We start from the raw sequence: 56,086 nt of genomic DNA, 5'->3' as shown, positions 1-56,086 counted from the left end.
TCGGCCTCCGCGCTCCGGTAGCTGAAGACCACCCGCGCGCCCGCCTGGCGAAACATCCGCACCGTCGCCGCGCCAATTCCCCGCGACCCACCCGTCACCAGCGCCACCCTGCCCGCCAGCGACAACATCACACCGCTCGTTACACTCATGCCTTAGAAGCTACCGGGCGCGAGGCGTCCCCGCAAGCGACGTATGGTTCAGCCACAAATCCCTGTCATCCTGAGCGGAGCGCAGCGCAGTCGAAGGACCTGCTTTTCGCCCGGAGCAGCATCGCCGCCAGGAGAAAACGCAGGTCCTTCGCTTCGCTCAGGATGACAATTTTGTTGACGCCAAAGACGATCTACCGCGAACCGACCGTCGCATCGTTGTGCAGCATGCGCTGATACTCCGCCGCTGGCACCGCCTGCAGCGTCCCGCTCGCCTGCCGGACGTAAACATCCGCATGCACCGTCGTCGCCAGCTCGCAGACCGCCGGCGCATTGCCGGGAATCTCCACCAGCAGCGTCATCTGCTTACCCTGCTCGCCGCGCCAGCGCGCATGGTAGAACCGTCCGTCCGGCAGCGGGTCGAGCTTCATCGGGCAGCCGATGGTGAAGTCCACCGCCGCAAGGCCGCGCTCCGTCTTCATATTGCCCTGGCCGCTTCCAGTCATCAGGCCGCCCGCGCCGTCCTTCCAGCGCACCGCCATCACGTCCATCTCCAGCGGATAGTTCTTCGGATCGGCGTCGCGCGGATTCAGCGCCGTCGCCCGGTTCCACCTGTTGCCGTTCGCCCGGTTGTACTCCTCGAACGAGACCGACTCCACCTTGCCGTGATCCTTGACATAGACCTTCTCCTTCAGCGCGACCTCGAGGTCGCAGGTCCGCGTCTTGGTCTCGCTGCCGATCACGCCCATCACGATCTCGAGCTTCAGCCCCGGCTTCTTCCAGCGCGCGGGATAGTCCTCGTCCGCGTCCGAGGTGAAGAAGCGGTTGACGCAGTGGAACTGGTACTCCATGCCGTGAATCTCGCTGCCTTCGACGACATTGCCCTTGCCGTGCCCGTGATAGCCGCGATGCACGCCGCCGCCCCAGCTATCGGAGAGGATATGGACCTGCAACGGATACTGGGTCAAGTCGCGCGGCGCGGCTGCGGCCGGTCGCGAAAGACCAAGCGCCGCAAGCAGCGAAAGCATTGCAAAGGCCACAAACTTCTTCGTCACGGAGCGCTCCCAGAGGCAAGGCATGTGCCGCAATCATAAAGGCCGCGCGAGGTTGCGGCAATGCAAACTTGCCGGGACGAGCACGGTCGTGCCGCGCCGCCTCCGCTTTGCCTGGAATCGGCTCCTCTCCCATTCGGGAGAAATGCCGGAATTCTTTCGGAAATTCTTTTGCCTTTCGACGCCGGAGACAGTATGTTTTAGCGAAACAGCGATACGAACGAATCCATGTCTTTGCTCTGAACGGTTGCTTCAGTCCCTGTCCCGACCACCTACGCGCTTTTTCAAACCAGCGGGATCGTCTCCGAAAAATAGGCCGAAATAAGCTGAAACCCGCGGCGTTCGGTCGCTTCGCCGCGCCGGGGCTCGTGCGCGCGGATCTTCAGAAAAATGGTGAGGTTTACACGATGAGTCGACGTCTTCCTCTCGCAGCATCTCTCGCGACATGTTTCCTTCTGGCGTTGCCGGCCTGCGCGCAGACGCCGCTCGACCAGGCCATCGTCCAGAGGTATCCGCTGACCAAAGCCACCGCCGACCGCTCCGACATCGTCACCGCCGGCACCGTCATGACGCTCAAAAAAGACGGCCTGCTGACCTTCTCGAAGGACCACGGCAAGTCGCAGATCGTCGTGAAGGACGGCAGGTTCACCGCCAGCGGCATGACCAAGATGGCGGGCTTCAGCTTCGCGGGTCACTCCACCACCAACGCCGTGCAGCGCACGTTCGTCGCGGGGGAGAAGCTCTTCCTGATCGACGAGCAGACCCTGCCCGACGGCGTGCAACTGACCCTGATGAGCGACGCGATTCAGGATGTGCGCTACATCGCGTACGTGAAGTTTCCCTTTCCCAAGGGATCGCCGCCCGCGCCCGACGTCATCCTCACGCAGATCGACCAGGTGATGGCCGCCGACGGCGCGCCTGCCCCGGCTGCCGCCGCCGCTCCAGCGCCGCCTCCCGCCGCGCCCATGGCCGCGATTCCGCCCCCGCCCCCACCGCCCGATCAGCCAGCGGCGCCTCCGCCGACGCTTGAGAAGGGGCAGACGAAGGATCAGGTCATCGCCGGCTTCGGCCAGCCCGTGCGCGTCGTCAAGCTGGGGACCAAGGAGATCGACTACTACAAGGATATGAAGATCACCTACGTCGGCGGCAAGGTCTCGAACGTCGAGTAGCCCACGCGCCGCAAAGCAACATCCGCCTGTCGTTTCGGGTTGAGGAAGTCATGAGAGGCAATATGAGTCATTGGAAGGTATTCCGCAGCATGTCGGTCCGGGTTGGAGTTGCGGCGTTTGCCGCGGTGCTGTGTAGCGGAGTCGTTCTGGCTCAGACGCCACCCAAGAAGGCTCCCCCGGCCAAGCCCGCCGCGAAGCCAGCGGCGCCCGCCGCGAAGCCCGCCGCACCAGCCGCTGCCGCTCATCCCGGCGCCGCCTCCACCAGCACGACGCATAGCGCGACGACCACCACCACGACCGGCGCGCATGGCGCAACCACGACGACCACCACGCACACGACTACGACGACAGCCTCCCCGGCCGCGCGCGGCGGCTTCGGCGGCGGCGCGGCGCGCCCCGGCGCAACCCCTGTGGGCGGACGCCCCGGAGCTCCCGGCCGGCCCGGCGCCATGGGCAGGCCCGGTCCGGCCGGCTCGCGCGAGATGCATGGCCCTGGCGGAGACGTCCGCATGCGGCCCGGCGGAAGGCCCATGGACGTCCACGACGCGCGTCGCGGCATGGACATCCACCACAACCTGGGCGGAGGCCGCCGCGTCTTCATCAACCGCCCCGGCGGCGGGCACATGTACTACGAGCGCGGACGCCCCGGCTATATCGGCCACCCGTACATGGCGCACGGCTATGAGTTCAACCGCCGCACCTACTACTACAACGGCCGCGCCTACGACCGTTTCTATCGCCCGTACGGTTACCACGGCTATGCGCTCGAGGTTTACGCGCCGGTCCGGTACTACCCGGTCGGCTTCTATGGCTGGGCCTATCACCCGTGGGCGGCGCCGGCGGTCTATGGCGGATGGGGCTTCGCGGCGGCGCCCTGGTATGGCGTCTACGGCGGGTACTTCCAGCCGTACCCGGTGTACGCCTCGCCCTCGCTCTGGCTGACGGACTACATGATCTCGCAGACGCTCGCGGCCTCCTACGCCGCTGCGCAGGCCAACGCGGCGCAGAACGCAGCCTATGCCGGGCCGCCGCTCTCGCCCGAGGTCAAGCAGATGGTCGCCGACGAGGTGCAGCGCGAGATCGCGCTCGAAAACGCCGAGGCCGCGCAGAACGCAGCCCAGCAGGCGCCCGATCCAGCGTCGAGCGGCATCGCGCGCATCTTCTCGGACGGCGCCCCCCACGTCTTCGTCGCGGGCCGCGAGGTCGATGTCGTCGACGCGAACGGCGCGGAGTGCGCCATCACCGACGGCGACGTCGTGCAGACGACCATGCCGCCCGGACCGCAGGACACCACCGCCAACGTCGTCGTGCTTTCGAGCAAGGGCGGTCAGGACTGCCGCCGCAGCGCCAACGTCGCCATCGGCCTCGACGAGCTGCAGGAGATGAGCAACCACATGCGCGAGACGGTCGACCAGGGCATGCAGGAGCTGCAGGCCAAGCAGGGCCAGGGTGGCCTGCCGCAGGCGCCTGCCTCCGCGCTGGCGACGCCATCCACCGCGCTGGTCGCGATGGATGCGCCTCCGCCCGACCCCAACGGCCAGAAGGAGCTGGAGCAGCAGGCGCAGCAGTCGGAGGGCGCCGAGAAGGAGGTGCTCGCCGGGGCCACGTCCGATGGCTCAGCCCCCATGGCCGAAGCCGCGGCGCCTGTCGCAACGACCGACGTCTCCATCGCGCCCGGACAATCGACCGACGATGTGAAGGGCGCACTCGGCGCCCCTACCCGCATCGTCAACCTGGGCACGAAGACGATGTACTTCTACAAGGACATGAAGGTCACCTTCGTCAACGGCAAGGTCACCAACATCGAATAGCCGCCATGACCGAAGCCCCGCTGCCTGCGATGCAATCCGGGAGCGGGGCAACTTTGGTTATGAAGCACCCCGAACCTGGTATGTTTACGGAGCACCCCAACCGCCCGTCATAGTACGGAGCACCCCAACCGCCCGTCATCCTGAGCGAAGCGAAGAACCCCTGTATTTGCATTTGTCTTGCTTGTCTGCCTGCGGAAGATCCGAAGAGCCTAGCCCTTCGCCTTCTTCGCCGCCTTCTTCGCCGCCTTCTCCGCCAACACCTTCCGCCGCGCCGCGACCACTCGTTTCAACTCCGCCTTCGGCAGCGCGAGCGTCTCGCGCACCTTCTTCGGCAGCTTGGCCTCGGTGAGGTTGCGGGCGGCGGTCAGCTCCGCCTCCCACTCGGCGCGGCGGAAGACGTCCCAACTCCGGACGGCGACCCAGTGGATCCGCGCGAAGTACGGCGCTGGGATGACGCCCTCGATCTCCAGCAGCTCCTGGCAACGCTCCGGCCCTGCGGCAAAGGAGATGACCGCCTCCCGGCTCGTCCCGAGGAAGTCATCCTCCAGACTCACCAGCGCGAACATCTTGCCGCCGACGGCCTTATCGCCCACCCAGAAGACCAGGTTCGCTCCCCACTGCATCGTCTCGACAACATCCGGCAGGCCGAGGACAAAGGTCTGTAGCTGCTCCGCGTTCATGCTGGCAAGTCTAACAATGGGCTACTGACGTTTTCTGTCACGCCGCGCAAAAATCTGTCGCGTCGCCTAAAGTCTGTTGCTGTCCCCAAAATCTGTCATCCTGAGCGAAGCGTAGCGCAGTCGAAGGATCTGCTTCTCGTTCGCGATGGCGAAGATCTCGCGGGACCAGGCAAGACGCAGGTCCTTCGGCTTCGCTCAGGATGACAGGATTTTGTGCAGGTGCAGACAGGCAACAGCTACGCGTTGCCTTTCTCGCGCTTGCTCGCCGCCGCAGCCTTTGCGTCCGCCTTCTTTTCCCCAGCGGTCTGGGTCTTCTTCGGTTTGCAGCTTCCCTTGGTTCCGGGTTCCTTGCCGGGGACGGGTTCGAATCCCGGCCAGCAATGGCTCGCGCTCTTCTTTGCGGCTTTCTTCGCCGACTTCTTCGCAGTGGTCATCCCGCTTTAGAAGCAGCCCTTCCTCAATGCGTTCCCGCAGAGAATGGAAAATTTCAACGCAGCTTCAAACGGATGGCGCCCTTTGCAGTGGATGGATCTACCACCCTTCCGCCCTGCGTGATGACGATTCTGCCGGCCGCCACCAGCCGCCGGGCCGCGGCGCGCGCCGGCTCCATCAGCCCCTCCCAGTCGCGGCGCGTGTCCTTGCCTCCGACCAGCTTCGCGGCCTCCGACGGGCAGATCGTCTTGTCCCGCCCGCGCTCGGCCAGCAGCTCGAGGATCGCTGCTTCGAGCGCGGCGTCCGCCTCGCCCGGCTTGTGCCCCCGGCAGGCGTCGGAGCAGTACTTCACCACGTCCCAGTCCTTCTCCCACTGTTTGCGCCACGCAAACGCGCGTCCGCAGCTTTTGCAGATCTTCTCCCTGCGGGGAGTCTCGCGGTCGGGCTTCGGTTTACGGTCGGGCATCGGCTCACTCCATGCTACGGGAGTCTCTATACTTAAATTCGTCATGCAAACTTTTCCCTCCGTAGAAGACCAGCTCGACCTCATCACCAAGGGCGCCGCCGAGATCATCCCGCTCGACGCCCTGCGCGAACGCATCGAGGCAAGCATCAAGTCCGGCAAGCCCATGCGCGTCAAGGCCGGGTTCGACCCCACCGCGCCCGATCTGCACCTCGGCCACACCGTGCTGATGCGCAAGCTGCGCCACTTTCAGCAGCTCGGCCACACCGTCATCTTCCTCATCGGGGATTCCACGGCTCTGATTGGCGATCCGACCGGCAAGTCCGTCACCCGCAAGCAACTGACGCAGGCCGAGATCGACGCCAACGCCGAGACCTACAAGGAGCAGGTCTTCAAGATTCTCGACGAGGCCAAGACCGAGGTGCGGTACAACTCCGAGTGGCTCTCGAAGCTGGGCTTCGCGGACATGATTCGGCTGGCCGCCAAGGCCACCGTCTCGCAGATGCTCGAACGCGAGGACTTCCATGCGCGCTTCGACAAGGAAGAGCCGATCTCGCTCCACGAGCTGCTCTACCCGCTCGCGCAGGGGTACGACTCGGTCGCGCTGGAGTCCGATGTGGAGCTCGGCGGCACGGATCAGAAGTTCAACCTGCTGATGGGCCGCAAGCTGCAGCGCGACGCCGGCCAGCCGCCCCAGATCGTCCTGATGACGCCGATCCTCGAAGGCCTCGACGGCGTGCAGAAGATGTCGAAGTCGCTGAACAACGCCGTCGGCGTTAAGGACGCGCCGTTCGACATGTTCACCAAGCTGATGACGATTCCCGACGCGCTCATCGGCCGTTATTCCACCTACCTGACCGACCTGCGGCCCGCCGAGATTGCGAAGATCGAAGCAGATATCGCGAGCGGCAGCCTGCACCCCATGCAGGCCAAGCGCGACCTCGCGCGGACGATCACCGCCGACTTCCACACGCCGGAGCTGGCCGCGCAGGCCGAGGCCAACTGGTCGAAGCAGTTCCAGCAGGGCGGCGTCTCGGACGACATCGAGGAGATCGCGATCGCGCAGGCGGAGATCGCCGGCGCCGACTTGAACACCGTCCGCGTGGCGAAGCTGCTCGTCGCGCTGGGCCTCGCCGCCAGCAACGGCGAAGGCACGCGCAAGCTGGCCGAGGGCGCGGTGAAGATCGAAGGCGAGACGCACAAGGACGCGACCCTCACCCTCGCCTCGCTGCCCGCGAAAGTCACTGTGCGGCTGGGCAAGAAGGCTAAGCGGGCGCTTCTTAGTTAGAGGTTCTCTCTGCACTGCCCGAAAGCGCCTGTCATCCTGAGCGTAGCGAAGGACCTGCTTCTCTGGGCCGCGACGTTCGCCCGAGCGAAAAGCAGATCCTTCGCTACGCTCAGGATGACAACAAACTCTGCGGGTCGAGAATACTAAACTCAATCCGCACACCGTCCGATAGACTCAACAACACAGGTGCGCACTTTACTCCCAGCGTTGCTGCTCATCGCACTCGGACTGACGGCGCGTCTCCACGCCCAAAGTCAGACTCCGCAGCAGATCATCGCCGCCGCCGTGCAGTCGGAGATCGCCGCCGATCTCGCGGACCACACCAACTGGATCTACCTGCACCACGACGTCAAGCCCGACTCCGACACTCTGACGCTGGTCGCCGAGAGTCCGCTGGGCAGCGCCACCCGCAAGCTCGAAGACCACGGCCATCCGCTCACGCCCGACCAGGCTCGGCAGGATGCGGACCGGGCCCGCGCCTTCGCCGCCGACCGCGACCGCCAGATCAAGGCCAAGCGCGACTCCAGACACGACGACGATGAGGCCGAGGCCATGATGCGGCTCCTGCCCGTGGCTTTTTTATGGCAGTTGAAGTCAGAGACGCCCGACCGCCAGACCCTCGCCTTCCGGCCCAACCCCGGCTTCACCCCGCACACCCTGACCGCGCGGGTGCTGGCGACCATGGCCGGAGAGGTGCATATTGTCCGCGCGCATGGCGGCCAGCCCATGCGGATCGAACTCATTCAAGGCATGTTGACCGACGACGTCACGATCGGCTGGGGTCTGCTGGCCCGCCTGCGCAAGGGCGGCCGCTTCCGCGTCGAACGCAGCGAGATCGCGCCCGGCGTCTGGCAGATCACCGGCTCGCACATCCACATGGAGGGCCGCGCGCTGCTCTTCAAGAGCTTCGGCGAGCAGGAGGACGAGACCATGACCGGGTTTCGCCCCTCCGCCGCCAGGGACATCCCCGAGGCGACGGCAGAGCTGGGCCTGCCCTGATTCCGGGCGGCCCGTCCACCAACCTTTCCCCTTAAATCCGGCGTCCTAATCTGCAATGAAGATCTGGCGCCGCACTGTCGCAAGCCTTGCCGTCCTGACTGCCTCAACTCTCCACGCCCAGAAGACTCCGCAACAGATCGTCGAGGCCGCCGTCCAGACGGAGCTGGCGGCGGACAAGTCCGACACCAGTTGCTGGGTCTATCGCGACCACGACGTCACGCCGGGCAAGGACGCCGTCTGGCTCACCGCGGACACCCCGGTCGGCTCCGTCCGGCGCAAGGTGGAGGACCACGGCCAGCCCCTGACACCGGCGCAGACCGCCGAAGAGACCGCGCATATCCAGCAGTTTCTCGGCGACAAGGGCAAGCAGCAGAAGCAGCAGAAGGACTCCGACCACGACGATCGCGAGGCGGAGAACCTGCTGAAGCTGCTTCCCGTCGCCTTCAACTGGACCGTCAAATCCGATGAGGGCGAACGCGCCACGCTGGCCTTCGCGCCGAAGCCGGACTTCCATCCGCAATCGATGGAGGCGCGGGTGATGTCGAATATGACCGGCGAAATCGTCGTCGAAAAGAGCCAGAACCGCATCGCGCGCATCCACGGCACGCTCGAAAACGACGTCACCATCGGATGGGGCATGCTGGGGCGCCTGCGCAAGGGCGGCACGTTCAACATTCTGCGAAAAGAGGTCGCGCCCGGCCACTGGCAGGTGACCGACTCGCACATCCACATCCAGGGCAAGGCGCTCTTCTTCAAGACCATCAACGAGCAGGAAGACGACACGAAGACAGACTTCAAGCTCTCGACCGCGAAGACGCTGCCCGAGGCGGCGGTTTTGGTGAACGCCAAACCCTAGCAACAAATCCCCGTCATCTCGACCGGAGCAGTGGACGGTTTCATCGTCCACTGCGGAGTGGAGAGACCCCCGTATTGGCTTTTGCCGTTGCTCGTTCTCCTTCGCGCCGCCCATAACCGCGAAAGCAAAGCGAAATACGGTGGTCTCTCCACTTCGCTGCGCTTCGGTCGAGATGACGAAAATTTTGGCGAGTTTGAGAGAGAACCCTAAACAGCAACGATCGCCCCGGGCCTACAATCACCCTAGACATGCCTAAAGGCCCGTATCCCAACACCGACCGCGATCTTATCCGCCTCATCGAGCGCTCTCCCTCGCACCGCGCCGGCTACAAACAGCTCATCCGCGAGCTGGGTCTGGGCGGCGGGCGCGAGCGGCGTCTGCTGCTCGAACAACTTGCGCGCATCACCCTGCGCGGCGAGCTGGTCAAGCTGGACACCGGCTACTGGGCGCTGCCCCGCGCGACGCCGGAGAAGACCGCCCGCGTCAGCCGCGCGCCCGGCATGCCCGTCGAGCACAAGCCCACGCGCGAAAATCTGCTGGCCGGCAAGCTGGACCTGCACCGCGACGGCTTCGGCTTCGTCCGGCCGAACGGCAGCAAGAGCAGGGAAGACGACCTCTTCATCCCGCCGAACGAGATCAACGGCGCCATGCAGGGCGACGAGGTGCTCGTCGACGAGGCGCCCGTTGGCCGCGATGGCCGCCGGTCCGGTCGCATCGCCCGCGTGCTCACCCGCCGCAACCCCACCGTCGTCGGCATCTTCCACTACGCCCGCGCCCATGGGCGGCGTGGGTATGACAACGAACAGTTCACCACCGCCAAGTTCAACTACATCACCCCGCTCGACGAGCGCATGACCCAGCCCATCCTGATCCTCGACGATCCGGACGGGGAAGAGGGCCAGCCCAAGCTGCCGCCGCAGCCCGACCACAACCCACACCGCGTCCTGGGCGAAGAGGCGCAGCGTGAGCTGAAGCCCTACCTGCATCCCGACCCCGACAAGGTCGACCCGCTCGAAGGCCTCGCGGTCGACGTCGAGATTGTGGAATTTCCCACGCTCAGCAAACCCGCGCGCGGACGCATCCTCGAAGTCCTCGGCCACCCGGACGACTTCGGCGTCGATGTCGAGATCATCATCCGCAAGCACCACCTGCCGTACACCTTCCCGACCAACGTGCTCGCCGAAGCCACGGCCAGCGCCAGCCAGACCGTCGACACCCTCACCGACGAAGAACTGGCCCAGCGCACCGACTTCCGTGGCCTGCCCATCGTCACCATCGACGGCGAGACCGCGCGCGACTTCGACGACGCCGTGCTCGTCCAGCCGCTGCCGAACGGCAACTGGCAGCTCCAGGTACATATCGCCGACGTCAGCCACTACGTCCGGCCCGGAACCGCTCTGGACCTTGAAGCCCGCCTGCGCGGCACCAGCGTCTACTTCCCGGACCGCGCCGTGCCCATGCTGCCGCCGCAGTTGTCGTCCGGCATGTGCAGCCTGCGCCCGGACGAGGACCGCCTCGTCCTCACCTGCATCGCCGAGATCGACAAAGCGGGCGAGGTGGCGGAGTTTCAGCTCTGCGAAGGCATCATCCGCAGCGCGCGCCGCATGACGTATACGCAGGTCCAGAAGATCCTCGACGGCGATCCTGAGACCCGCGCCGCCTTCATCGAGCTCGTCCCCGCCTTCGAGCAGATGCACGAACTCGCGCTGCTGCTGAACCGCAAACGCCACCGCCGCGGGTCGATCGACTTCGACCTGCCCGAGGCCGTCATCCAGTTCGACCCGCAGGGCAACATGGCCGCGATCACGCGCTCCGAGCGCGGCTGGTCGAACCGGCTCATCGAAGAGTTCATGCTGACGGCGAACGAGTGCGTCGCGCACTGGCTCGAAGCGCAGGGCCCCAGCATCTACCGCATCCACGAGCTGCCCGATCCCAAACGCATCCTCGACTTCGAGGACGCGGCCAGCGTCTTCGGCCAGACGCTCGGCTTCTCGACGCTGCCGGTGAAGCAGTTCACCATGAAGCAGGACCGCCGCACGCAGAGCTCGAACAAGCGGCGCTTCGGCTCCGACCGCGCCCCGCAGAAGCATGAGGTGCCGGAGTCCATCCCGGTCACGCCGCAGATGTACCAGCGCCTGACGGCCAAGATTGCCGGCACGCCCGAGGAGCGCATCCTCAGCTTCCTGATGCTGCGCTCGCTCAAGCAGGCCCGCTACAGCGAGAAGAACGAAGGCCACTTCGCGCTCGCCAGCCCGAGTTACACCCACTTCACCAGCCCCATCCGGCGCTACCCGGACCTGATCGTCCACCGCCTGCTGCGCGCCGCTCTGCAGGCCGGCGCCGAGGCCACCGGCGGCCCGATCCTCTCCACCGACCCACAGCCGTGGTCGTCGAAGAAGCCCTGCCCCGGCAAAAATGCTCGTCATCCTGAGCGAAGCGAAGGACCCCCGCATTTGCCTTCCTCCGACGAGGCGACACCCCTCAAGCTCCCCGAAGAAGAGCTCTCCGACATCGCCCTCGAATCCTCCCAGGCCGAGCGCCGCGCCGACGAGGCCGAGCGCGAGCTGATGGAGTGGAAGAAGATCAAGTTCATGCAGGACCGAGTCGGCGAGGACTTTCACGCGACCGTGCTCTCCTGCACCAAGTACGGCTTCTACGTCGAACTCGACGAGCTCTTCATCGAAGGCATGGTGCCCATCCAGACCATCGCCGACGGCCTGCCCTTCCACGAGCAGGAGCGCTTCTTCTTCCGCGACACCGACCGCGCCATCGTCGGCCAGTCGTCCGGCCGGACCTTCAAGCTTGGCCAGCGGGTGCATGTTCTGCTCGACCGCATCGACCGGCCCAACCGCCGCCTGCAGTTTGCGCTCGTCCCGGCCGAAGCCCCACCCAAAGCCCCACGCAAACCGAAGGCCGCGGCCAAGGCCGTCAAATTCCTCAAGGCCGCCCCGCCGGACCCGCGCCACACCAGCCCCACCCGCACCGGCAAGCCGGGCAAGACGAAGCCCAAGGCGCGCGAGCGGAATAAGAAGGCGAAAGGCAAGCGCCGCTGACTCGTCGAAGCCGCCGCCTGAAATACAATGGAGACTCAAGGAGTTCGACTGAACATGCCACACATCGTTTTCTGCGCAAAGTACAAGGCCGAACTGGAAGGTCTCGATGAACCGCCGTTCGACTCCGACTTCGGCGAAAAGATCTACAAGACCGTCAGCAAGAAAGCCTGGGGCGAGTGGATCGAGCGCCAGAAGATGCTGCTGAACGAGTACCGCCTGCAGCCCTGGACGCGCGAGGCGCAGGAGTTCCTCGTCGAGCAGATGAACGGCTTCTTCTTTGGCGAGGGCGAAGGCGGCGCGTTGCCGAAAGAGTTCGTCGCGCCCACGCACTAGCCCGAACTCATGTAAACTAAAAACACCCTGTCGCCGTGCGCGCTGCTTTGTTCCAACAAAGTCGCCAAGTACGGCAGACGCAACAACAGTCGGGACGTGGCTCAGCCTGGTAGAGCGCACCCTTGGGGTGGGTGAGGTCGCTAGTTCGAATCTAGTCGTCCCGACCATTTACTTTTTATCGAATCGCTGTCCCAGCGCTTCGCGTCCGCCGTCCCGACCATCCTCCCATTTGAGTCCTTTTGACGATCATCTCAAAGGGATAGGGGCTACAGTTCCACAGTGACCTCGGAGGGGTGGAGTGTCATAGTTCATCCGGTGCGCAGCATGGCCCCAGTGTCAGCGACGGTTTCCATGGGGGCGAGGATGCTTCTACGCAACTTTAGCGAGGCGTAGGAGCGTCCGAAGGCCCTGCGATGACGCTTGAAGCTCGCCAGCGCGTCCCCTGGACGGATTCGCGCTGAGATCATCTCGGAACATTGATGGCCTTCAAGATTACCGCTTGATTATCTGGAACCGATTTCAGCTGCATCGCTAGATCAGCCCTAGCAAGCATCCCTTTTACAGCCTCCAGTTGATAGAAGTTGCTTGGCTCGAAGCTACTCTCCTTGGCTATAAGAGGAACGATAGGCACCAACCGGTTTCCCTTTTGTAGGGGACCATTTTGCTTCTGCCACTCTCGCGCAAGCGGATAACCTAGCTCTGTATCGTAGTCAGACAACACCATCTCAGCCCACTCATCCAAGGTGGAACACATCTCTTCTGTTTCCCCAGTTTCAGGGTCGAAGCGCACGATTTGATCGGCTAAGAACCCGAACTGCACACCGATCACATCTTCAGCAAAAAGCATCAACTCATTCAGATTGGACTGCTCTCCGTATGCATGCTTCCAGAGCTTGGGATCATTCCACCGTTGAAGGTCCTGTTCGTTGAACCAGTCATCCCTTGAAACGGGGAGCACGTGCAGGGCCGACTCGAAGGCATAGAACCCGTTTTTCAGGGCGAGTAGTTCTAGCAAGCCGGCTCTCGCACCGGACTTCGCAAGGACTTCCTTGCCTGCCTTCTCATCCCGCCATTTAGTTTGCTCTTGGTATACCTGCCCTCCGGATCGTTGGTTATTCCATATTTCAGATGCTCTCCGTTGGGACCGAGCTTCTGATACAGATAGGTGGTGCCTTGTGTTGCACGCGGAAGCAGGAACAGCAAATCAACAGGAGCAACTATTCCGTAACTCACTTTTGGTGGATGCTGTTTCATCTCTTCCATAATCCGGTTCATCTGCCGCGTCTTCGCCTCTTGCCGGTCTAGTTGACGAATCTTGGCCCCATTTGTATCCGTGGTGAACTCACCATGAAGAACCTTGTTCTTTACTTCAGTAGCAAAATTGCACAGCCACTGTGGCCAACAGTGCCCGTCCGCGTCAATGTGGATTAGGGGGTTATTGCCGCCGTATGTGTAGAGATTCAAGCTCTGCGGATCGTCCAGTCTGGCATACGGTACCGGGTCTTGGTTGGCGCTCCAGTCGGGGGAAATGAAGCGACCCATCGACGACCCGTAGTACCTGGCCCCGAAGTAGTCGAGTCCCGATTCTGCGTCTCGTTCTTTGCCGGTGAACTTGTAGTGGTTACTAGTTGTCTGAGTATCGAGTTCCTGTCCAAAAGGAGCGAACTGTCCCTGCCAGACCGGCCAACCCCCTGAGGAGAATTCCATCTGCGCCGTGCCCAGATGGTCGCCAACGTAAAACTTAGTATCAACTATCGTGCTTGCACCAGCTTCAACCGGGACATTTTCCGAGACGACTGAACTTGTGCCACACCCGAAACTCGTTGCGCCTGGAACGCCCGTCTGTCCGTCGAAGAAAGGATAAACCGTGCCGTCAGCCTTTACCAGCGCTAGATCGGTGATCTTGGCCTCTATCGAGCCGCTGCCGTCAGCTATCTCAGCAATCCAGATGCCCCAGGTCGAATCGCCCGCCCAAGGGGATAGGTCGACTGACGCGGTCTGCCACACGCCTCCTTGTGGGTCCATCGCGCCCTCGAACATCCATACATTGTTCGAGAACTGGACCTTCAAGTAGCTCTGTTGTCCGTCGGCATGTTCTTCATGCCAAACCATTCGATCGCCGCTGCTGATCGGAGTGGAGTTGGAGGCTATGTTCCAGTCTGCCTCCGCATTCGCCCCGCAACTCGAACCGGTCAGGTGCAGCCGTTGATAGTTGTTTGTAGTCTTGGCAATCCTCTTACCATTGGCGAAAATATAATCGGTCCACGCCCCGGTCTGGTCCTTCTCCGCGATCGTCTGACCGCCGAAGTTAACATACTCGGTATAGTCATTATTCGCGTTGAGCTTCCTTACGCGCGCACCGTCCGCACTATAGGCATAGCTCTCAAATGGGGCTTGATTGCCAGCTATCGTGATCCCAGTAGTGCGATTCTCAGCATCGAAGGTGTAGGTGCGGACTGCGCCGTTGGTATCTGTGTCACAAAGCTGGTTGCCCCCTGAATCGAAGGCATTTTGATTCGACATGGACGCAGCGCAGGGTAGATTGTTGATCCGGTTCGTTGCCGAGTCGAAGGTGTACAAGGGATTCCCGCCGGACAAGGGACTCATATTGCCGAAGGAGTCTATCTGGTATTGCTGATTCAGCGTGCCGCCCAGAGAGAATGAGCTAATTCGATTCAAAGAGTCGTAGGTGAAGCTCTGCGTTCTAGCGCTATTTTGATTGTCGGTAATTTGCCAGATATTTCCGTTATTGCCTCCATTTCCCGTTCCACAGACGTAGCAGTAAGAGCGTGATAGGAAACTCTGTCCTGAGAACGGGGAATTAGAGTTCGAGTTCGAGATAGACATGCTAGAGATCTGGAGCCTATTGTTCTCCATCACCTGCTGTGCTGCGCCGTTGCCAAGAGTTGTGACGTTGGGACTTCCGTCAGGATTGTAGACGATTGATTGCAAGTAGTTTTGATTTGCAGCCACGCCGTTAATGTCAGCCAAATTGATAGTCTGTAGGCGATTCTCTGCATCCCAGGTCTGCGTGATGTGGCGTCCATCGGGATACCGCAAATCTGTCATGTTGCCCGCGAGATCGTATGCGGCGGAGGCGGACTGCCGATTTGCACAGTTGTCTGGCAGGCAGTATGTTTGACTTGTTACCCGGCCCATGGCGTCGTACCCAAGTCCAACATCGGCATTGACATAGTTCGACGCGAAGGTGAGCCGTCCAATTACATTGGTTGTCGCATTGTAATTTGCTGGCAAGAGCGCACCATCTGCGCGGTATCCGTCGTAGCCAAAAGCGGACGTGGATGTTCCGTCGGAATAGGTCTTGAAATTGAGACGGTTGAGCGCATCATAAATATATGTTGTGGTAACTCCCCGCGCATCGGTCTTCGAGCACGGAAGACGGATTGCAGGCTTACCGCATCTAAATTCGAACCGTCATAGCCGGCGTAGGCCTTGATTCCATTTTCGAGGTTGGGATTGCTTTGCGCAGTGGCGCTGAGATTCCAAAGCATAAGCACGCCGGCGATCGCGATCTTGGCGAATACGGCGACCCAGAATGCGGAAGACCTGAGATTGCCCAGCGGTTGGCTCTGCTTCGTTGCGGGTTGAAAATTTTTGGAACACGACGTGGCCATCTAGACTTGATAACGCAAAAACGCATGAAGCTCTCCAAGGCAGGCATTCAGGGATCAGGGTTCATAAAGGCTCTCTTGAATCGGGGTAGGAGTCAATCACGTTCTTGTGCAATGGGCATGCCTAAATCAGAGATATTCCCATTCGGGGAAATGCCTCGAAGGGCGATGGATGGAGATGATTCCTCACCTCGTCCGGTCGAGAGGTTCGCAGACCTGAGAATCAGGCGACATCGGCTAAAGGGAGCGTGTAAACTATACGAAAGCCGTCCATCAGGGCCGGCCATTACTTTCTTTACGCGGACGTTTTTTCACCATGCATCTTCGCCCCTGGATGTCGGTTGTAAGCGCGATCCTGGGCTTTTTCGTCATCCTTATGTGGCGCATCCGCGAGGGGCGTTCAGCGGTGACGGAGCGCAAGATTCTCATTCCGCCGCTTGGCATGTCCACCGGTTTCTGCATGTTCTTCGCGCCCATGTTCCGGGTGCCGCTGCTTTGGGCCGCGGCTGCGTTTCTGATTGGCGCGTTGCTGCTGGCTTGGCCACTGGTGCGCACCTCGCGGCTGGCGTTGGTCGGCAACCAGGTGATGATGCATCGTTCGCCGATGTTCTTTGCCGTCATGGTGGTGCTGGCGATCGTCCGCATCTTGGCGCACAGCTATCTGGATACGGTCATGTCGATCCAGCAGACGGCGGGGCTCTTCTTCATCCTGGCCTTTGGCATGATCCTGCGCTGGCGCGTGAGTATGTACTTCGAGTACCGGCGCGTCACCGGAGCCTGAAAACGACGTTGGGGATCTCGAATCGATCGAGATCCCCAACGTCGTTTGAGATTTGGCCTGAGGTCAGATGCCACTCGTGAGGTTGTTGCCCACGGTATTGAACGCGTTCGAGACCGTGTTCGCCAGGCTGCTCATGGAGGTCAGCGCTCCAAGTCCAACAAGGGCTGCGACCAGGGCGTACTCAATCAGGTCCTGTCCTGATTCGTCCTGGATCAATTTGCTGAGGCCAAGGCTGAGAGACTTGCCCGCGACGGTCGCAGGGAAGTTTGAAGCAAATCTCTTCAAAGCGTTCAAGGGAACCCTCCGTAACTGCTATTCCAAGGTAATCGAATAATGGGTTACTTTAATAACGCGAAGGTGCTACGCCTGTCCTTGCCGGGCAGCGCTATGCTGTTCGAAGAGACCCCTGGACGCAAGTAGGGCCTCGCTGAAATCGAGGCCCTGAGGTCGTGCAGTATGTATCGGAGATGACTAAACGTTGCTAGTCAGGTTGTTGCCTACCGAAGTGAACGCGGAGGCAATCTTGGTCGAGAGGCCGCGCAGTGCAATGATCGCTCCCACGCCGATCAACGCGGCAACCAAGGCGTATTCAATCAGGTCCTGACCTGATTCGTCCTGAATCAGGTTCACTCGACCCAGGCCATGACGCATTCCCGCGATCGTCGCCGGGAAGCTCAAAACCATGCTCTTCAAGGCGTTCAACAAGGGCCCCTTGTGCTGGCGTAACCAGTCCGTTGCTGTACCCAAGGTACGCGTTGCAAAGGTTGGTTCAATGGCACAAAGGTGCTATCAAGTTTCTGCGCAACCTGGGCGAGGTTTATTCTTGGGCAAACACGTTCTAACCCCAGAGATGACCATGTCCAGAGTTTTGATCGCCGCAGTCCTTGCAGGAGCCCTGATGGCCGTACCACCCACCCCGCTGAACGCGCAGCGCATCGCCGCCGATGGCGCCACCCAGACCTTCGCCTTCCTCTCCGACCAGTACCTGAAGGACGTCTTCTTCCGATACCAGCCGAGCGCCGCGACCTCCGCCGGTCTGCATGAGTATGACGGGCAGCTTGAGGATATGAGCGCGGCCAGTATTCAGAAGCAGATAGCCGCGCTGCATGCGTACGAGAAGAAGATCGACGCCATCGATCCCAGCTCGCTCGACGCATCCATCGTCGACGACCGCGGCATGCTGCTGGGCAACATTCGCTCGCGGCTGTTGACGCTGGAGGTGATCCGTCCGTGGGAGAACAATCCGGACAGCTACTCCTCCGGCCTGACCAACGCGGCCTTCGTCATCATGAGCCGCAACTACGCCTCGCCCAACACGCGGCTGCGTTCGCTGGTGGAGCGCGAAAAGCAGATGCCGCAGATGCTGGCCGACGCGCGCAAGAACCTCAAGAATCCGCCGCGCATCTCGACCGAGATCGCGCTCGAACAGATCGATGGGCTGGTCAGCTTCTTCGAAACCGATGTGCCCAGCGCGTTTACCGGCGCCGATGACGCGGAGCTGAGGGCCGCCTTCGCGAAGTCGAACGCCGCCGTCATCCAGGCGCTCAAGGACTACGGTGTATGGCTGAAGACCGACCTGCTGCCGCGCTCGGCGGGCGACTTCAAGCTGGGCGCCGACACCTTCCGGCGCAAGCTCGCCTACGACGAGATGGTCGACCTGCCGCTTGACCGGCTGCTCGAGATCGCCATCGCCGACCGCGCGAAGAATCAGGCCGAGTTTGCGCGCGTCGCGAAGGAGGTCGACCCGACGAAGACCCCGCTGGAGGTGCTCGCCGAACTCGCGACGATTCACCCCGCGCCGGACAAGCTGCTGCAGACCTTTCAGGACCAGTTCGCCAGCCTGATCGCCTTCATCCGCACGCATCACATCATTACCATTCCGTCCGACGTGCAGCCGACGCTCGAAGAGACGCCGCCCTTCATGCGCGCCACCACGCAGGCGTCCATGGACCCTCCGGGCGCGTTCGAGACGCACTCGACCAAGGCCTACTTCAACGTGACGCTGCCCGAAAAGGACTGGAGCAAGGAGCGCGTCGCGGAGCACATGGCCGCGTTCAACATCGGCACGGTGACCTCCACGGCGGTGCATGAGGCGTATCCCGGCCACTACGTGCAGTTCCTCTGGCAGAGTCAGTTTCCGTCGAACATCCGCAAGGTGCTGGGCGCGAACAGCAATATCGAAGGCTGGGCGCACTATACCGAGCAGATGATGCTCGACCAGGGCTACGCCGCCGCCGGCCCGGACGCCAGCCCGGAGGCGAAGCGCGAGGCGCGGCTCATCCGTCTGGGGCAACTGCAGGACGCGCTGCTGCGCGACGCACGCTTCGTCGTCTCCATCCGGATGCACACGGGCGTGGGCGGAGCCATGTCGGTCGAGGATGCCGTCGCGTACTTCGTCAAGGAGGGCTATCAGTCGCCGTCGATCGGGTTGATGGAGGCCAAGCGAGGAACCTCCGACCCTACCTACCTCTACTACACGCTGGGCAAGCTGCAGATCATGAAGCTCCGCGCCGACCTGATGGCGAAGCAGGGCGCCGCGTTCAACCTGCAGACCTTCCACGACAACCTCATGCGGCAGGGCTTCGCGCCGATCAAGATTATCCGGAAGGCGATGCTGCACGACAATTCGCCTACGCTGTAGGCTTTTCAATGAGTTTCCATGTGGAAGGCGCAGCACCTTCCAAGCGTTGCCACGCCGCCGCAAGTGATAGAGTGCCGTCATGGAACATTCAGCCAAGATGGACCGCGATGGTCGTATCACTTTGCCCAAGGCCATGCGCGACGCTCTGAGCCTGGCTCATGGGACACGTATCAGTCTTTGTCAGGAAGGGGAGCGACTTCTCATCACGCGTGTAGAAGATCACGCTCAATCTGCTGGCGCTCCGGAACGAAAATGCTAATTTTTCTTCAACCCTGAATTCCGCATCCCACAAAGGTGCATTGTCAGTACCCCATCCGTAGCTCGCCCGCGGTAACCTCTGTTTGCTAGGATGGAACCAACTCAAAACAAGAGAGAGACATTACCTTCTATGGCTTACCAGAAGATTCGCAAGGCTGTCTTCCCCGCAGCCGGCATGGGCACACGCTTTCTACCCGCCACCAAGGCCACGCCGAAAGAGATGTTGTGCCTGGTCGATAAGCCGCTGATCCAGTACGGTGTGGAAGAGGCCGTCGCCGCCGGCTGCACCGAGATCATCATCGTCACCGGTCGCGGCAAGACGACGATGGAGGACCACTTCGACAAGTCGTCGGAGCTCGAGGCCTCGCTGGCCGCCAAGAACAAGACCGCGCTGCTGGAGATTGCGCGCTCGGTCTCGAAGCTCGCCAAGATCGTCTATGTGCGCCAGCCGGAGGCTCTTGGCCTCGGCCACGCCGTGCTGATGGCGAAGGAAGTGGTCGGCAACGAGCCCTTCTGCGTGCTGCTGCCGGACGATATCGTCGACGCCGACACCCCCTGCATGAAGCAGATGGTCGAGGCCTTCTATGAGACGGGCTCGTCGATTCTCGGCTCGGAAGTGGTTGAGGGCGATGCGATCTCCGCCTACGGCTGCCTCGATTGCACCCCGGACGAAAAGAATCCGCGCCTGCTCGCTGTCAAGACGATGGTCGAGAAGCCCGCGCCCGGCACCCAGCCCAGCCAGAACGCCATCATCGGCCGCTACATCCTGACGCCGAAGATCTTCGAGATGATCGAGGGCATCACGCCCGGCGCGGGCGGCGAGCTGCAGCTCACCGACGCCATCAAGGCGCTGCTCCAGTACGAGAAGGTCTATGGCTACAGCTACGTGGGCAAGCGCCACGACGCGGGCGACAAGCAGGGCTTCCTGCGTGCGACCGTGGAGCTGGCGTTGAAGAACCCGCAGCTCGGACCCAGCTTCCGCGAGTGGCTCAAGAGCTTCCCGCTGTAAGGACTCTCATCCCTCCTAAAGCGCTCGTCATCTCGACCGGAGCGCAGCGGAGTGGAGAGACCCCCGCATCGGTTTTTGCTCACTCAGCCCCCGTCTTCGGATGGGGGCTAAGTTTTGCCCTGCGAAGAGGATCGACAAAGGCCAAAACGAAATGCGGGGGTCTCTCCACTCCGCCACAGACGATACAGCCGTCCGCGGCTCCGGTCGAGATGACGGGCTTCTCGCGGGTTCGATATGAAAAAGCTTTTCCTTTGTGACACTTCCGAAAGTGTCCCAAAGGAACGCCGACTCCGGCCCGCGCACGCCTAGGCTTCTCCCAGGTCACACACAGCGGGGAAGCTCACCATGAAACGCATCGCCACTCTCGTCCTGCTCCTCTGCACGATCGGTGCGAGGTCGCAGCAAAGCCTGCCCGAAGCGCCCGTACCCAGTCCGGCCAGCCCAGCCGCGGTGCATGACCGGAGCTGGGAGCGGCTGCGGTCGGCGCCACCCGGCATGACCGTCTCGGTGCTGACGCAGGGCGCCTTCGACGCCGTCTCCTGCCAGCTCGAGTACGTCAGCGACGAGACCTTCGCCTGCACGGCATACCGCAACTACGGACCGCCGCCCCGCCTCGTCTTTCCGCGTCGCAACGTGGCTGCGGTCTGGGGGGAGCAGCAGGTGGAGTCCAGCCAGTGGACTCCCCTGATCGTAGCGGGCGCGGTCGTCGGCGTCTTCACCATCGTTGGCGGCTCGCAGGACGGCGGTCGCGGCGCGGGTGTCGGGGCCCTGCTGGGATGCCTGTTCGGCGGCGGCATCGCCGGAGCGATGATCTCGCACGGACCCGTGCCGCCGCACCTCCACACCCGCAGGCGCATCCTATATCGAGCGCCGTAAACTATCGGCAGGAGAAGAATCATGCCCCGTGAGATCGACTGGACCGACACCGAAGAGATTGGCATTCAACTGCAGGAGAAGTATCCCGAGATCGAGCCCTACACCGTCCGCTTTACGGACCTGCACCGCTACGTCACCGAGCTGCCGGGTTTCGTGGGCAACCCCGCCAAGTCGACCGAGCCGATTCTCGAGGCGATCCAGACCGCCTGGAACGAGGAGTATCAGGACGCAAAGGACGTGTAGCTGGCGATGCCCATTTGCGGCATCGGCGTCATGGGAGTAGGTTGGCTGCATGAGCGTTCATGAGTCGGAACCTACCGCCAGCCACTCCCTGAACGATGCCCCCACCGCAGCCGAGTACGCCGCGCGCCTGCCCATCTGGACCGCGCTGGCGCAGCTCTTCCGCGATAACGCCATGCACGGCGCGGACTACGACCAGCTTGCGGCCCAACTGCGTGGCGCCGGACAGACGGCGGAGTCCGCGCGCCATGTCCTCGTCCATGAGGTCGCGCCGGTCTTCTACGAGGCTTTGACGGTGAAGGGCGGCGACGGCTCCGGCTGGCCCGCCGAGACGGTCGACGCGATGATGCGCGAGTTCTTCCAGAAGTCGGAGTCGCGTCGAAAGTGGCTGCGCGTGCAGGCCGGACGCATGTCGCGCCGCGTCATGCTGGGCGGGTGGGAGCAGGTAGAGCAGCGTCTGCTGGCCGGCGGCTGAGCCTTCAGACGTGCGTTGCGGAGCTGGGGCGCATCCAACGGAGGAGAAGTTCAGCCTGCTCGTCCGAAGGATGCCCATGAAGATGCACCGCGTATTGAATCTCTCCGCAGCCGCGCTCGCACTGGCGGCCTGCAGCATGGCCCAGGCCCAGCAGCCCGCGTCCGACACCGATAAGGCCTTCGCCGCGAAGGTGTCGCAGGGCGGGCGGTACGAGGTGGAGGCCAGCAAGCTCGCGTTGTCGCACGCCTCCGCCATGGACGTGAAGGATCTCGCCACGGCCGAGGTTCACGACCATGAAGGCGTCAACCGGGAACTGAAACGCATCTCCGCCATGGAGCATGTGCCGATCGCGCCGGCGCTGAACGCGGAGTTCACCGAGAAACTCAATCACCTTCGTTCGCTCAACGGGCCGGAGTTCGACACGGCCTATATGCAGGAGATGGCGGAGATTCACGACAAGGACGAGAAGCTCTTCGCCCAGGAGTCGATGGACGGCACGGAGAGCTATAAGAAGTTCGCGGCGCAGACGGACCGGATTGTGAAGCGGCATATCGGCGCACTGCATGGCGTGGACGGGAACTGAGGACGAGTTTTTCGCCCCTCAAATCTGTCATCCTGAGCGGAGTCGAAGGACCTGCTTTTTGCCCGAAGAGGTCGAGGCGCTTTAGGAAGAAAGCAGATCCTTCACCGCGTTTGGGATGATATTTTTGCGGGGGAGTGAACCCCTACTTCCCGCGCCGGCGCAGTTGGTCGATCAGCCTGGAACCCGAGAGCTGCAGCGTCGCATAGCAAAGTCCGGCCCAGACAATGCTCGCGGCCAGAATGACCAGTACGTCGGCCAGGTGGCCCTTGCCCAGCGGCAACAGGCGGACGACGGAGCGTGCGCCAAAAAATCCCAGGATGGCCGCGCCCAGCGACCGCAGCAGTTCGCCGCTCTCAAGGGACGCGATGCTGACCAGCCGCTTCTTGTGCAGCAGCACGGCCAGCGATAGGGTGTGCGCGAGAATGCCGAGGTCCGACGCGATCGCCAGCCCATCGATGCCGATGTGGTGGAAGAGCGTGCCGTAGACGGGAATCGAGAGCAGTGTGACCGCCGTGCCGGAGATGGCCGGCGTCAGCGTGTTGCGCGCCGCGTAGAACGCGCGGGCGTAGATGCCCTGCGCCGCCCACAGCGCCAGCGAGACGGCGAACAGCGCCATATAGCGCGCGGTCGAAACCGCGTCGTCGTGCGTGAACGCGCCGCCGCGCAGCAGATCGACGATCGGCATCGCAAGCGCGATCATCCAGCCGGTCAGCAGCACCGAAACAGCCAGCAGACGCGAGACCGAGCGGCTGACCGCGGCGTTGAAGTCGTACATCCGGTCCTGTGCAAAGAGTGAGGAAAAGAAGGGCAGCGAGGCCGCTCCGGCCGCGAAGCCGATGATGCTCAGCGGCGCGTTGAAGAGCGTCTTGGCGGTGTTCAGCCGGGTGATCGCGCCCTTGTCGGCGGAGGCGTAGTAGCCGAGAATCCACTTATCGGCCATGGTCAGCGAGACGCCGACGATCAGCGGCAGCGAAAGCCGCAGCCACTCCGTGAACGCCGGATCGTGGAAGTTCAGGATCGCGTGGTAACGCATGCCGCCGCGAAACACGCCCAGGGCGTTCAGCAGCGCCGACCCCAGGCATGCGCCCACGACCGCGCCGATGGCGAGCGAGTAGATGCCGTACCGCGCCGAAAGAAAGACGCCGCCCAGGATGATGCCCAGGTTGTAGATCAGCGGCGTGATCGCCTGGTAGATGAAGATCTTGCGCACCAGCAGCCGCGAGCCCAGCACGCCGCCCACGAAGAAGAAGAGCTGCGCGGGCAGCAGGACGCGGGTGAGCGAGATGCACAGCGCGGTGGTCTCCGCGTCGAACTTTGGCGCGAAGGTGTGGACGTAGAGCGGCGTGAAGATCTCCGCCAGCACGATGCCCGCGGTCAGCACGGCGGTCATGGCGTTCAGCACGATGGAGAGAGCGCGGTCGGCGCCCGCCTCGTCGCCCGCCTCGCGATAGCGATTCAGGATGGTGACGAGCGTGATGGACGCGACGCCGCCGACGAGGAAGTAGTAGATCATGTCGGGCAGGTCGAATGCCTTGAGATAGGCGTCCGTGACCTTGCCCGCGCCGAAGACGTGCGCGATGTATTTGGTGCGAACCAGCCCCAGCACGCCCGAGAGCAGCGACGACGACATCAGCAGCAGCGTTGCCGCATACGCGCTGAGCGAGCCGGTGGGGCGCAGCCGCGCGAGCAGGCTGGCGGGGGGGGCGGAAACCGGGTTGGGCGTATCGAGGGTGGCCACGGTGCTTGCTTCAGTCTAACGTCTTCGCCGTGGCCGCGAAGGCGTTTTGCCGCGTCACCTTATGCAAAGGCCGGGCGGACAAGGGGTCGAACGGAGCTTACAGCGCTTCTTCCGTGCTGGAACCGGCGGCGGAGGCGATGCAGGGGATCAGGATCATGGCGATGAAAGCGCCGGCTACGAGAAGTTCATGCATGGGAGACTCTCTTTCCGATCGGCCCTGGCCGATCCTTGCGGTTTACTGCGCGTCGTCCGTCGGGGCGGTGCGCAGGGAGACGAAGCTGGGTACGACGATCATGGCGAGGAACGAGGCAGCTACAAGTACGTCGTGCATGGTGTTACTCCCTTCCCATCGGCTTACAGATCCAAGTCTCGGCCTGTGTCGCGAAATACAACATCGCTCGTTGGTCGATGCGCGCCGGACGAAGGCGCCAGCCGGACTAACACCTTTGGGGGATTTGCTATGCCGATTCCTTCGAGCTGAAGAGCGAGCTGAAGCAGGGGGCGAGGAGCATGAGAACGAACGCGGAGGCAATCAGGATGTCGTGCATGGCGATCTCTTTTCTGGTCAGTCGTTGCTGACAAGACCAGTCTCGCGCCGCCTGGCGGAGCTCGCCATCGCCCCGAGGTGGGGCGTAGGCGAACCACGGTGGTAACCAGGTCTGCCCCGATCGGGGGATAGCCATGCTCTGGCGCGCTGCTGCGGAGAAGCCGTCGGTCGATGGATTTGGGTTGGATCGCGATTGGGTTCGATCTTTCGAACCCAGCAAAAAAAAGCCTGTCATCCTGAGCGGAGTCGAAGGACCTGCTTCTCGCCCGTGGCCGCGCCGGCGGCGGTTGCGCTTCAAACAGAGAAGCAGGTCCTTCACTTCGTTCAGGATGACAGGTCGGTGGAGCGCGCCAACAGACCTGACAACCGACCCTATCGCTGCGCGCGCCCGTCCAACTCCATCCGCTCCACCCGATGATTGGGGTCGAGGAAGACCGTGCCGGTCAACGGAGCGCGGCCACGCATCTTCAGCAGCGGCGTGTCGTAGAGGAATCGCAGGTCCTGAAACGTGACCGTCACCGGACCGTTCGGGTTGGGGTCCGGGCTGGTCTGCGAGACGACCGGGTACTGCGACCAGTCCAGATACGCCTGTCCCAGCCAACTGCGCTTAGCCGCCAGCGTGGCCAGCGTCGGTGCGGACTTGAAGATCGTATCGGTTGGGGTAAGCGGCTCGGCCAGACCCGTGCGGGTGTCGAAGGTCTGGGTCTGGTAGAGCTCGGGCGTATCGATAATCACGTGCCAGTGATAGGGATCAATAGGGTAAGGGCTGGCCGAAATGCTATTGATGCGAGTGGTCGCGGGGTACAAAACTGTCTCCAGCGTGCCCGGATCGTGCGGATGGGGCGGTACTGGGATCGCGTCGAAGTCAAGATGCGCTGTTTGGACCGCCTTGCTGTGCTCGAAGGCGCGCCAGCCCCAAAGCGCACACGCTCCCAGAAGCGCGGCGACCGCCCAGCCGCGTCCTCGGAACGCGGGCTTGCGCGCGCCCACCTCGGAGTTGATGAGACCGAAGAGCGACGGCAGCACCAGCCCGCCCAGCAGGAAGACGAAGAGCACCGGCTCGAAGATGAAGACGAAGCTGCCCGCGTACCAGTGCGGATTGAACGGGAAGAATGGCCGCACGCCGTAGTTGTTCGTCCAGTCCAGAAAGATGTGGCTCAGGAGCGCGAGCAGCACGAAGCACCACAGCAGACCGAAGCGCACGGGCGCGGCGGTGATGCCTCCGTGGCGCGTGCGCCAGCGGTGCAGCAGCCACACCAGCAGCACGAGGAAGGTCGCCTCGAACGGCAGGCCCAGCAGCGTGTGGGTCCAGCCGCGATGGTGCTCGAAGCTCGCGACCGGCCCCCCGATGCTCCACAGCGTGTCGATATCGGGAAACTCCGCCGCGACGGCCATGGCGAGCGTGGCGTAGGCGGCCTTGCGGTTGCAGCCCGCGCGGGCAAGACAGGCGCCGGTAAGGATGTGGGTGACGGGCTCCATGGTGTCTGTTGAGGATACCGTTATCGCACCGAATCGGCGGGACGAATTCTCTATAATCTCGGGAATGAGTCCGGAACAACAGATCGCCGAGCTGCGCGAAGAGCTGCGCCACCACGAACATCTCTATTACGTCGAAGACGCCCCCGTCTGGACCGACGCCCAGTATGACGAGCGCATGAACCGGCTGAAGGCGCTCGAGGCCGAACACCCGGAGCTGGTCACGCCCGACTCGCCGACGCAGCGCGTAGGCGGCAAACCGAAGGACGGCTTCGCCAAGGTCGCGCACTCGCGGCCCATGCTCTCGCTCGACAATGCCTACAACGAGGCGGAGCTGCGCGCATGGGATGCCCGCATCCGCGCCGCGCTGCCCTCGTCCGAGACGGTCGCTTACACCTGCGAGCTGAAGCTGGACGGCCTGTCGCTGGCTCTGCACTACAGGCCGGGGCCGGGAAAGAGCGCGCACCTCGAACGCGGCCTGACGCGTGGCGACGGGACGACCGGCGAGGATGTGACCTCGAACGTCCGCACGATCAAGTCGATCCCCCTGAGCATCTCCGGCGCGAAGCTGCACGCGGCCGGTCTGCCCCAGAGCTTCGAGGTGCGCGGCGAATGCGTCATGCCGCAGGCTGCCTTCGTCAAGATGAACGAGGCGCGCGAGGCTGCGGGACAGGCGCCCGCCGTCAATCCGCGCAACGCCGCCGCCGGGACGATTCGCACGCTCGAACCGAACATCGTCGCGCAGCGTAGGCTGGATTTTTACGCCTACTTCCTGCTCGAGGCCGAGGGTGGCGAGATGCTGCTGCCGCGCCAGTCCGAGACGCTGGCCGCGCTGGGCAAGGCCGGGCTGCGGGTCAATCCGCGGACCGCGACCGTCGCCACGATCGACGAGGTCTGGCAGTTTATCGAAGGGTGCGAGCCGCTGCGCGATTCGCTCGGCTACGAGATCGACGGCATCGTCATCAAGCTGGATTCGACCACGCTGCAACGCCGCCTGGGCTTCACCGGCAAGGCGCCGCGCTGGGCGATCGCGTACAAGTTCCCGGCACGTGCAGCCGTGACCTTGCTCGAAGACGTTCTGTTCCAGGTCGGCCGCACGGGCAAGGTGACGCCGGTCGCCGCGCTGAAGCCGGTCTTCATCGGCGGCACGACCGTCAGCCGCGCCACGCTGCATAACGCGGATGAGATCGCGCGGCTCGGCGTACGCATCGGGGATTCGGTCTCGGTCGAGCGAGGCGGCGACGTGATCCCAAAGATCACCGAGGTGGTCGAGGACGCGAAGCATCCGCGCGGCGCCACGGAGATCGTCTTTCCCACACACTGCCCGGCGTGCGCGAGCGAGCTGGTGAAGGTCGAGGGCGAGGTCGACTGGCGCTGCCTCAACGAGAGCTGCCCGGCGCGGCTGCGCGAGGTGCTGCTGCACTTCGCCTCGCGCGGCGTGATGAACATCGAAGGCCTGGGCGAGGCGATGGTCGCGCAGTTGCTGGGCCAGACGCTGGAGTCCGCCGACGAGGCCGATGCGCTGGCGTCGCCGGCTTCGGAAGAGGAGACCGCGCCGCCGGTGGTGCGCGAGCCGCTGATTCACTCCATCGCGGACATCTATTTCTTGAAGAAGGAAGATCTGCTCGGTCTCGACCGCGTTGGCGAGAAGTCCGCGCAGGCGCTGCTCGACGAGATCGAAAGGTCCAAGTCCGTCCCACTCGCCCGCGTGCTGCTGGGCCTTGGAATCCGGTTTATCGGCGAGCGCACCGCGCAGTTGCTGGCCTCGGCGTTCGGTTCGATGGACGCCCTCAAATACGCCACGCTGGACGACCTGCTGAAGGTCAATGAGGTAGGCCCGAAGGTCGCGCAGACCGTGCTGGAGTTCTTTGCGATCGAAGCCAACCGAAAGCTGGTCGACCGGCTGAAGAACGAGGCCGGCCTGACCATGCTGGCCGAAAAGAAGGTGACGACCGACCTGCTCGCTGGGCTCACCTTCGTCCTGACCGGCACGCTGCCGACGCTGACGCGCGACGTCGCCAAGGAACGCATCGAGGCCGCCGGCGGACGCGTCTCCGGCTCGGTCTCAAAGAAGACCAGCTACGTCGTGGCGGGCGAGGAAGCGGGGTCGAAGCTCGAGAAGGCGACGCAGCTTGGGGTGCCGGTGCTCGATGAGCCGGGGTTGCTGGCGCTGCTGGAGAATGGGCCGGGAACGCTAGACGCTCCGGTCGGAGATGCCGGTCAGTAGAACCGGCTCGCGATCCGGAAACTCGGCCACCAACGACAGCTTGCCGCCCATCGCTTCGATGGAGCGCCGCAGCGTAGAGATGTGCATGTCCGTGCGCTTCTCCACCTCCGATATCTGCTTCTGTGCGATACCCAGGGTCTGGGCCATGGCGACTTGCGTCATCTCGCGGGCGCGACGGAGTTCTTGAAGACTCATCTCTTCTCGAATCAGTATGGCCGCCTCTTTTTCGATCTTCCGCCGGCGTGCGGGGGGCAAAGCACGAATCAATTCATCGACGTTCCGGGTCATGAGTTATCTTCCTTTCTTGTTGCTCTTCTTCTTGGTTGCCTTGTTGGCGTCGTCTGCCGCGGCCTGGAGACGAGCGAGGTGGGCATCGAATCGGATGTCTGCTCTTCGGATCAGTTCCCGGTAAAAACGTGTCTGGCTCCCACCGGACTTATCGCCCGCGATGAGTAGAATCGCCTGGCGATCTGGATCGAAGGCAAAGGCGACGCGCCAGACGCCGTCCATCGCGTCGAAGCGCAGCTCCTTCATGTTGGTGTGCTTCGAATCCTTCAGCGTATCGACATGCGGTCTGCCAAGCTGAGGTCCAAACTGTTGGAGCAAACGGACCATCTTGAAGAGGGCATCTTGAACCTCAGGGTCCAGCGCCAGCAACTCTGGATCAAACTCCTCGCCTACAAGGACGGTCCACACGACTCGAGATTACGTCTCACAATATATCCTGTCAACCGTATATTTAGATCGGCGCCGCGATCCCATCCAGCACGCCGTTCAATACCACTTCCACGTCCTCCAGCGCCTTCCGGTCGCCCTCCAGACGGCTGATCATCAGCGCGCCTTCGAGCGTCGCGATGAGCGTATTTGCGATGCGTCGGGGCTCGGTCTCGGGGCGGACCTCGCCGGTCTCGATGCCCTCTTCGACGACCCGGATCAGCAGCGACTTCCACCGCTGAATGCTGTCGTACGCAAGTTGCCGCAGCGTGGGGTTGGTGTCGTCCGCGTCGATGGCCGTGTTCATCAGCACGCAGCCGCCGGGGATCTGCGACGGCACATGGACGAAGGCGTGCACCAGCGCGCGCAGCTTCGCCACGGAGCCCTCGGTCTGCTCGACGATGGCCATGCGGCGGGCGATCGACCGGGCGGAGGCGTAGCGGAAGGCCTCCGCGGCGAGCTCTTCCTTGCTGGTGAAGTGCCGGTACAGGCCGCCCTTTTCGAGCCCCGTCGCCTGCATGATGTCCTGCATGGAGCAGCCCGCGAAGCCGCGCTGGTTGAACAGCGGCGCCGACTGCTCAATAATGCGTTGCCGCGTTTGATCGCCTTTGGTCACGGTTTCAGCCATCGCAAGCCCCCTCGATATTGGACGCCGAAAAAGATCGCGCATCCAACCCCTGCTCCGCCGAATCTTATTATAAAAGAAACCACTCGGTCTCTTTTATTCTCACAGTTTGGAGCATGCCCCTCATTATGGCCACTGCAGCCGTCATCCACGAACGTCCCGACCAGGAGATCGCGCGCCGCGGCATCAACCCCTGGGTGATCGCGCTGACGGTAACGCTGGCGACCTTCATGGAGCTGCTCGATACCTCCATCGCCAACGTCTCTCTGCCGTATATTGCCGGTGGTCTGGGCCGTTCGTTCGACGAGGTGACCTGGATTCTGACGACGTACCTCGTCGCGAACGCGGTCGTGCTGCCGATGAGCGCGTGGCTCTCGCGCGTCTTCGGCCGCAAGAACTACTACATGGCCTGCGTGGCGCTGTTTACCATCACGTCGTTCTTCTGCGGCGTCGCGCCGACGCTGGGCGTCATGCTGATGGCGCGGGTGCTGCAGGGCATCGGCGGCGGCGGCCTCGCGCCGGTCGAGCAGGCGATCCTGGTCGATACCTTCCCGCCGGAGAAGCGCGCCTCGGCCTTCGCGCTGTACACGGTCGCGATCGTCACGGCGCCGGCGATCGGGCCGGTGCTGGGCGGCTGGATTACGGATAACTACAACTGGCGCTGGGTGTTCCTGATCAACATCCCCATTGGAGCGATCTCGCTCTGGCTGACGAACAAGTTCGTGCAGGATCCGGCGTCCTTCGCCGAGGAGCGCAAGACGGTGCGTGGCGCGGATGGCAAGCTGCGCGTCGACGGCATCGGCATCGCGCTGATCGGCATCGGGTCGGCGGCGCTCGAGATGCTGCTCGACCGCGGACAGATCGACGACTGGTTCGGCTCGTCGTTCATCGTGTGGATGTTCGTCATCGGCATCGGCTGCATGACGGCGGCGGTCCTGTGGGAGCTGCACCATCCGGACCCGGTCATCGACCTGCGTCTGCTGCAGACGCGCAACTTCGTCATCGGATGCGTCTTTTACTTTATCTTCGGCTTCGGCCTGTTCGCGTCGACGACGATGATTCCGCAACTTCTGCAGTCGCTCTATGGCTACCGCGCCATCGACGCGGGACTGGTGCTTGGGCCGGGCGCGTTCGTCATTACGCTGCTGGCGCCGATAGGCGCGCAACTCGTGCAGCGCAAAATCGTCAAGCCCAAGGTGCTGATGTTCGGCGCGGTCATGGTCGTCGGCATCTCGTTCATTCACTACAGCCACTTCAACCTGGACACGGACTACGCGCACTACGCCTGGGCGCGCGCGTTGCAGGGGCTTGGGTATGCGTTCTTCTTCGTGCCGTTGTCGGTGATCTCGCTTTCGCAGTTGAAGCCGAACCAGAACAACCGCGCCAGTTCGCTGACGAACTTCTTCCGCAACTGGGGCGGCAGCTTCGGCGTGGCGTTCGTTACGACGATGTCCGAGCGCCGGCAGAACTTCCACCAGTCGGTGATGGGGGCGAACCTCGCGCCCAGCTCCGGCCCGCTGCACGACGCGGTGCAGCAGACGGCGGCGTACCTGCAGGTACACGGCTTCTCGAAGGTCGACGCGATGAGCGCCGCGTACCTGCGCTACTACAACCAGCTCGAATCGCAGACGAAGCTGCTGGCGTTTATGGACTGCTTCCATGTGCTGGGTGTCGTGACGCTGGTCGCGGCGCCGCTGGTGCTCTTTACCGCGAGCTTCAAACTCGGCGGCAAGCTGCCGGAAGGGCACTGAGAACACTACGGCTTGGCGGGGCGCATCGAGGCGACGATGGCGTTGATCTCAGGCTGCGTGATGGCCGGGTGCGCCGCGCCCTTCGACGTGGCGAGAATGATCTCGTAGTGCCGGTCGTGTTCGTCGAAGAGATGGAGTGTGACTGTGAACGGCTCCTGCTCAGGATCGCCGGACTGAAAGCCGCGGTATCCATTGCCTTCGACGCGATAGAGAACCGTATCTTTCGGATGGACTAAGTTCGACTTCTCCATCAGCAACAGAAACGTTCTTCTGTTCTTTCCCGGTGTCCACCACCATCTTGCGTCGGCGCGGCTCGTCTGAAAAGATGCCGCCGCCGACTCATAGCCGGTTGTCGCGAAGGGGCCTAGCTGCGCCGGGTCGAGAATCATCACACTGCCTCCGCCAGCGAAGGCAAGGATTTCGAGGGAGCGGAAGTGTCTCTCCTTTGCGGACTCCTTCCACGGAACCTGAAAGGAAATACCGTAGCGTTCGATCCGCGGACCTTCAAGTTGGGCGACGCGACGGTCTACGAGAGGTTTGGGAAGAAGGTCGAGGCCAGGCTCATCCTGTGCAAGCTCCTGGACAAGATGCCATGCTTCGATCTCCGACGCGATATACCCGCCGACGGTCAGGAGGATGACGCAGGCGAGGACGCCGATGATCGCGGCGCGGACCGTTCGAGCGATCTTTCGCTTTGGCTTGGGTTCGTCCACGCACCGTCCTCGCATAGATGATATCCCGCTGTTCATGCTATGCAATTTTTGCGGAATCGGACATCCCACGGCTTCCATCTTCTGCATCCAACAGCGCAGGAGATATACCGATGAAACAGCTTCCCTGGATCCTTGCCGGCGGCGCTTTGGCCGCCGCAGTCTACCTCTTGGTCAACGGCATTACCGCGCCGCAGTATGCGACTGGCGCGGACTCGGTCGAAGACGCCGCGCACAAGACCTTTGGCTGGGGCTCGAAGCAGCGGGCCACAGGTCTTGGAACGAACGTCGTCGGCAAGGTCAAAGAAGGCTTTGGCCGCGTCACCGGAGACCAGGATCTGGCGGACGAGGGTGTTGCGGATCAGGCTATCGGCACAATCAAGGACGCAGCCGGCCAGCTCGCGCATGCGGCAGGCGAGACCCTGCACGATCTGAACCGGTAACCCAGATTTGCCGATATCATGCTTGCACCTGCGAATAGTTAGGTGCATCATATTGAAAGTAGTAGGCCTCCAGACTGGTTGCCGCCGATCTGGAGGGTTAGGTTAGAACACCAGCACTACGATGATGACCGTAGCAGTAAGAACCAACGCGGTGACGGTAACAACGAGTGTTCCCGGCAACGTGATCGATCCGTGAGCTTTAGCCGTTCCCAATAGGCTCATGATCCAGTCTCCTTTCTTTACGGAAACGCCCCGGAGCTCTCAACTCCGGGGCGTTCTCTATTCGCCCAAGGCGAATCTCTGAAAGTTCCCGGTTTTGTGCCCTGTGCGCAGCAACCCAGAAAGAAGACTTCGGTAGTACTGCATGAAAAAAGCCTCCCGATTCGGGAGGCTTTTTGCGTTGCAGCGGCAAAGTTAGTGGCCTTTATAAGGCACGAACAGATCGGGGTAAAGCTCCTTCAGCGCCGCCGTCTTGGGCACATCGCAGATCTGGATGTAGGAGTCGCCTGGGTTCTTGGTCGCGTAGTCCTGGTGATAGTCTTCCGCGTCGAAGAACTTCCTCAGCGGCGTCACCTCGGTGACGATCTTGCCGTGGAAGACGTGCGCGGCGTCGAGCTGCGCGATATAGGCCTCGGCGATCTTCTTCTGCTGGTCCGTCCGGTAGAAGATGGCCGACCTGTAGCTGGGGCCGACGTCGTTGCCCTGCCGGTTCAGTTGCGTGGGGTCGTGCGCGACCGAGAAGAAGATGCGCAGCAGCGTGCCGTAGGTGATCTTCGACGGGTCGTAGACCACCTCGACCGACTCCGCGTGACCGGTGCGTTCGGTCGTCACCTGGTCGTAGGTCGCGGTGGCGGCCGATCCGCCGGCGTATCCGGCCGTGGTCGTCTTCACGCCCTTGACGCGCTGAAAGACCGACTGCGTCCCCCAGAAACAGCCGCCGGCGAAGACCGCGGTCTCGCGGCCGGACTTGGCGGCGAGCGTATCGTCGGTTGCCGCGACGGGGATGGGCACGCCGACGCCGGTGGCGGCGGAGACCCGACTGCATCCGACGAACAGGACGGCGACGAGAGCGAGCGATGCGAACAAAACGGAAGAGCGGAACATAGATTTCAACGCCTCTGAGAATTAGACGCAAGGTGGTTACAGCCGGATGTGGCGCCCTGGCTTAGACTCGACCCAGCGCATCCAACTTCAGAGTATCCCACACGCAAGCTCACCCGGAGAACGCCTGCCCGATGACTTTTCCGCACATCACGCACCGCTGGTTTCTGGCGATCTTTTTGTTTTGCACAGCCATCGTCGTCGCCAACCTGGCGCACTACATCGTCTTCCGCATCCTCCGCCGCAGGGAGGCGAAGGGAGCGGGCGAAGTGGGAGAGTTCCATGCGGGTTGGGGCATCCAGACGCATCTGGCGCATCCGGCACGGGCTATCTTTCTGATTACATGCCTCTTCGCCGTGCTGCCCAGCGTGCCGCGCCTGCCGGACGACCTGGAGGACGGCATCCGTCAAGGGCTCATCATGGCGACCATCGTCTGCCTCGGCTGGTTCGCCATCGGCAGCGTATACGTCGCGCAGACCGTGCTGCTGCGCCGCTACGACCTGCACGAAGAGAACAACATCCAGGCGCGGCGCATCCACACGCAGTTCCAGCTCTTCCGCCGGATGGTTATCTCATTCATCGTGGTCGTCACCATCGGCGCGCTGCTGTGGAGCTTCCACGATCCCCGTATCTGGCACTACGGCACGGGGCTGCTGGCGTCGGCGGGCGTCGCGTCGCTGGTGCTCGCGACGGCGGCGAAGTCGACCGCCGCGAACATTCTCGCCGGCCTGCAGATCGCGCTCACCGAACCGATTCGGCTGGACGACGTCGTCATCGTGCAGGGCGAGTGGGGCCGGGTCGAGGAGATCACGACCGCCTACGTCGTCATCCGCATCTGGGACCAGCGCCGATTGATCGTGCCGCTCAGCTACTTCATCGAGAACTCGTTCCAGAACTGGACGCGCGAGTCGGCCGAGATCATGGGCACATCGTTTCTGTATGTCGACTACACCGTCCCGGTGCCGGAGTTGCGCGCGCAGTTGGACGTCATCGTCAAGGCGTCGAAGCTGTGGGACGGGCGGGTCTGCGGCCTGCAGGTGACCAACCTGAGCGAGAAGACGATGGAGCTCCGCTGCCTGATGAGCAGCCGAAACGCCAGCGAGAGCTTCGACCTGCGGTGCCTGGTGCGAGAGGAGATGATCGCCTGGATTCGCGAACATTACCCCGCGGCGTTCCCGACCACACGCGTCATCGGCCAGTTCGACGGCAAAAACTCCGCAGGTTAAGGGCATGGCTTCAGCCATGCCGTCCCCACGGCCACGAGTCCGGCTTTAGCCGCTGGGGTACGGTTTCCATTCGAGGTGGCACACGGTAGAGGCGTATCTCCGCGGCTAAAGCCGCGGCGCAGGCAGCCCTTAAGCAAAACGCAGTTCGTGCAGCCTCTTAGCTTCGACTGTTCAGCCGACGATCTTCCCATCCCGCATCTGAATCGTCCGGTCGGCGTAGGCCGCGGCCTCGGGGTTGTGGGTAATCATCAGGATCGTCTGGCCCAGGCGCTTGTTCAGGTCGCGCAGCAGCGTCAGGACGATGTCGGAGTTCTTCGTGTCGAGATTGCCGGTCGGCTCATCGGCCAGCAGGATCGCCGGACCGTTCACGATCGCGCGTGCGATCGCCACGCGCTGCTGCTCGCCGCCCGAGAGTGCGCGCGGCTTATGATCCATGCGCCGTGCGATGCCCAGCATCTCCAGCACTTCCTTGAACTGGTCGTCGAAGTCGAGCGGACGGCCCGCGATGTCGCGGACGATCTGGATGTTCTGCCTGGCCGTAAGGGTGGGCAGCAGGTTGTACTTCTGGAAGACGAAGCCGACCGTACGCTTGCGCAGGTCGGTGCGTTCGGTCGAGTTCATCATCGCCAGGTCGCGGCCGTTGATCTTGACCGTGCCGCTGGTCGGCGGCGCGAGGCCACCGAGGATGTTGAAAAGAGTGGACTTGCCCGAGCCCGAGGTGCCGACGATGGCTAGAAACTGCCCACGCGGCACATCCAGATCGATGCCATTCAGCGCGTGGACGTCGACCTCGCCGGTCCGGTAGGTTTTCATCAGCAGCCGCACCTGGATGATGGGCGCGTTGACCACCGGCGTGTGCAGCGGCTCGAGATTGTCGGTCGAAAGCACGATGTGCTCGCCGGACTCGTTGCGCACGATCTCCGGCTGAAGGTTGGGATTCAGAGACTCACTCATAGCTCAAAGCCTCCGTCGCGTCCTGCCGGACGGCTTTGATCGCGGGTACGACGGTTCCGAGCGCGGCGCCGGCAATGGCGATGGCGGCGGTGATCGGCCACCAGTAGTAGACCGTCTCCTGCACCAGCGAGGCGGGCACGGCATGCTGCATCAGCCACTGCGTCCCATAGGTGAGAAGGATGCCGAAGACGATGCCGATCAGCGCGATCACGAAGGTCTCGCGGAAGAGCATGTTCAGGATGTACGAAGGCCCGGCTCCGCAGGACTTCAGGATGCCGATCTCGCGGGTGCGTTCGAGGATGGCCGTATACATCGCCATGAAGACCACGATGAAGCCCACAATGGCCGCCACGCCGATCACCACGCCGACGAACTGGTCCAGCAGCCCAACGGAGCTGGCCGTCAGGAGCGAGGTAAACTCCTCCATCGTGTAGATCGGGTAGCCGGGCAGAAGCTCCTTCGCCTTATCGACGATCGCCTGCGCGTTGGCCGGATTGTCGGCCTTCAGGTAGATCTGCGACAGCTTACCGGGATTGCCGGTCAGATTCTGCAGCACGTCCACCTTGCAGAGGATGTGGGCGAGCTTGCCCTCTTCGTAGACGCCGCGCACGGTCCAGTCCTGGTTGACCAGCTTCAGGTGGTTGCCGACATGCAGCTTTTTTTGCTTGGCGTAGTGCTCGTCGATCAGGATGTCCTGATCCTGCTGAAACGGGCCGCCGGCGAGAAACTTGAACTTCGCCATCGCGTTCATCGCGGTGAAGTCGACGCCGGTCAGCGTGTCGAGACCGCCCAGCGACTGCACCACGCTGCCGGTCGCGATCGTGACGTGCGGCACCTCGTCCTTCAGCTTCACCAGCAGCTTCTCGCTCATGCCGGCCGAGGTGAGCGAGAGCGCGATGCTCCCTGGCGGCCGGATCAGCACGTCGTTGCCGACGCCGCGCGCCCGGCGGCTGGTCGCATCCAGCGTACCGTGCGAGACGCCGACCAGCGTCAGAATCATGGTGACTTCGACGCCGATGGCAAGGACCGACAGAAAGGTCCGCAGGGGCCGATGGAGGAGGTTGGCGAAGATGAGTTTATTGACCAAGAGCTTCAGTATACCGTTGCCGCGTGAACTTGGGCGATGGCCCGGCGTAACCTTTGGAGTCCTGCCGGGTCTCATCCACGTCCAATGGACATACGTCAATGAGGTAGAGGTGTTGCATGTTCGATGCCAGTTCCAGTAGCAATCCGCAGGCAGCAGGTTTGACCCGCCGCCGCTTCTTCGCCGTCGGCGCGGCAGCCGCGGTCTCGGTCGGCGCGCTTGCGCTGCGCCATCCGGCCGGAGTCGAGGCCAGCGCGGAGGTACACGGCACGCCGGGCGAGGTCACCATCGTCAACTTCACCGACGCCGGCAAGAAGATCGGCAAGGTCACCGTGCCGAAGATCGTGAAGTCGGATGCGGAGTGGCTGCAGCAACTGGGCAAGAACTCCTTCGACATCGCCCGCAAGGCCGACACGGAGATACCTGGCACCGGCGTCAGCCTGAACGAGCACCGCAAGGGCGTCTTCCGCTGCATCTGCTGCGATACGGCGTCGTTCAGCTACGACGCGAAGTTCGACTCGGGCACGGGCTGGCCCAGCTTCTGGGAGCCGATCGCGAAGCAGAACGTGGTCGAACTGACCGATCACTCGATGGGCATGCTGCGGGTGGAGGTGAAGTGCGTCCGCTGCGACGCCCACCTGGGCCATGTCTTCAACGACGGCCCCCAGCCGACCGGCATGCGCTACTGCATGAACTCGGCGTCGCTGCGATTTGCTCCGGCAGAGGCAAAGGCATAAGTCTCGAGCTGTCAGCTCGGTCGCTATAAGCTGACAGCTCTCGAAGACGCCTTCACTGGCCGCTCCACGACACCCTGCCTCGATTGAAGGCGATCTTCGGCAGCTCGAAGCTCTTATCCTGGCGGTAGTCGGCGAGCGTCAAAACCAGCTCCGGTTCGGAGGCGCCGCCAGCCATCTCGTCCAGCGAGACGTACCCCTTGGCGGTCAGTCTGCGCTCGACGGCTTGGAAGGTGTCGAGCTGGACCGTGACAAACTCCGCCAGGCTCTTTTCATATTCGGCGGTTGACGTGGCGGGAATGGTCGTCCCGGCTGGGGCGGCGATGCCGAGCGCCTTATCTGGCGCGGCGCCCAGCATCTGAGAGAGCAACTCGATGCGGACGGCAGCTGTCAAAGGACGCAGGTCGCACGTGGACGTAACCGTGAGGGCAAGGCCCCGAACCATCCGCACCGCGTAGAGCGGATGGAGGCCGCGAACGACCGGGATCGAGATGAACTTGTCGCTCGCAGGCCGCTCCCGCAGGCTGTACTGACCGGCGGCGGGCCAACCCGCTTTGCCTACATTCGAGAACGCGCCGCAGTCGTTGTTCGAACCCATGCCTCCAACGATGGAGTCCACGACGTAGATCGTCGCCGGGATCTTCATGTCGTGCATCAGCCTGGCCGCGAAGGTGGGTGGAGGCTTCAGCGTCAGCATCTGGGCGGAGAAACGCGTCTCCACCCAGTTCGCGGGCTTTGGGTTGGTGAAGATCGCCATCAGCACGGGCTCCTGCTCGGACTGCGAGAGACGAGAGAGCAGCACGGCGGCCTGAGCGGGCAGATCGTCCGCCAGCGCCAGCAGCACTTTGGGCGAGAGCTTGCCGTTGAACTGGATGACGCCGTCGAGCACAGCCGCCATGGCGTCCAGTTCGTTGTGCTGGCGGGTGTCGAGTGGCGGCACGGGATGATCCAGCGCCGGGTGTGGCAGAGGCTCCCAGCGCTCGGCCAGCCCGGTCAACTCGGGTAGGAAGCTTGCGTCTTTCGTTCGGACGGCGTGGAAGGCGCCCCACGCGCGGTCGCGCGGATCGCCGGACTTCAGCAGCGTGGCGATGCGTTCGGGCGTCGGCGCGGCGGTTTCGGAGTACGGGTCTGGCTGCGGGTTTTGCGCCCCCAGCCGCAGGCAGACCAGCAGCAGAAGAGCCAACGCGCAGCAACGCCAGCGGGAGCTTGCAGCCATAAGGAGATTCCTCGGTGACGCGGGCCCTGATTCTAAGGGATAGACCTTCGGCATGAGAAAACGGCTCAAGCCATACCGCAAATTTCGGAAAAGCCGGCCGCATCTGCGACCATATCTCCTATGACCAACGCAACACGGCAGTACCCGCAGGCGCGCAAGGCAGACCAGATCGACACTTACTTCGGCACGCAGGTCGCCGACCCCTACCGCTGGATGGAGGACGTCGACTCCGCCGAGGTGAAGGAGTGGGTCGACGCCGAGAACGCCCTCACCCAGGAGTACCTCGCCGCCGTGCCCCAGCGGGAGAAGATCCATGCGCGGCTGATGGAGCTCTATAACTTCGAGCGCTTCTCGCCGCCGGAGTCCGCCGCCGGACGCTACTTCTACCGGCGCAACTCCGGCCTGCAGAATCAGGCGGTCCTGTATTGGCAAGATGGGCTGGCGGGCGAGCCGCAGGTGTTGCTCGACCCCAACACGCTGGCCGCGGACGGCACCGTCTCGCTCGACTCGACCGCCGTCTCGGATGACGGCGCGCTTCTGGCCTATGCGCTCTCCGAGGCTGGCAGCGATGTGAAGAAGATCCGCGTCCGGCATGTCGCGACCGGCGAGGACCTGCCGGATCTCGTCGAGTGGGTCAAGTTCAGCGGCATCGGCTGGAACAAGCAGGGGACTGGCTTCTACTACTCCAGCTTCGGCGTGCCGAAGACGGAAGAAGAACGCGCCGCCGCGCTGAAGCAGTTGAACGCCTTCCACAAGGTCTACTTCCACAAGCTGGGCACGCCCCAGACTGACGACGTGGTCGTCTTCGAGCGGCCGGACGACGGCGAGGTGCTCTCGAACGGCGGCGTATCGGACGATGGCCGCTGGCTCGTCTTTACCCAGGGCAAGGGCCACACCAACGCGCTCGCCGCGCGCGACCTTACGCAGCCCGACGCGCCGTTGATCCACATCGCGCCGGTCGACGACGCCATCTATAGCTGGCTCGGCAACATCGGCGGCACGGTCTGGCTCCAGACCAACAAGGACGCGCCCAACGGCAAGATCGTGAAGCTCGACATGGAGCGACCGCAGGAGTGGACGACCGTGCTCGCCGAGTCGAAGAACACGCTCGAAAGCGCCGCGCTGGTGCATGACACGATCATCGCGAGCTACCTGGTCGATGCGAAGAGCGAGGTCTCGCTCCACACGCTCGACGGCGAGTTGAAACAGGTGCTCGCATTGCCGGGCATCGGCGCGACGGGCTTCACGGGCGGCAAACTCTCGGATACCGAGACCTTCTTCGTCTTCACCAACTACACTACGCCCGCGACCGTCTACCGGCTCGACATGGAGAGCCTCACCTCGACGGTCTGGAAGGCGCCGAAGCTCGTCTTCGATCCCGCGCTTTATGAGACCGAACAGGTCTTCGCGCCCAGCAGGGACGGCACGCGCGTGCCTCTCTTCCTGACGTACAAGAAAGGCATGAAGCGCGATGGCAGCTCGCCCGCGCTTCTCTATGGATACGGCGGCTTCAGCGTGTCGCTCGGTCCGGCCTACGCAAGTTCGCGCCTTGCGTGGATCGAGATGGGCGGCATCTACGCCGAGGCGATCCTGCGCGGCGGCGGCGAGTACGGCGAGACCTGGCACGAGGCCGGCACGAAGACCAAGAAGCAGAACGTCTTCGACGACTTCATCGGCTGCGCGGAGTACCTGATTCAGAACGGCTACACCACGCCCGCGCGCCTCGCCATCAACGGCGGCTCGAACGGCGGCCTGCTGGTCGCGGCCTGCGAGCAGCAGCGGCCGGAGCTCTTCGGCGCGGCAGTCGCGCAGGTGGGCGTGATGGATATGCTGCGCTTCGACCAGTTCACCATCGGCTACGCGTGGAAGCCGGACTACGGCAGCCCCAGCGAGGTGGAGGAGGAGTTCCGCGCGCTGCTGAAGATCAGCCCCGTCCACAACGTCGTCCAAGGCACACGGTATCCGCCGACCCTGATCACTACGGCCGACCACGACGACCGCGTCTTCCCCGCGCATAGCTTCAAATTTGCCGCGGCCATGCAGGCCGCCGCCGCGCCGGACGCACCGCCCATCCTCATCCGCGTGGAGACCCGCGCCGGACACGGCGGCGGCATGCCGCTCTCGAAGCAGGTGGATGTCACGGCGGATATGTACGCGTTTCTCGTAAAGTCGCTGGGGATGGAATGACGGCTACTGGAGATCTACAACCAAACTGTCGTCATTTCGACCGGAGCGTCGCGGAGTGGAGAAACCTCCGCATTTCGCTTTTTCGGCAAGGCATTGACTTGAAGCAGCGTCAAGATGAGCAAGAACAAGCAACGGCAAATGCCAATGCGGGGGTCTCTCCACTGCGCTGCGCTCCGGTCGAGATGACGAGCGTTTGGGGCAATGTTGCGGGGATTGCGCTAAGGGCATGGCTGAAGGCATGCCCTTAACCAGACCTTGAACCAAGAGCGTCTTCCAATTTCAAATCCCCGAACCCCGTCGAACGAAAAACACATCTAAACTTGTACTGACATGGCGACCGCGAGCACACCCAAGCCGGGCACGACGAACTTCACCCCGAAGCGCCCCCTTGGCTCCGAGAGCAGCTTCGACCGCACGCTCGCCAGCGCCAAGACCTCCATCGCCTTCGTCGAAACCTGGCGCCTGGCGGTCGACAGCTTCCGCGCCAGCAAGGTTCGGTTTCTGCTGACGATGCTCGGCATGGTCATCGGCTCGGCCTCGGTCATTCTCGTCGCGACGCTCGGCCTTACCGGCAAGCAGTACGCGCTCGACCAGCTCACCAGCATCGGCCCCAACAAGATCGAGCTGCAGTACGGCGGCGGCAACATCAGCGGCCCGGACAACACCTCCACGCCCGACTACATGACGCGCGAGGATATGAACGCGGTCGTCGAACAGGTGCCGGGCATTGTCGCCTACTCGCCCATGGCGCAGTTGAACGACAACATCAGCATCGGCAGCGGCATCACCAAGGAGACGATGATCCTCGGCGTCTCGCCGCAGTACCGGATCGTGCGCAATCTCAAGGTGGTCACGGGCCGCTTCTTCGACGACCAGGACAACGCCGGCCATCAGAAGGTCACCGACATCGTCGAGCCCTTCGCCAAGGAACTCTTCGGCAGCTCGGACGCGGCCGTCGGCAAGACGATCACCATCACCGGCATCCCGTTCACCATCATCGGCGTCTTCAAGGAGAGCTTCGACACCTACGGGCAGTCGGAGATCAGCGATCACACGCTGCTCATCCCGTACCCCGTCGCGCGCTACTTCACCGGCAACGACACGCTGAAGGAGATCTTCTTCACCATGAAGGCGCCGGAGATGGTCGTGCCGGCCTCGAAGACCATCCTCGAAATCGTGCGCGGACGCCACCGCGCCACCTCGGTCTATAACGCGCAGGTGCTGACGGCGATGCTCGACCAGCTCGCCAAGATCATGGATATGCTGACCGTCGTGCTGACGCTCGGTTCGCTGATTACGCTCGTCGTCTCGGGCGTAGGCATCATGAACTCGATGCTCGCGAACGTGCAGAGCCGGACACGCGAGATCGGCATCCGCAAGGCGCTCGGCGCGACGGTGTACGAGATTCGGCTGCAGTTCCTGACGGAGGCGGTCTTCCTGTCGCTCGCCGGCGGCGTCGTCGGCACGACGCTGGGGCTGCTGATCCCCATGCTGGTTGGCCTGCTGACGCCGTTCCAGGTGCCGACCAGTACCTTCGGCGCGGTGATGGCGCTGCTCTGTTCGGTCGCGGTCGGGGTGATCTTCGGCACGCTGCCGGCGAATCGCGCGGCCTCGCTCGATCCGGTCGAGACGCTGAAGTACGAATAAGTTCTATCCATTTGCCCAAGGCGCCCGTCATCCTGAACGCAGTGAAGGACCTGCGTCTTGCCCGGAGCGCCGATGCAACTCCGGGCAAGACGCAGGTTCTTCGACTTCGCTGCGCTCCGCTCAGGATGACCGCCTGGGCGGTAATTCCAAAGAAACTACTTCGCCGGCGTCGACGGCTTGCCTTCCTGCACATAGTTCCGGTTCCACTTCGGAATCTCAACGACATACGTGCCTGGCTTCTCGATCACCGCCTGGCAGCCGAGGCGCGAGTTGAGCTGGATATCGGCAGCCGTCTCCATGCGGTCGAGCTCCAGGTCCTCCGGCTCCGAGACGCCCTTTGCACCCTCCTTCACCCACAGGTGACAGGTTGTGCAGGCGCATACGCCGCCACAGGCGTGATCCAGAAAGATGCCGTAGTTCTCCGCCACGTCGAGAAACGACATTGGCAGACCGTGCCCGTCGTAGGGCATGGTGTCGTACTTGAACTCGACCGTCTTGTTCTCCGGCAGAAAGGTGACCCGCACCATATCCGGTCCGGCGGGCTGGGACAAATCTACATGCTGCTCGATTGCGTGCTCTGACATATTAATCTTCCGTCGACTCTCCGGCGACATCCTCTTCCGAGATGCCTGCCTCCTGCTCTATCTTACCTGCGCCGTTGTCTTCGCTGACCTCGGCCTTCGCGAACGCATGCGGGGCGGAGGGCGTCGCGCCCAGACCCGCTCCCATCGCGTCGCCCGCCGCGGCCATCGTCTTGCCCTGCATCGCGCCGCCCACGGCGGAATCCATCATCAGCTCCGCCAGACGGCGCGTCGCCTTGTCCAGCCGTTCGATCGCCTGCCGGATGATCTTATAGTCGCCGCCCTGCTTCGAGGCCTCCAGCTCTGTCACGCCGGCGGAGATCTTTTCGATCTCGTCCGAGGTCAGCTTCTGCCACGCCTCGCCGTGCTTTGCCTTCTTCACCGCCTCGAGGATCGTCTCGGCCTCGTTCCTGGCCTCGATCACCTGGCGCTCGGTAATGTCCGCCTCGGCGTTGTCGAAGGAGTCGAGAATCATCGTCTCGACCTGCTCGTCGGTCAGCCCGTAGGTCGGCTTCACCTCGATCTCGGCCTCCTTGCCGCTGCGCTGCTCGCGGGCGGAGACATGAAGGATGCCGTTTGCGTCGATCAGGAACTTGACCTCGATGCGCGGCAGGCCGGCAACCATCGGCGGTATGCCCTTCAGGTCGAAGCGCGCCAGCGACCGGCAGTCCTTGGCCAGCTCGCGCTCGCCCTGCACGACGTGGATCGCGACGTTGGTCTGGCCGTCGACGCCGGTCGTGAAGTGTTCGGTCGCGCTGGCCGGAATGGTGGAATTCCTCTGGATAATCTTGGCGACCACGCCGCCGAGAGCTTCAATTCCCAGCGAAAGCGGAGTGACGTCCAGCAGCAGCAGATCGTCCAGCGCCGAACCCTTGTTGTTGCCCGTCAGAATCTGCGCCTGCACCGCCGCGCCCAGCGCGACGACCTCGTCGGGATTCAACTCGGTGTGCAACTTCTTGCCGCGCGCTTCGAGCTGGAAGAGCCCCGCCACCATCGTCCTGACGGCCGGGATGCGGGTCGATCCGCCGACCATCACGACCTCGTCGATCGCCTCGACCGCGAGGCCGGCGTCCTTCAAAGCCTGTCGGCAGGGAACCGCCGTGCGCGCGATCACGCCCGCGATCAGCCCTTCGAACTGCTCGCGGGTGATCTCCCGCAGGTAGCGCTTGCCGCCGGGCAGCGCCACGTCCAGCTTGGCTGAATCCTCGTCCGAGAGCCGAATCTTCGCGTCGATGACGGCCTTGCGGACGGCCTGTACCGCCTCCGCGTTGCCGCGAACGTCTGTACCCAAATCGCCTGCGATGTCGTCTAACGCGATGGCAATCAGCAGGTTGTCGATGTCGTCGCCGCCCAGATGTGTGTCGCCGCCGGTCGCGATCACCTCGAAGATGCCCTCGTGCAGCTTCAGGATCGACACATCGAAGGTGCCGCCGCCGAAGTCGTAGACCGCGATGACGCCGTCGCGATTCTTGTCCAGCCCATAGGCCAGCGCGGCCGCGGTGGGTTCGTTCACCAGCCGCAGCACTTCGAGGCCGGCGATGCGTCCGGCGTCCTTGGTCGCCTGCCGCTGCGCGTCGTTGAAGTACGCGGGAACGGTGATGACCGCCTTCGTCACCAGCGCGCCGAAGAACCGCTCGGCGTTTTTCTTGAGCTGCTGCAGCACATAGGCCGAGATCTCGGGCGGCGTCATGGTCAGTCCGCCGACGTTCAGGCGCAGCACCTCGCCCGCCTTCGCGCCCTCGGCCAGCTTGAAGGGGAAGAGCTTCAGCTCCTCAGCGACATCGTCCAGGTCGCGTCCCATCAGGCGCTTGGCCGAGTAGACCGCGCTGGCCGAATCCGACATCAGCGTCGCGCGCGCGGCGTTGCCCACGGCCACGCCGTTCTCCGTCCAGGCGACGACGGACGGCACCAGCCGCTCGCCGTCCTCGCCGGGAATCACCACCGGGTGGCTACCTTCCATGAAGGCCACCAGCGAGTTCGTCGTACCCAGGTCGATCCCTACAACACGTCCCTCTGCCATGAATCCTCAATCCTTGAAAAAGCTGTCACCCCATTGTCCTACAATCGGCGCGGGCATAGTGGATTCGATGCTGGCCGTTCTCGCGCGGCTGCGGTATCTTATCTCCGTAGCCGCCAGAGGTCAGCAACCGATGCCGAGCCCAGCCAAAGCCACGATCTCTACCGTCATTCCGGGGCTGCGTTATCGCGACGCCCACGCCGCCATCGACTGGCTCGTCCGCGCCTTCGGCTTCGAGCGCCACGCCGTCTACGATGGACCCAACAACACGGTCGCCCACGCGCAGCTCAGCTTCGGCAACGGCATGATCATGCTCGGCAGCGCAACCAACGAAGGCGCATACGCCGAAATGATGGCGCATCCGGACGAGATCGGCCTGCGCGAGACCCAGCACCCCTGCCTGATCGTCGCCGACGCCACGGCTGTCTACGAAATGGCGCTGGCGGCCAACGCAACCATCGTCACGGAGCTGGCCGAGATGCCGTACGGCGGCAAAGCCTTCGCCTGCCGCGACCCGGAGGGCCACCTGTGGTCCGTCGGCGAGTACGACCCGTGGGCAGGGTAGATGGCTTTCCTTACTTACCTCCGGTCATCCTGACCTGAGCTTGTTGAAGGGGAAGGATCTGCGTCTCTGCCTGAAGCGACCTGGCGGCACGAGCGAAAAGCAGGTCCTTCGCTGCGCTCAGGATGACAGGCTTCTTTCAGGGGTGCTCTGATTAAGTCCGCAACCCATATCCCAGGGGCTAAAGCCCCACTGACTCTGCGGGGCTTATTGTCCGGGCTAAAGCCCGGACCTATCTTAATCAGAGGTTCCTTAGGGTCGAAAACTACCTTGCCACCCGCATCAGCTCGGCTTCCATCCATCCGGTCCTTTTTCGTAGCATCCCACTCCCGCCTCGGCGAAGGCCGTCTGCTGCCACGCCATCCGGCGGATCGTCACGCGGGGGTTGGGCTGTGCGGCGATCTCCAGCAGATTCCATGAGTTAGCCTCATCCCGCGTGCGCGTGGAAACCGCGGTTCCAGCCTGGATCACCAGCGCGTTGTGTCCCGCGATGCGGTACCGCGCGCCGGTGCCGACGGTCTGGCTGGTATGCAGGTGGCCGGAGAGAAAGAGGTCCACGCCGCAGTCCGCGAACTCCGCCATGGCCTTGTCCGCGCGCGCTACCCGGGTGCGCTGATCGTCGCCGAGGGGTACGTCGATGGGGTGATGCGTCACGACGATGCGCACCTTGCCTGGCCCGGCCGCCGTCAGCCGCTCGCAGGTCTCGCGCGTCTGCTGGCGGTTGATCCGGCCGTTCTTGGTCGAAAGCACGCGCACCGTGTCGATGCCCGCGACGACGACCTCGCCAACCTCGATAAAAGGTTGCATGTCGTTTGTAATGTATCGCTTATAGCGGCGAAGGTGATGCGCCATGCGCTCGTAAAGATTGGTGGTGGAGACGTCGTGATTGCCGGGCACGACCAGCGTCGGCGCCTTGGGCATCGCGTCCAGAAACGCGCGCGCCCGGCGGAACTGGCCTTTCTTCGCGCGCTGCGTCAGGTCGCCCGAGACGACGATGGCGTCGGGCTTCGCCTCGGCCAGCGCCGCCAGAAGACCAGCGACGACCAGCTCGTCCTCGCGGCCGAAGTGCAGGTCCGAGATGTGGGCGAGCCGGATCATGGTCGTCTCTCGCACAGGACACGCAGCGCGCCGGGTCTGATCTTATAGACGAGCGGCCCCTTCAAACGCCGCACCTCGCCATCCAGCGAGACGCGGGTCTTTTTGCGCCGGGAATCCACGATGGCCTCGGTCACGCAGAGGCGTTCGAAGCCCGGCGCCTCGCGCGGCGGACGGCCCAGCAGCGCGGCGACCGTGATCCGCACCATATCCCATCGGCTGGCGCCGGGAGCCATATAGAGGAAGAGCTGGCCGCGGTCGATGTGCTGGCGCGTGCCGATCTGCGCGCCGTGCATCTGGTACTCGTTGTTGCCGATGAAGAGGAACGGCGTCGCGCAGGTCCGCTCCACGCCGTCGACCGTGATGCGCAGCCGCACATGGCGGAAGCGCACGAACTCGCGGATGGTGGCGAAGGTGAGCGACAACCAGCGGTTCCAGCCCACGCGGCGCAGCCGTTCGCGCTGCGTCACCATGGCGGGATAGAAGCCGATGCTCGAGTTATTGATGAAGACCAGCCCGTTCACCTCGGCGGCGTCGACCTCGACCACGCTCTCGCCGCATGCGACGCGCACCGCGCCGGCCAGGTCCAGCGGCAGTCCAAGATCCTTGGCGAAGTGGTTCAGCGTTCCGACCGGCAGTACGCCCAATGGGCGGCCCGTGCCGGCCAGCGCGCAGGCGATGGCGCTTACCGTTCCGTCGCCGCCGGCCGCGACCACGATGGTCTCCGGCGTCTCGGCGGCCCGGCGCGCCAGCATTCCGGCGTTCGCGCCAGCGCGAAATTCGATGACCTCGCACGGCATGTGATTGAGAGCAAAGCGCTCCGCGATGCGGGCCGAGCTGTCGTTCTCGCCTCCGGACTGGCGGTTCAACAACACCTGGACCCTGCGCGTCATCCTTCCACCCTAACTCAGACACGCCGCAAAAAAAACTTTGGAAGATCAGGCAACCGCACGACAGGCTTGACGCATCTGCAATCAAGATATAAAACCAAATGAAAATCCATAAAAAATGAGGGCTACTTTGTGCGTACGCGCAAAGTAACCTGCTACACTTGACTGCAAGTAATCAACATATAGGTTACCTGAGCAGCTTGACCTTCCCTTTGCAAAATTTTTGAAATGTGGACTTATGCCGATGATCACGTGTCCAAAATGTGGTGGAATTCACGTTCGACGCTCTCATCTCCGCTGGTATGAGCGGGTGTTGCGCCGATTCTCCGTCAACCCCTTTCGTTGCCGTATTTGCCAGGCGAGGTTCTACCATATGGGGGCGGATCCATCGAAGGCCAACGGCGCCTCGCGCTGACCGCTTTCGCCGGGGCAGGCTGCTGAACCTTCCGGGTTGCTAAACTTGTACTCAGCATGATCTTGCCCTTCGTCCGCGACCTGTTCGCCGACCTAAAACACTCCGATTCGTACGATCGCGTACGGCGCCACCTGCAGTCCGGTCAGGGCCGACGCCGCATCGCTGGCCTCACCTTCACGGCGCGCGCGCTGTATCTGCCTTATTTTGTGCAGGCTGCCGATGCGCCGGCGCTCGTGCTGGTGGCCGATAACAAGGCCGCCGAGACACTCCAGCAGGCCATCCAGACCGCGTGCGAGCTGACCGGTGCGCTGGCGGCGGAGTCCGTCGTCCGGCTGCCCAGCCACGATGTCCTGCCGTTCGAAAGCCTCTCCCCGCACCCCGAGATTCAGGAGACCCGCGCCGCGACGCTGTGGAAGATCGCCAGCGGCAGCGCCAGGCTGGTCATCGCGCCGGTGGAATCGGCCTGCATGCGGCTGTTTCCAAAGGAGTTCTACTCCGCGCTCGCACTCCGGCTGAAGGTGGGCGAGGAGTATCTGCCGGACATGCTGGTCGACCATCTGCTTTCGGTCGGCTACACCCGCGTCGACGTGGTGGAGATGCCCGGCCAGTTGACGCTCAGAGGAGGCATCCTGGATGCCTACTCTCCAGAATCGGACCGGCCCATCCGTATCGACTTCTTTGGCGACGAGATCGAGTCCATCCGCAAGTTCGACCCCGAGACCCAGCGCAGCTCCTCGCACCTTGACCACACGCTGCTGCTGCCCCTGACCGAGATTCCGGTCACCGAGAAGGTTCTGCAGGCCATCAACGCCCGGCTGACCCGCTCCGGCACGGTTGCGGGCGCAGAGCTTGAAGGCGGCGAGACGCCCGCCGAGTTGGTGAACCGGGTCGCCGGATCGACCAAGGAAGCGACCATCTTTCCCGGCTGGGAGTTCTTCGCTCCGGTCGCCGGCGCGAACAAGACGCTGCTCGACCTGCTCGGCCCCACGGCGCGCGTCTTCGTCGAAGAGCCGGCGATGATCAAGAATCAGGGCGAACGCTGGTGGAACAAGGTCGAGCAGCGCCACGACCGCTCGGGCATCGGCAATCTGGTGCGACCGGAGAATATCTACGTCTCGCCGTGGGAGCTGGACGACAGGATTCGCGGCTTCTGCGGAGCGGAGCTGGATCAGCTCGGCGCAGTCGATGTGCTGGACGCAGACCGCAGCACGCTGAGCGAGGTGGAGTTCGCCACGCGGCCTACGATGCGCTTTCACGGCGCCATTCCCGCGCTGATGGACCAGCTCAACACGCTTATCAAGCAGGATGCGCGCGTCGTCCTGACCGCGCCGAACCAGGGCGAGGTGGAGCGTCTGGCCGGCCTGCTGCAGGAGTACCGCATTCCGTACCGGCTGGGCTCGCGCAACCCGGCGCCCGGTTCGGAGACGATGTTTTCCGAGGCCAGCTACCTTGCGGGCGAGCTCTCGACGCCCGTCATCGTGAAGGCGCCGATCGCCAACGGCGTGCAGGTGCTGGACCTCGAAAAGGCGACCGCGCGGCAGATCGTCATCTTCGGCGCGAATGACCTGAACGACGAGGCCGATATCGCGGCGCGTCCGGCCACGCGCAAGTCGAAGACCTCGGCGTTCATCTCGGACTTTCGCGACCTCGCCGTGGGCGATTACGTCGTCCATGTGGAGCACGGCATCGCGCGCTACGCCGGTCTGCGCGTGCTGGACCAGGAGGCCGCCGACGCGCTGGAGCTGATGATTCTGGAGTTTGCGGACGACGCCAAGCTCTACGTTCCGCTCACCCGGCTCGATCTCATCCAGAAGTATCGTTCGACCGATACTGGCCCGGCGCCGCAACTGAACAAGCTGGGCAGCCAGAGCTGGCAGAAGACCAAGGCGCGCGTCAAAAAGGCCATGGCCGACATGGCCGGCGAGCTGCTGAAGCTCTACGCGCAGCGCAAGGCCGCGCAGGGCTTCGCCTTTACGCCGGACAACAATCTCCAGCGCGAGTTCGAGGACGCCTTCCCCTTCACCGAGACCGACGACCAGCTCGCCGCCATCGTGGACATCAAGTCGGACATGGAGTCGACCCAGCCGATGGACCGGCTGCTCTGCGGCGACGTGGGCTACGGCAAGACCGAGGTCGCCATGCGCGCCGCGTTCAAGGCCGTGCAGGACGGCAAGCAGGTCGCCGTGCTCACGCCGACGACCGTGCTCAGCTTCCAGCACTTCGAATCCTTCAAACGCCGCTACGCCAACTTTCCGGTGAATGTCGAGATGATCTCGCGCTTCCGCACCGCGAAGGAGCAGACCGCGATTCTGGAGCTGGCCGAGCAGGGCAAGATCGACGTGCTGATCGGCACCCACCGCCTGCTGTCCAAGGATCTGAAATTCCAGGACTTAGGCCTGCTGATCGTGGACGAGGAACAACGCTTCGGCGTCAAGCACAAGGAGCGGCTGAAGCAGATGCGCGCGTCCATCGATGTGCTGGCGATGTCGGCCACGCCGATCCCGCGTACGCTGCACATGTCGCTGCTGGGGCTGCGCGATATGTCGGTCATCGAGACGCCGCCGAAGGACCGCATGGCGATCCAGACGATCGTGGCCAAGTTCGACGAGAAGCTCGTTCGCACCGCGATCGAGATGGAGCTGGAGCGCGGCGGACAGGCCTACTTCGTCCACAACCGCGTGGAGACGATCTACGAGCTGGCGTCGAAGATTCGTGAACTTGTCCCGAGCGCGCGCGTGGTGGTCGGCCACGGCCAGTTGCCGGAGTCGGAGCTGGAGCGCGTCATGCTCGCCTTCATGAATCACGAGTACGACGTGCTGGTCGCGACCAGCATCATCGAAAACGGCCTCGACATTCCGCTGGCGAACACGATCATCATCAACCGGGCCGACCGCCATGGACTCAGCGAGCTGTACCAGTTGCGGGGCCGCGTCGGCCGCTCGAACCGCCGCGCGTACGCCTATCTGCTGATCCCGCCGGATAAAGAGATGACCGAGATCGCGCGGCGCCGGCTGGCCGCGTTGAAGGAGTTCTCCGACCTTGGCGCCGGCTTCAAGATCGCGGCCCTGGATCTGGAACTGCGCGGCGCGGGCAATATGCTGGGCGGCGAGCAGTCGGGCCACATCGAGGCCATCGGCTTCGAACTCTACACGACGATGTTGGAAGAGGCCGTCAGCAAGATGAAGGGCGAGGGCGAGAAGCCCGCGCACGAGAACACGGTGTTGAACCTCGGCATCTCGGTCCGGATCGACGCCGACTACATCCCCGAGGAGAACCAGCGGCTGCGCATGTACAAGCGCATCGCCGGCGCGATGGATCATGCGACCATCGACGACGTGCGCGCGGAGCTGCACGACCGTTACGGCGCTCCGCCGGAGTCGGTGCAGAACCTGCTGGCCGCGGGCGAGCTGCGCCTGCAGTGCGAGCGGCTGGGCATCGCGCAGCTCGACCGCAAACGCACGCAGATCGAACTGCCGAATCCGAACGGCAATAAAAAACAGCCGATCAAGGCCTTCGTCGAGATGCTGCACATCAAGTTCGCGGCCCAGAAAGATAACCCGCTGGGCGACAACTCGCTGGCCCGCGCGCCCATCGACCCAGGCATGCTGATGAAGCTGGTCGCGCGCAACGCGAAGAAGGGCGCGATCTTCACCCCGCAGGGCACGCTGCGCTGGCCACTGACCTCGGCGAAGGCGGACGACGTGATCGCGGAGACGCGCGCCTTGCTGGATGCGCTCGAGCCCGCGGGTTAATCCCGCCGGCGCAGCAGCAGAAACAGTAACAGCAGAAGGACGAATAGCCCGAGTCCGCCGGGCCAGATGAAGGCTCCGCCGCTGCTGGAGTAACCAGCCACCACGCAGCCCGTCAGCAGAGGGAATGCGAGGCTCGCGAGGGCGAGCAGAAGATGGGGGCTTGCTGCGTTCCGAGGCGTTTTCATCGCGTCTCCTGCAGTCATGAGCGTCATTCGTTGCGCATGGGATGCAGGAATTGCCAAGATGGCGGCTGCCGCTGAAAGATTTTTCTTGCGGGAAGATCAATCACTGGGATTCGCGGGAAGAATCTTTGCCAGCCAGCCGGAATCTTGCCGACGACGCTTCGTCCGCGCGCGATCAGCTTGTTGGGATGCGATAGGCCGTCCTTGTCGAGACGCTACCGCCACTGCCAAACATCGGAGCGGAGCTCTGCCGCGGCGGCTGGTGGTGGATGCCGTTGCGCATGCCGATCCACATCATGGTCAGAAAGCCGACGCCGAGGGCGATCAGCAGCAGAATCAACAGGATCAATCCACCACGCTTCATCGGCCCATTTTACGCAACCCGTTGCTCGACCGGGGGTATCTCTTTCGGCATACCTCTTTTGTGGAGGCGCCCTACCGGAAAGCCGAATGGCCGCCGAAATAAAAGAAAGAGAACATGGAGAGTAGACAGTATTCGACTTCGTTCCTGCATCCGAAGGCAGGAGAAACGCGATTCGGGCTGTAATTTTTTTGAATGTTTTTTGCCGTAATTTGAGGAGCTCTCCGTGCTACCAGACGTCACGTTCAGACCGAGTTTTCTTCTCCTGGCTACGTTCCTTTATCCGGCCATCGCCTTCGCGCAAACCACACCTGCACTTCGCTACGGACCGCCCACTCCCTCCCCGGTGGAGGCGTGTTACTCCAGCAGCCTTACCGCTTTCAATACGCTTCCGGCTTTGGGTGCGTCAGATACCTTTCCGGCTGGCGAAGCATTTTCCCGGCCAGCGGCCTCGTTGAATACAAGCAGCAAAGCGGCGGCCTACTTCGGCGGCGGCTTCCAGGCCGAGGGCGGGACCCAGACGCGAACCATTCGACCCTTCTCCGACCTGGCTGCCGAGATCAAGTTTGGCTCCGGCGGCGTCGGGTTCGACCTCGCGACTCCACTGTCGCAACATCTCAATCTGCGCGGCGGAGCGTCGTTCTTCTCGTACAACGCGAACCTGGTCGAGGACGGTCTGCACATCGACGGCAATCTCAACTTCACGAATGCCGCTCTGTCGCTGGACTACTACCCCTTTCACAATGGCTTCCGCATCAGCCCCGGCATCACGCTGTATAACGATACGAGTCTGAACGCGAACCTTACCGTTCCCGGCAACCAGAACTACTCTCTGGGCAACGAGGACGCGATCAGCGATCCGCTGGACCCGATCCGCGGTACGGCGACCTTTCACTTCGGCCATAAGGTCTCGCCCCGCCTCACCGCCGGCTGGGGCAACATGATTCCCCGCAAGGGCGACCAGCGGTGGAGCGTGCCGTTCGAGGTCGGGGTGCAGTTTGCATCGACGCCGAAGGTCCGGCTCAACATCACCGGCTCAGGCTGCCAGTACGACACCGACCCCACCGACGGCTCGGTCAGCTTCGACTGCGGCCCTGTCGATCAGAGCGATGTGCAGCAGGAGCAGCAGGAGCTGCAATCCGATATCAACGGCCTGCGTTTCTTTCCGGTGATCTCGATCGGTCTCAGCTACCGCTTCGGCCTGGGCGGACGTTAGCTGGTCCTTCCAGTCAGGAGCATCGTTGCGCTCGAATCCGTCTGGCGAAGCCGGGTTCGAGCGCGTAGAATCATCACACCGCCGCTCATGATACGACGCCTCCGCCTAGCCTCGCGCAATGCCGTTATCGCCGTCGCGACGGCTCTGGCCCTCGGCGCCTGCAGCCCGGCGTATGCGGTCAAGAAGCCCAAGGCCGATGGCCCGCCCGAGATCACGCATGCCCCGACCGGCACCACCGAGATCGGCACGCTCGGCGGCGTGCCCTATCGCATCGACATTCCTGCCAAGTGGAACCACGGTCTCGTCGTCTTCTTTCACGGCTACAGCGAAGGAATGTATAGCTACAAGGTCACCACGCCGCTGAACGAGCAGACCGGCCCGGTCTTCGAGCGCAACTACGCGGTGATCCAATCCGCATACTCGCAGCCCGGCTGGGCGCTGGAGCAGGCCTACCCCGAAACCGAGGCGCTGCGCGACTACTTCATCAAGAAGTACGGCCAGCTCGACGGCGCAAAGCCGGGTAAGAACGGCAAGAACATCGAAATGGTCGTCGTCGGCGGCTCGATGGGCGGCGCGCTGGTCACGGCGTCGCTCGAACTGGATGCGAAGTCCTATGTCGGCGGGCTGGATCTCTGCGGCTCGGTTGGCCCGACGCTGGTCGCCTTCGAACGCCGCTTCGCCTGGCGCGCCGCCTTCGACTTTTACTTTCCCGGCGTCATGCCGCCGCTCGTTCCCGCGCCGGTCGACTTCGTCGAAACCCCCGCGCTGCGCCAGAAGGCCGACGCCGCCATGAAGGCCAACCCCACCGGCTCGGCCGCCATGCGCAACCTCACCGGCCTGCACACCGACCGCGAGGTCGCGCGCGACGTCGTCTACTTCACCTTCGTTCTGGCGGACATGGCGAAGCGCGCCGGCGGCAACCCGTTCGACAACCGCAATTACCTATACGTCGGCACGACGCCGGGCATCTCCGCGACCGACAACGCGCTGAACGACGGCGTGAAGCGCTACGCCGCCGACCCGAAGGCGCGGCCCTACCTCGTCCGCCACTACACCCCATCCGGCCGCCTGACCAAGCCGATGCTGGCGCTGCACACGACCTACGACCCGCTGATCCCGACCAACACGCTGGCGCTCTACGCCGACATGGTGGAGATCGCGGGCTACGGCGACAATATCGTGCAGCAGTACGTCCATCGCGAAGGCCACTGCACGTTCACGCGCGACGAGGTCGGCCGAAGTTTCGACGAGCTGATGAACTGGGTGCATACCGGGAAGCGTCCGCAGCCGGGGCTGCTGAAGTAACGGTATTGTTAAGGGCACGGCTTCAGCCGTGCCATCGATGCTGTTCTGGTCTTGCGGCTTTAGAGCGGATTACCTTTTGCTGCCGAGCAGCCCCAACTGCCTGTCATCCTGAGCGTAGCCGAAGGACCTGCTTTTGTTCTTGCTGTTGCTTGTCTTCCACCTCTGACCGGAGCATGACAGGCAACGACAAAAGCCTGAAGCAGATCCTTCACTTCGTTCAGGATGACAAGCATTGCGGGCTGCTGCTTGAGACCTGAAGGTAATCCGCTCTAGCCGCTGAGGTACGCTTCTGTGACTGCGCCTATGGACTCCACCGCCGACCGCGACCCTGTTCCCGAGCTTCTAATGGATGCGAGCGCATGGGCCACGCGAGATGGCTGCCGAATTCATTGCGTTCATTGAAGAACTAGAGCAACGCGGATGCCCAGTCTCCATGCGCGTAGTCGAAAAACAGCGTGCCCAAGCGGATGAAGCTGTGAGGCAGAACGGTCCTCGGCGGCACGGCTGAAGCCGTCACCTTAACGAGGCCCCCTGACATTGGCAAGGGATCAAA

At 63.2% G+C, this 56,086-nt stretch carries 53 protein-coding genes and 1 tRNA gene (2 of these 54 only partly in view); 27 read left to right on the top strand and 27 right to left on the bottom strand.

The annotated features are described in order from the left end of the window. Positions 1-149, bottom strand: the 5' portion of a protein-coding gene (locus CHB87_RS01280) for an SDR family NAD(P)-dependent oxidoreductase (protein ID WP_089406571.1). It extends 649 nt beyond the left edge of the window; only the first 149 of its 798 coding nucleotides appear in the window; its start codon is at positions 147-149; the stop codon falls past the left edge of the window. 191 nt (positions 150-340) lie between these two features. Beyond that, positions 341-1,201: a hypothetical protein gene (locus CHB87_RS01275; RefSeq protein ID WP_142988152.1), complete on the bottom strand. Its 861-nt coding sequence runs from the start codon at positions 1,199-1,201 to the stop codon at positions 341-343. 404 nt (positions 1,202-1,605) lie between these two features. On the opposite strand from CHB87_RS01275, the gene CHB87_RS22120 reads away from it, so the two are divergent. Both CHB87_RS22120 and CHB87_RS22115 read left to right on the top strand, forming a co-directional pair. After that, positions 1,606-2,367, top strand: coding sequence for a hypothetical protein (locus CHB87_RS22120; protein WP_176441533.1), 762 nt, complete (start codon positions 1,606-1,608; stop codon positions 2,365-2,367). A gap of 62 nt (positions 2,368-2,429) precedes the next feature. Further along, positions 2,430-4,178, top strand: coding sequence for a hypothetical protein (locus CHB87_RS22115; protein ID WP_176441532.1), 1,749 nt, complete (start codon positions 2,430-2,432; stop codon positions 4,176-4,178). A 209-nt stretch (positions 4,179-4,387) separates the two neighbouring features. On the opposite strand, the gene CHB87_RS01260 is transcribed toward CHB87_RS22115, so the two are convergent. From CHB87_RS01260 to CHB87_RS01250, 3 genes are all read right to left on the bottom strand, one after another. Continuing rightward, a complete protein-coding gene (locus CHB87_RS01260; protein WP_089406567.1) occupies positions 4,388-4,858 on the bottom strand; it encodes an MmcQ/YjbR family DNA-binding protein in 471 nt (156 codons plus the stop codon). Positions 4,859-5,094: 236 nt separating this feature from the next. Beyond that, on the bottom strand, positions 5,095-5,292 hold the full coding sequence (locus CHB87_RS01255) for a hypothetical protein (RefSeq protein WP_089406566.1): 198 nt from the start codon (positions 5,290-5,292) through the stop codon (positions 5,095-5,097). Between the two features lie 53 nt (positions 5,293-5,345). Continuing rightward, positions 5,346-5,756 (bottom strand): DUF2256 and DUF3253 domain-containing protein, encoded by a 411-nt coding sequence (locus CHB87_RS01250; protein WP_089406565.1) that lies wholly within the window; start codon positions 5,754-5,756, stop codon positions 5,346-5,348. A gap of 43 nt (positions 5,757-5,799) precedes the next feature. Here CHB87_RS01250 and tyrS point away from each other — a divergent pair, with 43 nt between their 5' ends. From tyrS to CHB87_RS01220, 6 genes are all read left to right on the top strand, one after another. Beyond that, entirely contained in the window at positions 5,800-7,041 is a 1,242-nt protein-coding gene (gene tyrS, locus CHB87_RS01245) for a tyrosine--tRNA ligase (RefSeq protein ID WP_089406564.1), read from the top strand. A gap of 186 nt (positions 7,042-7,227) precedes the next feature. Further along, entirely contained in the window at positions 7,228-8,040 is an 813-nt protein-coding gene (locus CHB87_RS01240) for a hypothetical protein (protein WP_142988151.1), read from the top strand. A 55-nt stretch (positions 8,041-8,095) separates the two neighbouring features. Further along, on the top strand, positions 8,096-8,896 hold the full coding sequence (locus tag CHB87_RS01235) for a hypothetical protein (protein WP_089406562.1): 801 nt from the start codon (positions 8,096-8,098) through the stop codon (positions 8,894-8,896). 248 nt (positions 8,897-9,144) lie between these two features. Continuing rightward, positions 9,145-11,949 carry a ribonuclease R family protein gene (locus CHB87_RS01230; RefSeq protein ID WP_089406561.1) on the top strand — a complete coding sequence of 935 codons (2,805 nt, stop codon included), beginning with the start codon at positions 9,145-9,147 and terminating at the stop codon, positions 11,947-11,949. Positions 11,950-12,003: 54 nt separating this feature from the next. Continuing rightward, entirely contained in the window at positions 12,004-12,282 is a 279-nt protein-coding gene (locus tag CHB87_RS01225; protein WP_089406560.1) for an oxidative damage protection protein, read from the top strand. Between the two features lie 90 nt (positions 12,283-12,372). Further along, positions 12,373-12,449: transfer RNA gene (locus CHB87_RS01220), tRNA-Pro, on the top strand. A 296-nt stretch (positions 12,450-12,745) separates the two neighbouring features. On the opposite strand, the gene CHB87_RS01215 is transcribed toward CHB87_RS01220, so the two are convergent. The 3 genes from CHB87_RS01215 to CHB87_RS21735 are packed head-to-tail and all read right to left on the bottom strand — an operon-like array spanning position 12,746 to position 15,917. Beyond that, entirely contained in the window at positions 12,746-13,297 is a 552-nt protein-coding gene (locus tag CHB87_RS01215) for a hypothetical protein (protein WP_089406559.1), read from the bottom strand. Then, positions 13,291-15,537: an RHS repeat-associated core domain-containing protein gene (locus tag CHB87_RS21740; RefSeq protein ID WP_142988150.1), complete on the bottom strand. Its 2,247-nt coding sequence runs from the start codon at positions 15,535-15,537 to the stop codon at positions 13,291-13,293. Before CHB87_RS21740 ends, CHB87_RS01215 begins: the two co-directional genes overlap by 7 nt. Beyond that, positions 15,504-15,917, bottom strand: coding sequence for a hypothetical protein (locus CHB87_RS21735; RefSeq protein WP_142988149.1), 414 nt, complete (start codon positions 15,915-15,917; stop codon positions 15,504-15,506). Before CHB87_RS21735 ends, CHB87_RS21740 begins: the two co-directional genes overlap by 34 nt. Positions 15,918-16,230: 313 nt before the next feature. Between CHB87_RS21735 and CHB87_RS01205 the strand changes: the two genes are divergently transcribed. Continuing rightward, entirely contained in the window at positions 16,231-16,695 is a 465-nt protein-coding gene (locus CHB87_RS01205) for a CcdC family protein (RefSeq protein WP_089406558.1), read from the top strand. A 63-nt stretch (positions 16,696-16,758) separates the two neighbouring features. Here CHB87_RS01205 and CHB87_RS01200 read toward each other — a convergent pair whose 3' ends face one another. Together CHB87_RS01200 and CHB87_RS01195 are read right to left on the bottom strand one after the other, a co-directional pair. After that, on the bottom strand, positions 16,759-16,989 hold the full coding sequence (locus CHB87_RS01200) for a Flp family type IVb pilin (RefSeq protein ID WP_245817752.1): 231 nt from the start codon (positions 16,987-16,989) through the stop codon (positions 16,759-16,761). 177 nt (positions 16,990-17,166) lie between these two features. Next, positions 17,167-17,397: a Flp family type IVb pilin gene (locus CHB87_RS01195; protein ID WP_342743530.1), complete on the bottom strand. Its 231-nt coding sequence runs from the start codon at positions 17,395-17,397 to the stop codon at positions 17,167-17,169. 154 nt (positions 17,398-17,551) lie between these two features. On the opposite strand from CHB87_RS01195, the gene CHB87_RS01190 reads away from it, so the two are divergent. The 7 genes from CHB87_RS01190 to CHB87_RS01160 all read left to right on the top strand — a co-directional run bounded on the left by CHB87_RS01190 (position 17,552) and on the right by CHB87_RS01160 (position 22,777). Then, a complete protein-coding gene (locus CHB87_RS01190; protein WP_089407465.1) occupies positions 17,552-19,336 on the top strand; it encodes a DUF885 domain-containing protein in 1,785 nt (594 codons plus the stop codon). 79 nt (positions 19,337-19,415) lie between these two features. Next, positions 19,416-19,595, top strand: coding sequence for an AbrB/MazE/SpoVT family DNA-binding domain-containing protein (locus CHB87_RS22830; protein ID WP_425432463.1), 180 nt, complete (start codon positions 19,416-19,418; stop codon positions 19,593-19,595). A 129-nt stretch (positions 19,596-19,724) separates the two neighbouring features. Then, positions 19,725-20,603, top strand: a complete 879-nt coding sequence (galU, locus tag CHB87_RS01180) for a UTP--glucose-1-phosphate uridylyltransferase GalU (RefSeq protein ID WP_089406556.1) — start codon at positions 19,725-19,727, stop codon at positions 20,601-20,603. A gap of 345 nt (positions 20,604-20,948) precedes the next feature. Beyond that, on the top strand, positions 20,949-21,479 hold the full coding sequence (locus tag CHB87_RS01175; protein ID WP_089406555.1) for a hypothetical protein: 531 nt from the start codon (positions 20,949-20,951) through the stop codon (positions 21,477-21,479). A 21-nt stretch (positions 21,480-21,500) separates the two neighbouring features. Continuing rightward, positions 21,501-21,722 carry a Fe-S cluster assembly protein IscX gene (gene iscX, locus CHB87_RS01170; protein ID WP_089406554.1) on the top strand — a complete coding sequence of 74 codons (222 nt, stop codon included), beginning with the start codon at positions 21,501-21,503 and terminating at the stop codon, positions 21,720-21,722. Positions 21,723-21,771: 49 nt separating this feature from the next. Further along, entirely contained in the window at positions 21,772-22,194 is a 423-nt protein-coding gene (locus tag CHB87_RS01165; protein ID WP_089406553.1) for a DUF7079 family protein, read from the top strand. A 76-nt stretch (positions 22,195-22,270) separates the two neighbouring features. Next, a complete protein-coding gene (locus CHB87_RS01160) occupies positions 22,271-22,777 on the top strand; it encodes a DUF4142 domain-containing protein (protein ID WP_245817751.1) in 507 nt (168 codons plus the stop codon). 142 nt (positions 22,778-22,919) lie between these two features. Here the strand turns inward: CHB87_RS01160 and murJ are convergent, their stop codons facing one another. Both murJ and CHB87_RS01150 read right to left on the bottom strand, forming a co-directional pair. Then, positions 22,920-24,515 carry a murein biosynthesis integral membrane protein MurJ gene (gene murJ, locus CHB87_RS01155; protein ID WP_245817750.1) on the bottom strand — a complete coding sequence of 532 codons (1,596 nt, stop codon included), beginning with the start codon at positions 24,513-24,515 and terminating at the stop codon, positions 22,920-22,922. 919 nt (positions 24,516-25,434) lie between these two features. Further along, positions 25,435-26,541, bottom strand: coding sequence for a metal-dependent hydrolase (locus CHB87_RS01150; protein ID WP_089406552.1), 1,107 nt, complete (start codon positions 26,539-26,541; stop codon positions 25,435-25,437). Positions 26,542-26,605: 64 nt separating this feature from the next. Here CHB87_RS01150 and ligA point away from each other — a divergent pair, with 64 nt between their 5' ends. Then, complete coding sequence (ligA, locus tag CHB87_RS01145; protein WP_089406551.1) at positions 26,606-28,765, top strand: NAD-dependent DNA ligase LigA; 2,160 nt, start codon at positions 26,606-26,608, stop codon at positions 28,763-28,765. On the opposite strand, the gene CHB87_RS01140 is transcribed toward ligA, so the two are convergent. From CHB87_RS01140 to CHB87_RS01130, 3 genes are all read right to left on the bottom strand, one after another. Further along, entirely contained in the window at positions 28,733-29,053 is a 321-nt protein-coding gene (locus tag CHB87_RS01140) for an XRE family transcriptional regulator (protein WP_089406550.1), read from the bottom strand. The two genes, ligA and CHB87_RS01140, sit on opposite strands and share 33 nt — an antisense overlap. A gap of 3 nt (positions 29,054-29,056) precedes the next feature. Then, positions 29,057-29,422 (bottom strand): type II toxin-antitoxin system RelE/ParE family toxin, encoded by a 366-nt coding sequence (locus tag CHB87_RS01135; protein ID WP_245817749.1) that lies wholly within the window; start codon positions 29,420-29,422, stop codon positions 29,057-29,059. A gap of 82 nt (positions 29,423-29,504) precedes the next feature. Further along, on the bottom strand, positions 29,505-30,107 hold the full coding sequence (locus tag CHB87_RS01130) for a TetR/AcrR family transcriptional regulator (protein ID WP_245817748.1): 603 nt from the start codon (positions 30,105-30,107) through the stop codon (positions 29,505-29,507). A gap of 125 nt (positions 30,108-30,232) precedes the next feature. Between CHB87_RS01130 and CHB87_RS01125 the strand changes: the two genes are divergently transcribed. Continuing rightward, entirely contained in the window at positions 30,233-31,855 is a 1,623-nt protein-coding gene (locus CHB87_RS01125; RefSeq protein WP_089406549.1) for a DHA2 family efflux MFS transporter permease subunit, read from the top strand. 5 nt (positions 31,856-31,860) lie between these two features. On the opposite strand, the gene CHB87_RS01120 is transcribed toward CHB87_RS01125, so the two are convergent. After that, the gene (locus CHB87_RS01120) at positions 31,861-32,568 is read right to left on the bottom strand and encodes a hypothetical protein (protein WP_089406548.1); all 708 of its coding nucleotides are present in this window, start codon (positions 32,566-32,568) and stop codon (positions 31,861-31,863) included. Positions 32,569-32,678: 110 nt separating this feature from the next. Between CHB87_RS01120 and CHB87_RS01115 the strand changes: the two genes are divergently transcribed. Beyond that, positions 32,679-33,008 (top strand): CsbD family protein, encoded by a 330-nt coding sequence (locus CHB87_RS01115; protein ID WP_089406547.1) that lies wholly within the window; start codon positions 32,679-32,681, stop codon positions 33,006-33,008. Positions 33,009-33,422: 414 nt separating this feature from the next. On the opposite strand, the gene msrA is transcribed toward CHB87_RS01115, so the two are convergent. Then, positions 33,423-34,112 (bottom strand): peptide-methionine (S)-S-oxide reductase MsrA, encoded by a 690-nt coding sequence (msrA, locus tag CHB87_RS01110; RefSeq protein ID WP_089406546.1) that lies wholly within the window; start codon positions 34,110-34,112, stop codon positions 33,423-33,425. Positions 34,113-34,243: 131 nt separating this feature from the next. Between msrA and CHB87_RS01105 the strand changes: the two genes are divergently transcribed. Then, positions 34,244-35,335, top strand: a complete 1,092-nt coding sequence (locus CHB87_RS01105; RefSeq protein ID WP_089406545.1) for a mechanosensitive ion channel family protein — start codon at positions 34,244-34,246, stop codon at positions 35,333-35,335. Between the two features lie 171 nt (positions 35,336-35,506). Here the strand turns inward: CHB87_RS01105 and CHB87_RS01100 are convergent, their stop codons facing one another. Together CHB87_RS01100 and CHB87_RS01095 are read right to left on the bottom strand one after the other, a co-directional pair. Next, a complete protein-coding gene (locus CHB87_RS01100; protein ID WP_089406544.1) occupies positions 35,507-36,289 on the bottom strand; it encodes an ABC transporter ATP-binding protein in 783 nt (260 codons plus the stop codon). After that, positions 36,282-37,376, bottom strand: a complete 1,095-nt coding sequence (locus CHB87_RS01095; protein ID WP_089406543.1) for an ABC transporter permease — start codon at positions 37,374-37,376, stop codon at positions 36,282-36,284. The genes CHB87_RS01100 and CHB87_RS01095 overlap by 8 nt, the downstream gene beginning before the upstream one ends. A gap of 116 nt (positions 37,377-37,492) precedes the next feature. On the opposite strand from CHB87_RS01095, the gene msrB reads away from it, so the two are divergent. Then, positions 37,493-38,110, top strand: a complete 618-nt coding sequence (gene msrB, locus CHB87_RS01090) for a peptide-methionine (R)-S-oxide reductase MsrB (protein WP_089406542.1) — start codon at positions 37,493-37,495, stop codon at positions 38,108-38,110. A 52-nt stretch (positions 38,111-38,162) separates the two neighbouring features. On the opposite strand, the gene CHB87_RS01085 is transcribed toward msrB, so the two are convergent. After that, on the bottom strand, positions 38,163-39,323 hold the full coding sequence (locus tag CHB87_RS01085; RefSeq protein ID WP_142988148.1) for a hypothetical protein: 1,161 nt from the start codon (positions 39,321-39,323) through the stop codon (positions 38,163-38,165). 120 nt (positions 39,324-39,443) lie between these two features. On the opposite strand from CHB87_RS01085, the gene CHB87_RS01080 reads away from it, so the two are divergent. Both CHB87_RS01080 and CHB87_RS01075 read left to right on the top strand, forming a co-directional pair. Next, complete coding sequence (locus tag CHB87_RS01080; RefSeq protein WP_089406540.1) at positions 39,444-41,510, top strand: prolyl oligopeptidase family serine peptidase; 2,067 nt, start codon at positions 39,444-39,446, stop codon at positions 41,508-41,510. Between the two features lie 330 nt (positions 41,511-41,840). After that, a complete protein-coding gene (locus CHB87_RS01075) occupies positions 41,841-43,157 on the top strand; it encodes an ABC transporter permease (RefSeq protein WP_089406539.1) in 1,317 nt (438 codons plus the stop codon). Between the two features lie 155 nt (positions 43,158-43,312). On the opposite strand, the gene CHB87_RS01070 is transcribed toward CHB87_RS01075, so the two are convergent. Together CHB87_RS01070 and hscA are read right to left on the bottom strand one after the other, a co-directional pair. Then, entirely contained in the window at positions 43,313-43,741 is a 429-nt protein-coding gene (locus CHB87_RS01070; RefSeq protein ID WP_089406538.1) for a 2Fe-2S iron-sulfur cluster-binding protein, read from the bottom strand. Between the two features lies 1 nt (position 43,742). Further along, positions 43,743-45,758 carry a Fe-S protein assembly chaperone HscA gene (hscA, locus tag CHB87_RS01065; protein ID WP_089406537.1) on the bottom strand — a complete coding sequence of 672 codons (2,016 nt, stop codon included), beginning with the start codon at positions 45,756-45,758 and terminating at the stop codon, positions 43,743-43,745. A 67-nt stretch (positions 45,759-45,825) separates the two neighbouring features. On the opposite strand from hscA, the gene CHB87_RS01060 reads away from it, so the two are divergent. Then, positions 45,826-46,320, top strand: a complete 495-nt coding sequence (locus tag CHB87_RS01060) for a VOC family protein (RefSeq protein ID WP_245817747.1) — start codon at positions 45,826-45,828, stop codon at positions 46,318-46,320. 279 nt (positions 46,321-46,599) lie between these two features. Here CHB87_RS01060 and CHB87_RS01055 read toward each other — a convergent pair whose 3' ends face one another. Both CHB87_RS01055 and CHB87_RS01050 read right to left on the bottom strand, forming a co-directional pair. Continuing rightward, positions 46,600-47,415, bottom strand: coding sequence for a metallophosphoesterase family protein (locus tag CHB87_RS01055; protein ID WP_089406536.1), 816 nt, complete (start codon positions 47,413-47,415; stop codon positions 46,600-46,602). Beyond that, positions 47,412-48,305: a diacylglycerol/lipid kinase family protein gene (locus CHB87_RS01050; RefSeq protein ID WP_089406535.1), complete on the bottom strand. Its 894-nt coding sequence runs from the start codon at positions 48,303-48,305 to the stop codon at positions 47,412-47,414. The genes CHB87_RS01055 and CHB87_RS01050 overlap by 4 nt, the downstream gene beginning before the upstream one ends. A 468-nt stretch (positions 48,306-48,773) precedes the next feature. Between CHB87_RS01050 and mfd the strand changes: the two genes are divergently transcribed. Beyond that, positions 48,774-52,469 carry a transcription-repair coupling factor gene (mfd, locus tag CHB87_RS01045; protein ID WP_089406534.1) on the top strand — a complete coding sequence of 1,232 codons (3,696 nt, stop codon included), beginning with the start codon at positions 48,774-48,776 and terminating at the stop codon, positions 52,467-52,469. On the opposite strand, the gene CHB87_RS01040 is transcribed toward mfd, so the two are convergent. After that, positions 52,466-52,654, bottom strand: coding sequence for a hypothetical protein (locus CHB87_RS01040; protein WP_142988147.1), 189 nt, complete (start codon positions 52,652-52,654; stop codon positions 52,466-52,468). The genes mfd and CHB87_RS01040 overlap by 4 nt on opposite strands. A 172-nt stretch (positions 52,655-52,826) precedes the next feature. Next, positions 52,827-53,015, bottom strand: a complete 189-nt coding sequence (locus tag CHB87_RS21730) for a hypothetical protein (RefSeq protein WP_142988146.1) — start codon at positions 53,013-53,015, stop codon at positions 52,827-52,829. Between the two features lie 451 nt (positions 53,016-53,466). Between CHB87_RS21730 and CHB87_RS01035 the strand changes: the two genes are divergently transcribed. Both CHB87_RS01035 and CHB87_RS01030 read left to right on the top strand, forming a co-directional pair. Continuing rightward, a complete protein-coding gene (locus CHB87_RS01035) occupies positions 53,467-54,228 on the top strand; it encodes a hypothetical protein (protein WP_089406532.1) in 762 nt (253 codons plus the stop codon). 87 nt (positions 54,229-54,315) lie between these two features. Then, complete coding sequence (locus tag CHB87_RS01030) at positions 54,316-55,533, top strand: alpha/beta fold hydrolase (protein WP_089406531.1); 1,218 nt, start codon at positions 54,316-54,318, stop codon at positions 55,531-55,533. Positions 55,534-56,081: 548 nt separating this feature from the next. Here the strand turns inward: CHB87_RS01030 and CHB87_RS01025 are convergent. Beyond that, positions 56,082-56,086: the final stretch of a zinc-binding alcohol dehydrogenase family protein gene (locus CHB87_RS01025; RefSeq protein ID WP_089406530.1), read on the bottom strand. The gene runs 1,009 nt beyond the window's last position; only the last 5 of its 1,014 coding nucleotides appear in the window; its start codon lies off the right edge, out of view; its stop codon occupies positions 56,082-56,084.

It is taken from the genome of Granulicella rosea, assembly GCF_900188085.1.
Lineage (GTDB): Bacteria > Acidobacteriota > Terriglobia > Terriglobales > Acidobacteriaceae > Edaphobacter > Edaphobacter rosea.
The sequence above is the reverse complement of the archived record's forward strand: the minus strand, read 5'-3'. Positions and strand labels throughout refer to the sequence as shown.

Bases quoted from the DNA above. Each gene is read 5' to 3' on its own strand.
- CHB87_RS01205 (WP_089406558.1), top strand. From the start codon at position 16,231: ATGCATCTTCGCCCCTGGATGTCGGTTGTAAGCGCGATCCTGGGCTTT.
- CHB87_RS01100 (WP_089406544.1), bottom strand. From the start codon at position 36,289: ATGAGTGAGTCTCTGAATCCCAACCTTCAGCCGGAGATCGTGCGCAAC.
- CHB87_RS01070 (WP_089406538.1), bottom strand. From the start codon at position 43,741: ATGTCAGAGCACGCAATCGAGCAGCATGTAGATTTGTCCCAGCCCGCC.
- CHB87_RS01235 (WP_089406562.1), top strand. From the start codon at position 8,096: ATGAAGATCTGGCGCCGCACTGTCGCAAGCCTTGCCGTCCTGACTGCC.
- CHB87_RS01050 (WP_089406535.1), bottom strand. From the start codon at position 48,305: ATGACGCGCAGGGTCCAGGTGTTGTTGAACCGCCAGTCCGGAGGCGAG.
- tyrS (WP_089406564.1), top strand. From the start codon at position 5,800: ATGCAAACTTTTCCCTCCGTAGAAGACCAGCTCGACCTCATCACCAAG.
- CHB87_RS01055 (WP_089406536.1), bottom strand. From the start codon at position 47,415: ATGATCCGGCTCGCCCACATCTCGGACCTGCACTTCGGCCGCGAGGAC.
- CHB87_RS22120 (WP_176441533.1), top strand. From the start codon at position 1,606: ATGAGTCGACGTCTTCCTCTCGCAGCATCTCTCGCGACATGTTTCCTT.
- CHB87_RS22830 (WP_425432463.1), top strand. From the start codon at position 19,416: ATGGAACATTCAGCCAAGATGGACCGCGATGGTCGTATCACTTTGCCC.
- hscA (WP_089406537.1), bottom strand. From the start codon at position 45,758: ATGGCAGAGGGACGTGTTGTAGGGATCGACCTGGGTACGACGAACTCG.
- msrB (WP_089406542.1), top strand. From the start codon at position 37,493: ATGTTCGATGCCAGTTCCAGTAGCAATCCGCAGGCAGCAGGTTTGACC.
- CHB87_RS01130 (WP_245817748.1), bottom strand. From the start codon at position 30,107: ATGGCTGAAACCGTGACCAAAGGCGATCAAACGCGGCAACGCATTATT.
- CHB87_RS01250 (WP_089406565.1), bottom strand. From the start codon at position 5,756: ATGCCCGACCGTAAACCGAAGCCCGACCGCGAGACTCCCCGCAGGGAG.
- iscX (WP_089406554.1), top strand. From the start codon at position 21,501: ATGCCCCGTGAGATCGACTGGACCGACACCGAAGAGATTGGCATTCAA.
- CHB87_RS01175 (WP_089406555.1), top strand. From the start codon at position 20,949: ATGAAACGCATCGCCACTCTCGTCCTGCTCCTCTGCACGATCGGTGCG.
- CHB87_RS01125 (WP_089406549.1), top strand. From the start codon at position 30,233: ATGGCCACTGCAGCCGTCATCCACGAACGTCCCGACCAGGAGATCGCG.
- CHB87_RS22115 (WP_176441532.1), top strand. From the start codon at position 2,430: ATGAGTCATTGGAAGGTATTCCGCAGCATGTCGGTCCGGGTTGGAGTT.
- CHB87_RS01150 (WP_089406552.1), bottom strand. From the start codon at position 26,541: ATGGAGCCCGTCACCCACATCCTTACCGGCGCCTGTCTTGCCCGCGCG.
- CHB87_RS01165 (WP_089406553.1), top strand. From the start codon at position 21,772: ATGAGCGTTCATGAGTCGGAACCTACCGCCAGCCACTCCCTGAACGAT.
- CHB87_RS01160 (WP_245817751.1), top strand. From the start codon at position 22,271: ATGAAGATGCACCGCGTATTGAATCTCTCCGCAGCCGCGCTCGCACTG.
- CHB87_RS01225 (WP_089406560.1), top strand. From the start codon at position 12,004: ATGCCACACATCGTTTTCTGCGCAAAGTACAAGGCCGAACTGGAAGGT.
- CHB87_RS01140 (WP_089406550.1), bottom strand. From the start codon at position 29,053: ATGACCCGGAACGTCGATGAATTGATTCGTGCTTTGCCCCCCGCACGC.
- CHB87_RS01230 (WP_089406561.1), top strand. From the start codon at position 9,145: ATGCCTAAAGGCCCGTATCCCAACACCGACCGCGATCTTATCCGCCTC.
- ligA (WP_089406551.1), top strand. From the start codon at position 26,606: ATGAGTCCGGAACAACAGATCGCCGAGCTGCGCGAAGAGCTGCGCCAC.
- CHB87_RS21730 (WP_142988146.1), bottom strand. From the start codon at position 53,015: ATGAAGCGTGGTGGATTGATCCTGTTGATTCTGCTGCTGATCGCCCTC.
- CHB87_RS01075 (WP_089406539.1), top strand. From the start codon at position 41,841: ATGGCGACCGCGAGCACACCCAAGCCGGGCACGACGAACTTCACCCCG.
- CHB87_RS01105 (WP_089406545.1), top strand. From the start codon at position 34,244: ATGACTTTTCCGCACATCACGCACCGCTGGTTTCTGGCGATCTTTTTG.
- CHB87_RS01080 (WP_089406540.1), top strand. From the start codon at position 39,444: ATGACCAACGCAACACGGCAGTACCCGCAGGCGCGCAAGGCAGACCAG.
- mfd (WP_089406534.1), top strand. From the start codon at position 48,774: ATGATCTTGCCCTTCGTCCGCGACCTGTTCGCCGACCTAAAACACTCC.
- CHB87_RS01030 (WP_089406531.1), top strand. From the start codon at position 54,316: ATGATACGACGCCTCCGCCTAGCCTCGCGCAATGCCGTTATCGCCGTC.
- CHB87_RS01085 (WP_142988148.1), bottom strand. From the start codon at position 39,323: ATGGCTGCAAGCTCCCGCTGGCGTTGCTGCGCGTTGGCTCTTCTGCTG.
- CHB87_RS01040 (WP_142988147.1), bottom strand. From the start codon at position 52,654: ATGAAAACGCCTCGGAACGCAGCAAGCCCCCATCTTCTGCTCGCCCTC.
- CHB87_RS01260 (WP_089406567.1), bottom strand. From the start codon at position 4,858: ATGAACGCGGAGCAGCTACAGACCTTTGTCCTCGGCCTGCCGGATGTT.
- galU (WP_089406556.1), top strand. From the start codon at position 19,725: ATGGCTTACCAGAAGATTCGCAAGGCTGTCTTCCCCGCAGCCGGCATG.
- CHB87_RS01115 (WP_089406547.1), top strand. From the start codon at position 32,679: ATGAAACAGCTTCCCTGGATCCTTGCCGGCGGCGCTTTGGCCGCCGCA.
- CHB87_RS01190 (WP_089407465.1), top strand. From the start codon at position 17,552: ATGTCCAGAGTTTTGATCGCCGCAGTCCTTGCAGGAGCCCTGATGGCC.
- CHB87_RS01060 (WP_245817747.1), top strand. From the start codon at position 45,826: ATGCTGGCCGTTCTCGCGCGGCTGCGGTATCTTATCTCCGTAGCCGCC.
- CHB87_RS21735 (WP_142988149.1), bottom strand. From the start codon at position 15,917: ATGGCCACGTCGTGTTCCAAAAATTTTCAACCCGCAACGAAGCAGAGC.
- msrA (WP_089406546.1), bottom strand. From the start codon at position 34,112: ATGTTCCGCTCTTCCGTTTTGTTCGCATCGCTCGCTCTCGTCGCCGTC.
- CHB87_RS01255 (WP_089406566.1), bottom strand. From the start codon at position 5,292: ATGACCACTGCGAAGAAGTCGGCGAAGAAAGCCGCAAAGAAGAGCGCG.